Origin of the sequence: Salarchaeum sp. III, assembly GCF_036418315.1 — an archaeon.
Taxonomy (GTDB): domain Archaea; phylum Halobacteriota; class Halobacteria; order Halobacteriales; family Halobacteriaceae; genus Salarchaeum.
In genome coordinates this window covers 110,892-166,153 of record NZ_JAZHPG010000026.1, presented here as the reverse complement: position 1 = coordinate 166,153, position 55,262 = coordinate 110,892, and the positions used below count along the sequence as shown (strand labels likewise).

At 65.5% G+C, this 55,262-nt stretch carries 59 protein-coding genes and 2 pseudogenes (2 of these 61 cut by a window edge); 30 read left to right on the top strand and 31 right to left on the bottom strand.

What is annotated here, in order from left to right:
* On the bottom strand, positions 1 to 63 hold the beginning of the coding sequence (locus tag U3A55_RS09625) for an acyl-CoA dehydrogenase family protein (RefSeq protein WP_330991289.1). It extends 1,152 nt beyond the left edge of the window; only the first 63 of its 1,215 coding nucleotides appear in the window; its start codon is at positions 61 to 63; its stop codon lies beyond the left edge, outside the window.
* A gap of 102 nt (positions 64 to 165) precedes the next feature.
* Between U3A55_RS09625 and U3A55_RS09620 the strand changes: the two genes are divergently transcribed.
* Positions 166 to 1,239 carry a phosphotransferase family protein gene (locus tag U3A55_RS09620; RefSeq protein ID WP_330991288.1) on the top strand — a complete coding sequence of 358 codons (1,074 nt, stop codon included), beginning with the start codon at positions 166 to 168 and terminating at the stop codon, positions 1,237 to 1,239.
* Positions 1,236 to 1,685 (top strand): MaoC family dehydratase, encoded by a 450-nt coding sequence (locus U3A55_RS09615; protein WP_330991287.1) that lies wholly within the window; start codon positions 1,236 to 1,238, stop codon positions 1,683 to 1,685. Before U3A55_RS09620 ends, U3A55_RS09615 begins: the two co-directional genes overlap by 4 nt.
* On the opposite strand, the gene U3A55_RS09610 is transcribed toward U3A55_RS09615, so the two are convergent.
* Both U3A55_RS09610 and U3A55_RS09605 read right to left on the bottom strand, forming a co-directional pair.
* A complete protein-coding gene (locus U3A55_RS09610; RefSeq protein ID WP_330991286.1) occupies positions 1,682 to 2,479 on the bottom strand; it encodes an enoyl-CoA hydratase/isomerase family protein in 798 nt (265 codons plus the stop codon). The two genes, U3A55_RS09615 and U3A55_RS09610, sit on opposite strands and share 4 nt — an antisense overlap.
* Positions 2,480 to 2,556: 77 nt before the next feature.
* Positions 2,557 to 3,927, bottom strand: coding sequence for an FAD-binding oxidoreductase (locus tag U3A55_RS09605; protein WP_330991285.1), 1,371 nt, complete (start codon positions 3,925 to 3,927; stop codon positions 2,557 to 2,559).
* A 79-nt stretch (positions 3,928 to 4,006) separates the two neighbouring features.
* Between U3A55_RS09605 and U3A55_RS09600 the strand changes: the two genes are divergently transcribed.
* Positions 4,007 to 5,638, top strand: coding sequence for a thiamine pyrophosphate-binding protein (locus U3A55_RS09600; RefSeq protein WP_330991284.1), 1,632 nt, complete (start codon positions 4,007 to 4,009; stop codon positions 5,636 to 5,638).
* Here the strand turns inward: U3A55_RS09600 and U3A55_RS09595 are convergent.
* Positions 5,635 to 6,174: a MaoC family dehydratase gene (locus U3A55_RS09595; RefSeq protein ID WP_330991283.1), complete on the bottom strand. Its 540-nt coding sequence runs from the start codon at positions 6,172 to 6,174 to the stop codon at positions 5,635 to 5,637. The genes U3A55_RS09600 and U3A55_RS09595 overlap by 4 nt on opposite strands.
* Before the next feature lie 67 nt (positions 6,175 to 6,241).
* On the opposite strand from U3A55_RS09595, the gene U3A55_RS09590 reads away from it, so the two are divergent.
* Complete coding sequence (locus tag U3A55_RS09590) at positions 6,242 to 6,913, top strand: LysE family translocator (protein ID WP_330991282.1); 672 nt, start codon at positions 6,242 to 6,244, stop codon at positions 6,911 to 6,913.
* Between the two features lie 42 nt (positions 6,914 to 6,955).
* On the top strand, positions 6,956 to 8,956 hold the full coding sequence (locus U3A55_RS09585; protein WP_330991281.1) for a hypothetical protein: 2,001 nt from the start codon (positions 6,956 to 6,958) through the stop codon (positions 8,954 to 8,956).
* A gap of 5 nt (positions 8,957 to 8,961) precedes the next feature.
* Here the strand turns inward: U3A55_RS09585 and U3A55_RS09580 are convergent, their stop codons facing one another.
* Together U3A55_RS09580 and U3A55_RS09575 are read right to left on the bottom strand one after the other, a co-directional pair.
* Positions 8,962 to 9,717, bottom strand: coding sequence for an SDR family NAD(P)-dependent oxidoreductase (locus tag U3A55_RS09580; protein ID WP_330991280.1), 756 nt, complete (start codon positions 9,715 to 9,717; stop codon positions 8,962 to 8,964).
* 38 nt (positions 9,718 to 9,755) lie between these two features.
* Positions 9,756 to 10,712 (bottom strand): alpha/beta hydrolase, encoded by a 957-nt coding sequence (locus tag U3A55_RS09575; RefSeq protein ID WP_330991279.1) that lies wholly within the window; start codon positions 10,710 to 10,712, stop codon positions 9,756 to 9,758.
* A gap of 96 nt (positions 10,713 to 10,808) precedes the next feature.
* Here U3A55_RS09575 and U3A55_RS09570 point away from each other — a divergent pair, with 96 nt between their 5' ends.
* Complete coding sequence (locus U3A55_RS09570; RefSeq protein WP_330991278.1) at positions 10,809 to 11,816, top strand: aldo/keto reductase; 1,008 nt, start codon at positions 10,809 to 10,811, stop codon at positions 11,814 to 11,816.
* A gap of 6 nt (positions 11,817 to 11,822) precedes the next feature.
* Here the strand turns inward: U3A55_RS09570 and U3A55_RS09565 are convergent, their stop codons facing one another.
* From U3A55_RS09565 to U3A55_RS09540, 6 genes are all read right to left on the bottom strand, one after another.
* Positions 11,823 to 12,806: a cytochrome d ubiquinol oxidase subunit II gene (locus U3A55_RS09565; protein WP_330991277.1), complete on the bottom strand. Its 984-nt coding sequence runs from the start codon at positions 12,804 to 12,806 to the stop codon at positions 11,823 to 11,825.
* Entirely contained in the window at positions 12,799 to 14,211 is a 1,413-nt protein-coding gene (locus tag U3A55_RS09560; RefSeq protein ID WP_330991276.1) for a cytochrome ubiquinol oxidase subunit I, read from the bottom strand. The genes U3A55_RS09565 and U3A55_RS09560 overlap by 8 nt, the downstream gene beginning before the upstream one ends.
* A gap of 118 nt (positions 14,212 to 14,329) precedes the next feature.
* A complete protein-coding gene (locus U3A55_RS09555) occupies positions 14,330 to 14,737 on the bottom strand; it encodes a helix-turn-helix domain-containing protein (protein WP_330991275.1) in 408 nt (135 codons plus the stop codon).
* Positions 14,738 to 14,784: 47 nt separating this feature from the next.
* Positions 14,785 to 15,219 carry a DUF6691 family protein gene (locus tag U3A55_RS09550; protein ID WP_330991274.1) on the bottom strand — a complete coding sequence of 145 codons (435 nt, stop codon included), beginning with the start codon at positions 15,217 to 15,219 and terminating at the stop codon, positions 14,785 to 14,787.
* A complete protein-coding gene (locus tag U3A55_RS09545) occupies positions 15,216 to 15,695 on the bottom strand; it encodes a YeeE/YedE family protein (RefSeq protein ID WP_330991273.1) in 480 nt (159 codons plus the stop codon). Before U3A55_RS09545 ends, U3A55_RS09550 begins: the two co-directional genes overlap by 4 nt.
* Positions 15,695 to 16,861 carry an MBL fold metallo-hydrolase gene (locus U3A55_RS09540; protein ID WP_330991272.1) on the bottom strand — a complete coding sequence of 389 codons (1,167 nt, stop codon included), beginning with the start codon at positions 16,859 to 16,861 and terminating at the stop codon, positions 15,695 to 15,697. The genes U3A55_RS09545 and U3A55_RS09540 overlap by 1 nt, the downstream gene beginning before the upstream one ends.
* Positions 16,862 to 17,040: 179 nt before the next feature.
* Here U3A55_RS09540 and U3A55_RS09535 point away from each other — a divergent pair, with 179 nt between their 5' ends.
* The 9 genes and pseudogenes from U3A55_RS09535 to U3A55_RS09495 all read left to right on the top strand — a co-directional run bounded on the left by U3A55_RS09535 (position 17,041) and on the right by U3A55_RS09495 (position 23,378).
* Positions 17,041 to 17,280 (top strand): sulfurtransferase TusA family protein, encoded by a 240-nt coding sequence (locus tag U3A55_RS09535; RefSeq protein WP_330991271.1) that lies wholly within the window; start codon positions 17,041 to 17,043, stop codon positions 17,278 to 17,280.
* Complete coding sequence (locus U3A55_RS09530) at positions 17,277 to 17,825, top strand: DsrE/DsrF/DrsH-like family protein (RefSeq protein WP_330991270.1); 549 nt, start codon at positions 17,277 to 17,279, stop codon at positions 17,823 to 17,825. Before U3A55_RS09535 ends, U3A55_RS09530 begins: the two co-directional genes overlap by 4 nt.
* The gene (locus U3A55_RS09525) at positions 17,825 to 18,577 is read left to right on the top strand and encodes a DUF2270 domain-containing protein (RefSeq protein WP_330991269.1); all 753 of its coding nucleotides are present in this window, start codon (positions 17,825 to 17,827) and stop codon (positions 18,575 to 18,577) included. Before U3A55_RS09530 ends, U3A55_RS09525 begins: the two co-directional genes overlap by 1 nt.
* 116 nt (positions 18,578 to 18,693) lie before the next feature.
* Entirely contained in the window at positions 18,694 to 20,181 is a 1,488-nt protein-coding gene (locus U3A55_RS09520) for an aldehyde dehydrogenase family protein (RefSeq protein ID WP_330991268.1), read from the top strand.
* Positions 20,182 to 20,219: 38 nt separating this feature from the next.
* Positions 20,220 to 20,726: an FAS1-like dehydratase domain-containing protein gene (locus U3A55_RS09515; protein ID WP_330991267.1), complete on the top strand. Its 507-nt coding sequence runs from the start codon at positions 20,220 to 20,222 to the stop codon at positions 20,724 to 20,726.
* Positions 20,723 to 21,124: a MaoC family dehydratase gene (locus U3A55_RS09510; RefSeq protein ID WP_330991266.1), complete on the top strand. Its 402-nt coding sequence runs from the start codon at positions 20,723 to 20,725 to the stop codon at positions 21,122 to 21,124. Before U3A55_RS09515 ends, U3A55_RS09510 begins: the two co-directional genes overlap by 4 nt.
* Before the next feature lie 120 nt (positions 21,125 to 21,244).
* Positions 21,245 to 22,003 (top strand): GTP cyclohydrolase III, encoded by a 759-nt coding sequence (locus U3A55_RS09505; RefSeq protein ID WP_330991265.1) that lies wholly within the window; start codon positions 21,245 to 21,247, stop codon positions 22,001 to 22,003.
* Between the two features lie 51 nt (positions 22,004 to 22,054).
* Positions 22,055 to 22,216 (top strand): annotated as a pseudogene (locus tag U3A55_RS09500) (Y-family DNA polymerase); the annotation flags it as partial.
* A 376-nt stretch (positions 22,217 to 22,592) separates the two neighbouring features.
* Positions 22,593 to 23,378, top strand: a complete 786-nt coding sequence (locus U3A55_RS09495) for a DUF2321 domain-containing protein (RefSeq protein ID WP_330991264.1) — start codon at positions 22,593 to 22,595, stop codon at positions 23,376 to 23,378.
* 515 nt (positions 23,379 to 23,893) lie between these two features.
* On the opposite strand, the gene U3A55_RS09490 is transcribed toward U3A55_RS09495, so the two are convergent.
* Entirely contained in the window at positions 23,894 to 24,118 is a 225-nt protein-coding gene (locus U3A55_RS09490) for a hypothetical protein (protein ID WP_330991263.1), read from the bottom strand.
* 164 nt (positions 24,119 to 24,282) lie between these two features.
* On the opposite strand from U3A55_RS09490, the gene U3A55_RS09485 reads away from it, so the two are divergent.
* Positions 24,283 to 24,519 (top strand): transcriptional regulator, encoded by a 237-nt coding sequence (locus tag U3A55_RS09485; RefSeq protein WP_330991262.1) that lies wholly within the window; start codon positions 24,283 to 24,285, stop codon positions 24,517 to 24,519.
* A 20-nt stretch (positions 24,520 to 24,539) separates the two neighbouring features.
* On the opposite strand, the gene U3A55_RS09480 is transcribed toward U3A55_RS09485, so the two are convergent.
* The gene (locus tag U3A55_RS09480; protein WP_330991261.1) at positions 24,540 to 24,971 is read right to left on the bottom strand and encodes a hypothetical protein; all 432 of its coding nucleotides are present in this window, start codon (positions 24,969 to 24,971) and stop codon (positions 24,540 to 24,542) included.
* Positions 24,972 to 25,503: 532 nt separating this feature from the next.
* Here U3A55_RS09480 and U3A55_RS09475 point away from each other — a divergent pair.
* From U3A55_RS09475 to U3A55_RS09460, 4 genes are read left to right on the top strand one after another with little or no spacing between them, the layout of a single operon-like run.
* Positions 25,504 to 25,737: a hypothetical protein gene (locus U3A55_RS09475; RefSeq protein WP_330991260.1), complete on the top strand. Its 234-nt coding sequence runs from the start codon at positions 25,504 to 25,506 to the stop codon at positions 25,735 to 25,737.
* Positions 25,730 to 25,885, top strand: coding sequence for a hypothetical protein (locus tag U3A55_RS09470; protein WP_330991259.1), 156 nt, complete (start codon positions 25,730 to 25,732; stop codon positions 25,883 to 25,885). Before U3A55_RS09475 ends, U3A55_RS09470 begins: the two co-directional genes overlap by 8 nt.
* Positions 25,882 to 27,222 carry a hypothetical protein gene (locus U3A55_RS09465; protein ID WP_330991258.1) on the top strand — a complete coding sequence of 447 codons (1,341 nt, stop codon included), beginning with the start codon at positions 25,882 to 25,884 and terminating at the stop codon, positions 27,220 to 27,222. The genes U3A55_RS09470 and U3A55_RS09465 overlap by 4 nt, the downstream gene beginning before the upstream one ends.
* A gap of 50 nt (positions 27,223 to 27,272) precedes the next feature.
* Complete coding sequence (locus U3A55_RS09460) at positions 27,273 to 27,737, top strand: SHOCT domain-containing protein (protein WP_330991257.1); 465 nt, start codon at positions 27,273 to 27,275, stop codon at positions 27,735 to 27,737.
* Between the two features lie 51 nt (positions 27,738 to 27,788).
* On the opposite strand, the gene U3A55_RS09455 is transcribed toward U3A55_RS09460, so the two are convergent.
* Positions 27,789 to 29,831 (bottom strand): hypothetical protein, encoded by a 2,043-nt coding sequence (locus U3A55_RS09455; RefSeq protein WP_330991256.1) that lies wholly within the window; start codon positions 29,829 to 29,831, stop codon positions 27,789 to 27,791.
* A gap of 688 nt (positions 29,832 to 30,519) precedes the next feature.
* Here U3A55_RS09455 and U3A55_RS09450 point away from each other — a divergent pair.
* Positions 30,520 to 30,927 carry a hypothetical protein gene (locus U3A55_RS09450; protein ID WP_330991255.1) on the top strand — a complete coding sequence of 136 codons (408 nt, stop codon included), beginning with the start codon at positions 30,520 to 30,522 and terminating at the stop codon, positions 30,925 to 30,927.
* 1,258 nt (positions 30,928 to 32,185) lie between these two features.
* Here U3A55_RS09450 and U3A55_RS09445 read toward each other — a convergent pair.
* From U3A55_RS09445 to U3A55_RS09435, 3 genes are all read right to left on the bottom strand, one after another.
* The gene (locus U3A55_RS09445) at positions 32,186 to 32,308 is read right to left on the bottom strand and encodes a hypothetical protein (RefSeq protein WP_330991254.1); all 123 of its coding nucleotides are present in this window, start codon (positions 32,306 to 32,308) and stop codon (positions 32,186 to 32,188) included.
* Between the two features lie 6 nt (positions 32,309 to 32,314).
* Positions 32,315 to 32,836, bottom strand: a complete 522-nt coding sequence (locus U3A55_RS09440; protein ID WP_330991253.1) for a hypothetical protein — start codon at positions 32,834 to 32,836, stop codon at positions 32,315 to 32,317.
* A 1,316-nt stretch (positions 32,837 to 34,152) separates the two neighbouring features.
* Complete coding sequence (locus tag U3A55_RS09435; protein WP_330991252.1) at positions 34,153 to 35,178, bottom strand: tyrosine-type recombinase/integrase; 1,026 nt, start codon at positions 35,176 to 35,178, stop codon at positions 34,153 to 34,155.
* Positions 35,179 to 35,349: 171 nt separating this feature from the next.
* Here U3A55_RS09435 and dinB point away from each other — a divergent pair, with 171 nt between their 5' ends.
* Both dinB and U3A55_RS09425 read left to right on the top strand, forming a co-directional pair.
* Positions 35,350 to 36,519 carry a DNA polymerase IV gene (gene dinB / locus U3A55_RS09430; protein ID WP_442978296.1) on the top strand — a complete coding sequence of 390 codons (1,170 nt, stop codon included), beginning with the start codon at positions 35,350 to 35,352 and terminating at the stop codon, positions 36,517 to 36,519.
* Positions 36,516 to 36,788, top strand: a complete 273-nt coding sequence (locus tag U3A55_RS09425; protein WP_330991251.1) for a hypothetical protein — start codon at positions 36,516 to 36,518, stop codon at positions 36,786 to 36,788. The genes dinB and U3A55_RS09425 overlap by 4 nt, the downstream gene beginning before the upstream one ends.
* On the opposite strand, the gene U3A55_RS09420 is transcribed toward U3A55_RS09425, so the two are convergent.
* From U3A55_RS09420 to U3A55_RS09390, 7 genes are read right to left on the bottom strand one after another with little or no spacing between them, the layout of a single operon-like run.
* A complete protein-coding gene (locus U3A55_RS09420) occupies positions 36,785 to 37,240 on the bottom strand; it encodes a pyridoxamine 5'-phosphate oxidase family protein (protein ID WP_330991250.1) in 456 nt (151 codons plus the stop codon). The genes U3A55_RS09425 and U3A55_RS09420 overlap by 4 nt on opposite strands.
* Entirely contained in the window at positions 37,240 to 37,881 is a 642-nt protein-coding gene (gene tpiA / locus U3A55_RS09415) for a triose-phosphate isomerase (RefSeq protein ID WP_330991249.1), read from the bottom strand. Before tpiA ends, U3A55_RS09420 begins: the two co-directional genes overlap by 1 nt.
* 39 nt (positions 37,882 to 37,920) lie before the next feature.
* Positions 37,921 to 38,211, bottom strand: coding sequence for a PRC-barrel domain-containing protein (locus tag U3A55_RS09410; RefSeq protein ID WP_330991248.1), 291 nt, complete (start codon positions 38,209 to 38,211; stop codon positions 37,921 to 37,923).
* A gap of 40 nt (positions 38,212 to 38,251) precedes the next feature.
* Positions 38,252 to 39,352 (bottom strand): pyridoxal phosphate-dependent aminotransferase, encoded by a 1,101-nt coding sequence (locus U3A55_RS09405; protein WP_330991247.1) that lies wholly within the window; start codon positions 39,350 to 39,352, stop codon positions 38,252 to 38,254.
* Positions 39,353 to 39,376: 24 nt separating this feature from the next.
* On the bottom strand, positions 39,377 to 40,300 hold the full coding sequence (locus tag U3A55_RS09400; protein WP_330991246.1) for a DUF7544 domain-containing protein: 924 nt from the start codon (positions 40,298 to 40,300) through the stop codon (positions 39,377 to 39,379).
* Between the two features lie 43 nt (positions 40,301 to 40,343).
* Positions 40,344 to 41,399, bottom strand: a complete 1,056-nt coding sequence (locus U3A55_RS09395; RefSeq protein ID WP_330991245.1) for a phosphotransacetylase family protein — start codon at positions 41,397 to 41,399, stop codon at positions 40,344 to 40,346.
* Positions 41,396 to 43,492: an acetate--CoA ligase family protein gene (locus U3A55_RS09390; RefSeq protein ID WP_330991244.1), complete on the bottom strand. Its 2,097-nt coding sequence runs from the start codon at positions 43,490 to 43,492 to the stop codon at positions 41,396 to 41,398. The genes U3A55_RS09395 and U3A55_RS09390 overlap by 4 nt, the downstream gene beginning before the upstream one ends.
* Before the next feature lie 104 nt (positions 43,493 to 43,596).
* Between U3A55_RS09390 and U3A55_RS09385 the strand changes: the two genes are divergently transcribed.
* The gene (locus tag U3A55_RS09385) at positions 43,597 to 44,403 is read left to right on the top strand and encodes a ZIP family metal transporter (protein ID WP_330991243.1); all 807 of its coding nucleotides are present in this window, start codon (positions 43,597 to 43,599) and stop codon (positions 44,401 to 44,403) included.
* Here the strand turns inward: U3A55_RS09385 and U3A55_RS09380 are convergent.
* On the bottom strand, positions 44,397 to 45,962 hold the full coding sequence (locus U3A55_RS09380; RefSeq protein WP_442978295.1) for a uracil-xanthine permease family protein: 1,566 nt from the start codon (positions 45,960 to 45,962) through the stop codon (positions 44,397 to 44,399). The genes U3A55_RS09385 and U3A55_RS09380 overlap by 7 nt on opposite strands.
* Positions 45,963 to 46,057: 95 nt before the next feature.
* On the opposite strand from U3A55_RS09380, the gene U3A55_RS09375 reads away from it, so the two are divergent.
* Positions 46,058 to 47,329, top strand: a complete 1,272-nt coding sequence (locus U3A55_RS09375) for an MFS transporter (protein WP_330991242.1) — start codon at positions 46,058 to 46,060, stop codon at positions 47,327 to 47,329.
* On the opposite strand, the gene U3A55_RS09370 is transcribed toward U3A55_RS09375, so the two are convergent.
* Together U3A55_RS09370 and U3A55_RS09365 are read right to left on the bottom strand one after the other, a co-directional pair.
* Positions 47,326 to 48,819 carry a TrkH family potassium uptake protein gene (locus U3A55_RS09370; protein WP_330991241.1) on the bottom strand — a complete coding sequence of 498 codons (1,494 nt, stop codon included), beginning with the start codon at positions 48,817 to 48,819 and terminating at the stop codon, positions 47,326 to 47,328. The genes U3A55_RS09375 and U3A55_RS09370 overlap by 4 nt on opposite strands.
* Positions 48,820 to 49,322: 503 nt before the next feature.
* Positions 49,323 to 50,420: an NADH:flavin oxidoreductase/NADH oxidase gene (locus U3A55_RS09365; protein ID WP_330991240.1), complete on the bottom strand. Its 1,098-nt coding sequence runs from the start codon at positions 50,418 to 50,420 to the stop codon at positions 49,323 to 49,325.
* 114 nt (positions 50,421 to 50,534) lie between these two features.
* Here U3A55_RS09365 and U3A55_RS09360 point away from each other — a divergent pair, with 114 nt between their 5' ends.
* Complete coding sequence (locus tag U3A55_RS09360; RefSeq protein WP_330991239.1) at positions 50,535 to 51,359, top strand: hypothetical protein; 825 nt, start codon at positions 50,535 to 50,537, stop codon at positions 51,357 to 51,359.
* Positions 51,360 to 51,365: 6 nt separating this feature from the next.
* Here U3A55_RS09360 and U3A55_RS09355 read toward each other — a convergent pair whose 3' ends face one another.
* Both U3A55_RS09355 and U3A55_RS09350 read right to left on the bottom strand, forming a co-directional pair.
* Positions 51,366 to 51,674: a hypothetical protein gene (locus U3A55_RS09355; RefSeq protein WP_330991238.1), complete on the bottom strand. Its 309-nt coding sequence runs from the start codon at positions 51,672 to 51,674 to the stop codon at positions 51,366 to 51,368.
* A 42-nt stretch (positions 51,675 to 51,716) separates the two neighbouring features.
* The gene (locus U3A55_RS09350) at positions 51,717 to 52,475 is read right to left on the bottom strand and encodes a carbon-nitrogen hydrolase family protein (protein WP_330991237.1); all 759 of its coding nucleotides are present in this window, start codon (positions 52,473 to 52,475) and stop codon (positions 51,717 to 51,719) included.
* A gap of 93 nt (positions 52,476 to 52,568) precedes the next feature.
* Here U3A55_RS09350 and U3A55_RS09345 point away from each other — a divergent pair, with 93 nt between their 5' ends.
* The gene (locus U3A55_RS09345; protein ID WP_330991236.1) at positions 52,569 to 53,009 is read left to right on the top strand and encodes a DUF5799 family protein; all 441 of its coding nucleotides are present in this window, start codon (positions 52,569 to 52,571) and stop codon (positions 53,007 to 53,009) included.
* Here U3A55_RS09345 and U3A55_RS09340 read toward each other — a convergent pair.
* Entirely contained in the window at positions 53,006 to 53,155 is a 150-nt protein-coding gene (locus tag U3A55_RS09340; protein WP_330991235.1) for a DUF7557 family protein, read from the bottom strand. The two genes, U3A55_RS09345 and U3A55_RS09340, sit on opposite strands and share 4 nt — an antisense overlap.
* Positions 53,156 to 53,227: 72 nt before the next feature.
* Between U3A55_RS09340 and U3A55_RS09335 the strand changes: the two genes are divergently transcribed.
* From U3A55_RS09335 to U3A55_RS09320, 3 genes and pseudogenes are all read left to right on the top strand, one after another.
* Entirely contained in the window at positions 53,228 to 53,524 is a 297-nt protein-coding gene (locus U3A55_RS09335) for a DUF5779 family protein (protein ID WP_330991234.1), read from the top strand.
* Positions 53,525 to 53,560: 36 nt separating this feature from the next.
* Positions 53,561 to 54,452, top strand: a pseudogene (locus U3A55_RS09330) (ribonucleoside-diphosphate reductase).
* A 38-nt stretch (positions 54,453 to 54,490) separates the two neighbouring features.
* Positions 54,491 to 55,262: the 5' portion of a glycosyltransferase family 2 protein gene (locus U3A55_RS09320; RefSeq protein ID WP_330991230.1), read on the top strand. It continues 341 nt past the right edge of the window; only the first 772 of its 1,113 coding nucleotides appear in the window; its start codon is at positions 54,491 to 54,493; its stop codon lies beyond the right edge, outside the window.

The following is a 55,262-nucleotide window of genomic DNA, read 5'->3' as shown; positions in this document are numbered from 1 at the left end:
GTCGACGAACTCTCGGGTTTTCTTGGCGAACTCGGTTGCGCGCTCGGTGTCGTCGTACTCCATACCCACCCTTCGTGAATACAATGTAAAAAGATTCGTCCCAGTTGGCATCGAGTGGTAATTCTCATCCATACCTATTCGTACGAGGAGATAGAACCCCCTGGCATGGTAGACAATACGAGCGAGGCCTACTTCGCCCGGCTCGTGGATGAGGACGCGCTGCGGGCGTTCCTCGAAACGGAACTCGGGCCGACGGACGCCTACGAAGTCGAACGACACGCGGAAGGACACTCGAACGAGACGCTGTTCGTCGAGTGGGGCGACCGCGACCTCGTGATTCGCCGGCCGCCGCCCGGCGAAACCGCCGACACCGCGCACGACGTGCTCCGCGAGTACCGCGTCATCGACGCCTTGCAGGACACGGACGTGCCGGTGCCGCCGACGGTCGCGGCGTGCGACGACCACTCGGTCATCGGGAGCGACTTCTACGTGATGGAGCGCGTACCCGGCGACGTGCTGCGGGACGACGAACCGGAGCGGTTCGCGAACCCCGAGTCCCGCCAGCGCATCGGGGAGGAGCTCGCGGACACGCTCGCCGCCATCCACGACGTGGACTACGAGGCGGTCGGACTCGGCGAACTCGGGCGGCCGGCGGGCTACACGCGCCGACAGGTCGACCGCTGGGGGAAACAGCTCTCGTGGGCGTTCGAGGTCACCGCGGACGACCGCGAGGTCCCGAAGCTGAAGCGCGTCGGCGACTGGCTGGACGAACACTGCCCGGATGACCACCCGGAGACGCTCGTCCACGGCGATTACAAGCTCGATAACGTCCTGTACGCGCCCGGCACGCCCCCCGAACTCACCGGTGTGTTCGACTGGGAGATGAGCACGCTCGGCGACCCGCGCGCCGACCTCGGCTGGATGCTCTCGTACTGGCGGGACGCGAAGGACCCCGAGCCCGCCGTCCCCGAGCTGGAGGCGACGTTCATGCAGCGCGACGGCTACCCGACCCGGGTCGAACTCGTGGAGCGCTGGGAGAACCGAACCGGCTTCGAGTTCGAGCACGAGCGGTTCTACCGCGCGCTCGCCGTCTACAAGCTCGCCGGCCTCGGCGAGATGTTCTACCGGCGGTACCTCGAGGGGAACTCCGACGACCCGATGTATCCGTTGATGGAGGAGCGCGTGCCGGCGCTCGCGGACCGCGCGGTCCGCATCATCGAGGGGGAGGAGCCGCTGTGACGTACTACGAGGACTACGATGTGGGCGACGTGGAGGAGTTCGGCGCCTACACGGTGTCGAAAGAGGAGATACTGGAGTTCGCGGAACAGTTCGACCCGCAGCCGTTCCACGTCGACGAGGAGGCGGCGAAGGAGTCGCCGTTCGGCGGGCTCATCGCGTCCGGCTGGCACACGGCGTCGCTCTGGATGAATCTCATGGTCGAACACCACTACGACGACGCGGCGAGCCTCGGGTCGCCGGGCGTGGAGGAGATTCAGTGGACGGAGCCCGTCCGGCCCGGCGACACGCTCTCCGTGCGTCTCGAAGTGGCGGAGAAACGGCCGCTGGAGAGCGACCCCCGCCGGGGGTTGCTCACGACGGACACCGCGATGTTCAATGGGGACGACGAGGTCGTGATGACGATGCGCGGAAAGGCGTTCTACGAGCGGCGGAACCCCGACGCCTAGCGCCCCTCGAACTCGGGCTCGCGGTCTTCGAGGAACGCCCGCACGCCTTCTTCGTGGTCGTACGTGTCGAAGACGACGCCCTGCGCGACGGCCTCGTCCGTCATCGCCTGGTCGATAGTCTTCTCGAAGCCCTCGTCGATGAGGCGTTTCGCGTGCCGGAACGCTGCCGTCGGGCCTGACGCGATGCGTTCGACCATCGCGTCCGCTTTCGCCTCAAACTCGTCGCTCCCGTAGACGTGATTGAACAGTCCGAGGTCGTGCGCGCGCTCGGCGCCCATGATTTCGCCCGTGTAGACGAGTTCCTTCGCGACGTTGGTGCCGACGACGCGCGGGAGGAGGTAGGACGTGCCGGCGTCCACGGAGAGGCCGACCTGCCGGAACACGAACCCGATGCTCGCGTCCTCGGTGGCGAGCTGAACGTCGCACGCGATGGCGAGGTTCGCGCCCGCGCCCACGGCCGGGCCGTCGACCTTCGCGATGGTGGGGAGCGGGAACTCCACGAGGAGCGCGAGCGTCTCGCTCGTCGTTCGCTCCAGCGTCTTCACGGCCTCCTCCAGCGACTCGTCCGAATTGAGTCGTTCCTTCATCGCGGCGATGTCACCGCCGGCGCTGAACGCGCCGCCCGACCCCTGCACGACGACGGCGCGGGCGTCGTCGACCTCGTCCCGGACGTGTTCGAGGTGGTCGCGGAGTCCCGCGGTTATCTCCCGCGAGAGCGCGTTCCGGCGCTCCGGTTGGTCGAGCCTGATGGTCGCGACACCGTCCGTAACGTCGAGCGTGACAGCTTCCGACATACCGCGACCCACACCGCGAACACCGAAAAGCCTTCCCCAGGACTGTTAGAAATATCCGCGACTTCGCTTTACAGTACTTATTCTTCGGGGATGACTTTCCCGGGGTTGAGCAGTCCCTTCGGGTCGATGGCGTCCTTCACGGACCGCATCACGTCCACGGTGTTCGCGTGCTCGTCGTCCATGAAGCCGCGTTTCCCGATGCCGACGCCGTGCTCGCCGGTCGCGGTGCCGTCCATGTCGATGGCGGCCTGCACGACCTCGTTGTTGTACGCCATCGCGCGAATCACGTGGTCCTCGTCGTCGCGGTCGACGAGCGGCGTGTAGTGGAGGTTGCCGTCGCCGGCGTGTCCGACCAGCGGGACGAGGAGGTCGTACTCGTCGGCGAGTTCGTGCGCGCGCTCCACGATGTCGGGGTAGTTCGTGATCGGGACGACCACGTCACCGATGACCGCCACGTCGAGGTCGGGGTCGTACGCACGCGCTGCGGGCAGCGCCTCCCGTCGGGCTTCCCAGACGTCCGCCATCGCGCCGCCGGGTTCAGTCCACTCGACGACGCCGTGTTCGCGGCAGAGGCCCTCGACGAACGCGTAGTCCTCGTCGATGCCGCTGGTGTTCCCGTGGAGTTCCAGCAGGAGGGTCGCGCGCTCGGGGAGCGTGAGGTCGTCGCGGTTCTCGTTCAGGAGTTCGATGGACTGCTCGTCCATGAACTCGATAGCGCCGGGTTTCACGCCAGCGCCGATGATGTCGCTGACGGCGCGGCAGGCGTCGCGAGCGCTCTCGAACGCGACGAGCGCCGCCCGCTTCTCGGCGGGGATGCCGGCGAGTTCGATGGTGGCGTCCGTCACCACGCCGAGCGTTCCCTCGCTTCCGACGAGCAAGTCCTTGATGCTGTATCCCGAGGAGGTCTTCACGACGTTCCGGCCGGCCTGTACTCTCTCGCCGTCGGGGAGGACGGCTTCGATGCGGCGGACGTGGTCCCTGGTTTCGCCGTACCGGACGGCGTTGAACCCGCTCGCGTTCGTCGCTATCATCCCGCCGATGGTCGCCACGTCGCCGCTGGAGATGCCGGGCGGGAAGCGGAGGCCGTCGCCGGCGAGCGTCTCGTTCAGGTCGTCGTAGACGACGCCGGGGCCGACGCGCGCGGTGAGCGTGTCCGGGTCGGCGTCGACCCACGTCATCTCCTTCGTGGAGAGCACGATACCGCCCTCGACGGGGATGGCGTTCCCTTCGAGACCGCTCCCGCCACTCCACGGCGTCACCGGGACCTCGCGCTCGTACGCCGCCGACAGCACGTTCGAGACCTCCTCCGTGCGTTCCGGCCAGACGACCGCGTCGGGCGTCGAGGGGTGGTGTGGGCTGGCGTCGCGCGCGTACTGCTCGCGGTGCGATTCCGTGAACGAGCACTCGGCGTCGAGGTCTCGGAGGAACGAGGCGTCGTGGTCGGTCATACACGGTCGTTCGTGTACGTCCTTCTAAAGGTTCGCCTGGTCTACCAAGAGTTATTGCGCTCCCCGCGACTCACTCGGTATGCGCGTGAGCGAGGCCGTCGTCGACCGACTGGTCGCACACGGCATCGATACGGTGTTCGGCATTCCCGGCAAACAGACCCTTCCGCTGAACGACGGTATCGGGTCGCGTGACGGCATCGACTTCGTCGTCGCCCGCCACGAAACCGCCGTCACGCACGAGGCGTGGGGGTACGCCGAGACTTCCGGCGAGATGGCGGCGACCTGCGTCGTCCCCGGTCCGGGCGACATGAACGCGATGAACGGCCTGAAGAACGCGCTCAACGACTGCACGCCCCTCCTCCACCTCGCCGTCGAGACCGACCCCGAGATTCGGGGCGGCGACGGCATCCACGAGACGCCGCCCGACACGTACGACAACGTCGTGAAGGAGAACGTCCTCGTGGAGAACCCCGAAGCAACGATAGCCGAACTCGAGCGGGCCATCGCGATAGCCCGAACCGCACCGAAGGGTCCCGTCCGCGTCGGCATCCCGAAGAACTTCCTCCCGATGGACGTGACGCTCGCCGAACCCGGCGACTACGCCACGGAGTCCGTGCATGGCGTGGACGAGGACGCGCTCGGGGACGCCGTCGACCACGTGAACGACGCCGAGAACCCCGTGATTCTGGCGGGCGGCGGCGTGCGCTCCGCGGACGCGTCCGGCGCGCTCGTCGGCGTCGCCGAAACCCTCGACGCGCCCGTCGTCACCACCTACAAGGGCAAGGGGACGATTCCGGAGGACCACGACCTCTCCGCGGGCGTGCTCTGCGGCGGCGCGAGCCCCGACCTCCTCGCCCTGCTCGCGGAGTCCGACGCGATGCTCGCCGTCGGCACGGACTTCGACGCGGTCGCCACCCGCTCGTGGACGGTCGACCTGCCCGACACCCTGGTGCACGTCACGCTCGACCCCGAAGATATTGGAACGGGCTACGAGCCGTCGGTGGCGCTCGTCGCGGACGCGGGCGCGGCGCTCGCCGGGCTCGCGGGTCGCCTGGAACGCACCGAGAACCGCGATGGCGCGGCGCGCGCGCAGGCCGTGCGGGAGGCCGACGCCGACCGAATGGCCGACCTCCGCGACACCGCACAGCCGCCACTCACGTCTGTCGCCGCGCTCTCGGCCGTCCGCGACGCCACGCCCCGCGACGCGCCAGTCTCCGCGGACGCCGGCGGCTTCCGCATCTGGACGCTCGTCTCCTTCCCCGCGTACGGCCCGCGCTCGTACGTCAATCCCGGGTCGTGGGCGACGATGGGCACCGGCCTCCCCGCCGCCATCGGCGCGGCGCGCGCGAACCCCGACGAGGGCGTGCTCGCGCTCTCCGGCGACGGCGGACTCATGATGTGCATTCACGAACTCCACACCGCCGCCGTCGAGGACCTCCCCATTGTTCTCGTCGCGTTCAACAACAGCGACTACGCCATCATCTCCGAGGAGGCCGAGCGCTCGTACGGTCTCGACGCCTACGACTGGCCGGACACGCCGCTCTCGCTCTCGACCATCGCGGAGGGGATGGGCGTGACGACCGCGCGCGCCGAGACACCCGACGGGATTCGGGACGCCGTCGCCGCGGCGTTCGAGCGCGACGGCCCGACGCTCGTCGAGGTGCCGACCGACCCCGCCGAACCGCAGGCGAGCGTCCACATGCGTGACTAATCGTCGGGCTGCGTGCCGACGCCCTCGGGCCACCCGGGCGGCTGTTCGGGTGACACGTCCGCGTGCTCTCGTTTAAGCACCATCGGCGTGCGCTCCAGCGACAGCACCTTCGTCCCCTCTTGATTGTACGCGCGGAGTTCCGTCGTCACGACGCCGACGTGCTCTCTGCTGTCGAGTTCGCGCTTCGAGAGCACCTCGGACTCGGCGAAGATGGTGTCGCCGTGGAAGACTGGCGCGTGGTGCTGTACGTCGTCGTATCCGAGGTTGGCGGTGGCGTTCATCGACACGTCGACGACGCTCATCCCCACTGCCAGCGCGATGACGAACGTCCCGTCCACCAGCCGCTCCCCGAACTCGGTCTCCGACGCGTACGCCTCGTTGAAGTGCATCGGGTTCACGTTCATCGTGAGGTTCGTGAACCAGACGTTGTCCGTCTCGGTGACGGTCCGGCCGTACGGATGCTTGTACACGTCGCCCGTCTCGAAGTCCTCGTAGAACCGGCCCTGCCAGCCCTCGACCACTCTCGTCCCGGTCATGCTGCGTGGTACGCATCCACGAACCAAAGAACGCGGTGTTTTTCACGGCACGCCGCCGACTCGAACCATGTTCGCGTCAGTCGCCGCCGGCGTCGCGTTCGGGCTCGCGCTCGCCGCGCCGCCGGGGCCGATGAACGCCGTCATCGCCGAGGAAGCCGTGCAGCGCGGCTGGCGGAAGGGCGTGCGCGCCGGGCTCGGCGCGGCGACCGCCGACTTCTGTTTCTTCGTGCTCGCCCTCGTGGGCGTGGTCGCCCTCGTCACCGACGTCCCGCTCCTGCACGCCGGCCTGCTCGCCGTCGGCGGCGCCCTCATGCTCTACTTCGCGTACGGCGCGTACCGCGGCGTCTCCGAGTCCTTCCGGGAGGCCGGCGAGCGTCGGGTCGCCGGCACGGGCTTCCAGCGCGCGTTCGTGCTCGCCATCACCAACCCCTACCAGCTCGCGTTCTGGCTGTCCGCCGGCGTCGCGCTCGTCGAACCCGGCCGGCTCGACCTCCTCAGCTACACGCCATACCTCGGGGAGTCGCTCGCGGGCGCGCTCGTCGTTCACACCGGGAGCGCCGCGCTCGTCGCCGGGTTCTTCGCCGGCGTCCTCGCGTGGGTGGTCGCGTTCCCTGTCGCACTCGCGGCCGCCGAACGCCGCGTCGAGGCGCTCGCACCCGCCGTCAGCGCGCTCTCCGCTCTCCTCCTCGCGGGATTCGGCCTACTGTTCCTCGCGGACGCGGTTCGAACTGTCGTGTAGAGACGACACGCTCAAACGACCCGGTCCCATGACCGTACACCGATGACTCCCGCCGGCGACGTTCGCGACCTCGTCTCCTTCGCCAACGACGACGGCGACCTCCGCGTCCGCGACTCGCTCACGAACCGTGCGTTCACGCTCGCACTCGACGCCGCCGACCGCGAACCCGCGCCCACCGACGGCTTCCTCTTCCCCGTCGACGCGGCCGTCGGAACGACGACCGGCGCCATCGAGTTCCCGCCCGATGTCACCGCCTACCTCCGTGATGCGGACGGCGAGCACCGCGGCGAGTTCTCCACGACGCCCCGCGACCTCCCCGAGGGCACGTACTACCTCGAACTCGCGGCGCCCGTGAAGACGTACGTCCGGCTCAGTCGGACCGCAGCGACCGCCGCGTACACGCGACCGCGGAGCGAGGGTGGCGTGCTCCGCGTCTCCTTTCCGGAGCCGGCGTACGTCGAGGTCGGCGCGCGCTCCGCGCACGACCGGCCGCGGGCGACGATGACCGTGCCGGACGACCCGCGCGCGCTGATGCGGGCGGTCTCCCGGTTCGGGTCGTCGATACGCGAGTTCTCGCCCGAGCGGTCGTGGCCGACGCTCCGCGGCCACCCGCCCGCCATCGAACGCGGCGACGAACTCCGGATTCCCGACAGCCTCTCCGTCCCGGATACGGGCGTCACGCTCGGCGTCCCCGAGACGTACGCGGATATCTATCGGGTCGCGCCGCTCGCGTACTACCTCGGCGCGACCGTCGAACCCGCGAGCGAACCACTGCTGTCCCTCTCGAACGGCTACACCGCCCCGCTCGCCCCCGACGAACCGCTCGAAGCCGCCGTCGACCGCACGCTCGCCACCTGCCTCGTGCTCGACTCGCTCGCGCGCACCGACGGCTACTACGCGCTCCCCCGCCACGAGTACGACGAACTCGCCGGCCGCCTCCCGTTCTACCCGCCAAACCTCTACGATTCGCCTATTCCCGAACAGCTCATGGAGTACCTCGAAGTCTCCCCGGGCCTCATCGCGCCGTACGTCCCGCAGTGGCCGGCAACCGCGGTGCTCCGGGACGACGCCGCGGACACGGAACTCCTTCCCCATGCGCTCGCCGGCCTCTGGCGCGTCCACGTCGACGACGACCGACGCGCGGACGGCTCGCGCGAGTTCGGGCAGGCCGCCGCCACCGCGCACGCGGCCGGCGTCCCGCCGGTCGGCGACACCCGACTCGTCCCGTCGTTCCGGGCCGCCGCCCGCCGGACGCCGTACGTCACGCGGGACGACGCGTCGACCGTCGTCTTCGCCGACCTCGACCGTGCGACTGCGCTCCGTGACGCCACCGCCGGCCTCCCCGACCCCGTCGCCGTTCCCGCGAACGACGACCGGGCGACCGTCCGGGAGACGGCCGCGGACGCGACACTCGCCTACTGGGACCGTCCCGCGTCTCCCGGCGGCCTCCCGTGCGCCGACGGCGTCCTCGGGTTCGACGCGCTCGACACGACCGCGCTCGGCCTCATCGTGGTCACCGGCGAGCGCGCGTTCGACGCGGCGGTCGCGCTCGCGGAACGCGGCGTCCCCGCGGCCATCGCGGCTCCCGACCGCCTCCCCGCCGACCGGGTCGCCGACCTCCTCCACTGCGTCCAAGTCGGGTGTTCCGTCGACGCCGCCGTGCGGTACGCCGGCCTCGGTGACGCCGTCCGCGTGGTCGGGCACCCGACCTACGTCCCCGTTCGTCCCGACGACGGTGCTATGCCCGCACGCGTCGACATCGACTCGCAGCCGTCCGGCCGGCACGCGTTTACGAGCCGGTTCGCCGTCACCGCGGACGACCCCGTCGGCGGAGCCGCCCGGCTCGTCCATCCGGTCGAACACGACACCTACCATCTCACCGGTGTCGACGTGACACACGCCGAAACGTACGACTCGGGGGACGCTGCCGCGCTCCTCGACCACCCGACGACAATCGTCCGCATCGACGGCACACCCGTCCGGCCGACCGACTCGGTCACCCGCGACACGCTCCGCCGCGCCGCCCGCGACCGCGCGAACTGACCGATCTAGGTCGCGTTGAATCCGCCGTCGACGAGGAGGCCGTGGCCCGTTATCCAGGAGGAGTTCTCGCTTGCGAGGAAGGAGACGGCGTCCGCGACTTCCTCGGGGCGGCCGAGGCGGCCGAGGGGGTATTGGCGTTCCATGCGTTCGCGGGCTTTCTCGGGGTCGTCGCTCCCGCCGAAGAACTCGTCCGCCATGCTGGTCTCGACGAAGCCCGGGCAGACGGCGTTCGCGCGCACGCCGGCGGGGCCGAGTTCGGCGGCGATGGCGCGCGTGAAGTTCAGGACCGCGCCCTTGGTGAGGGAGTAGGTGGCGATGCGGGGCGCGCCGACGACGCCCGCGAGCGAGGAGATGTTGACGATGCGGCCCTCGCCGGCTTGTTTCATGTGGGGGATGGCGGCGTGACAGCCGTTCCAGACGCCTTCGACGTTCACGGAGATGAGGCGGTCGCGGTCGGCGACGGACACGTCCTCGACGAGCGCGGGTTCGTGGCCGACGCCGGCGTTGTTCACGAGTACGTCGAGGCCGTCGTACTCCTCGACGGTGGCGTCGACGGTGGCTTCGACGGCGTCGTGGTCGGTGACGTCGAGTTCGGTGAACGTCGCGCTCCCGCCGTCGTCCTCGACGATGTCGACGGTCTCCGCGCCGCCCTCCGCGTCGATGTCGGTGGCGACGACGTGGTAGCCGTCATTCGCGAGTTGTCGAGCGATTGCGCGGCCGATGCCGGCACCGGCGCCGGTGACGAGTGCAGTCTCTGCCATACGACAGCTCCGAGTCGGGACGACTTAGAACCCGGGCGTCACTCGGGGAGCGCGGCGGCGACGCGGTCGACGGCGTCGTACGCGCGGTCGATGCGCGGCCGGTGGAGGTTCGTCATGAACCCGTGAATCATATCCTCGTACTCCTCGTAGGAGACATCCACGCCGTCGGCGACGAGGCGTTCGGCGTACGCGCGCCCGCCGTCCCGGAGTGGGTCAAACCCCGCCGTGATGACGGTCGCGGGCGGGACGCCGGAGAGGTCGTCGGCGTGAATCGGGTCCGCGTACGGGTTCCGCTGGACGATGTCGCTCCCGTAGTAGCAGTCCCGGAACCACTCCAAGTCGGCGCGGGAGAGCACGGTTCCGGCGTGGTCCTGTACCGACTCCTGTTCGAGTTCGACGCCGATACCGGGATAGCAGAGCGCCTGGTGGGCGACCGTGGGGCCGTCACGCTCCGCCGCGATGAGCGCGACGACGGCGGCGAGCGTGCCGCCCGCGCTGTCACCGACTACGGAGACTGTTCCCGTCGAGGCGAGCGCGTCCGGGTTCGCGGCCGCCCACGAGAGCGCGGCAGAGGCGTCCTCGATGGCGGCGGGGAACGGGTGCTCGGGCGCGAGCCGGTAGTCAACCGCCACCACAACGGAGTCGCTGCGGCGCGCGAGTTCGCGGCAGAGCCGGTCGTGGGTGGCGAGCGACCCCATAACGTACCCGCCGCCGTGGTAGAACACGACCGTCGGGAACGGCCCCCGGCCCTCGGGCCGATAGACGCGAACGGGAACGTCGTCGCCGTCGTCGTAGCCGGGTATCGTGCGGTCGAACGTTGCGCCAACTGCGGGCGGGTTCCGGTTCGACAGCCACGCGCTCACCCGCATCAAGAAGCGCAGGCGGCGGACGCCGTGGCGGTGGAGCGGCGTCAGCCCGAGTTTCCGCTGTCGCTCCACGACCGCGCGCGCCTGCGGGTGCATCTCGTCCGTTGTCTCCGTCGCGTCCGTCGTCATACCGGCCGTGCGTCGTCCACCGTCAAAACGCTACGCCCCCGCGACGACGTGGCCGATTGCTGAACTGTTTTCACGTCGGTCCGCGAAGGGTCGGTGATGGCAGTCAGTGACCTCGACCTCGACTTCGTGTCGTTCGGCGGAACCGGCCTCAAATCGAGCGAACTCCAGTTCGGGACGTGGCGGTTCGGCAAGCAGACTGAGGAGGGGAACGTCGAAATCGGCGAGGAGCGCGCGAAGAAACTCCTCACCGCGTACGCGGACGCCGGCGGCCGGTACATCGACACCGCGGACGTGTACGGCGGCGGCGCGAGCGAGGAGTGGATCGGCGACTGGCTCAGCGACCGGGACCGCGAGCGATACACTATCGCCTCCAAGATTTACTGGCAGATTCGGGAGAACGACCCCAACAGCCGGGGGACGAACCGGAAGAACGTCCGCGACCGCATCGACGCGCTCCTGGAGCGCCTCGGCACGGACTACGTGGACGTGCTCTACATTCACCGCTGGGACGACCAGACGCCGACGCGGGAGATGATGAAGACGCTGAATCGGCTCGTTGAGGACGGGAACGTCCACTACCTCGGCGCGTCCACGCTGCGGCCGAACGCGTGGAAGGTCGCGCAGGCGAACGAACTCGCGCGCGCCGAGGGCTGGGAGCCGTTCTCGGTGCTCCAGCCGCGGTACAACCTCGTGGACCGCGAAATCGAGGGAGACTACCTGGAGTTCGCGCGCTCGGAGGACCTCGCGGTCTGCCCGTGGAGCCCGCTCGGCCAGGGCTTCCTCACCGGGAAGTACACGCGCGAGGACGGCTTGACGGGCGAGTCGCGCGCCGCGGAGTCCAGTCGGTTCGCGGAGTCCTACCTCACCGAGGAGAACTTCGACGTGCACGACGAACTCGAAGCCGTCGCGGACGAGGTTGACGCGACGCCCGCGCAGACCGCGCTCGCGTGGCTCAGCCACCGCGACGGCGTTACCGCGCCCATCGTCGGCGCGCGCACCGTCGAACAGCTGGAGGAGAACCTCGGCGCGGCCACCATCGACCTCAGCGACGACCAGGTCGACCGCCTCACCGAGGCGAAGGGCGGCCCGTACAGCGGCCTCTAGCGGCGTCTAGTAGCTCTCTTCCGTTTCTATCGGCCCGCTAAACGTGCTGTACAGCACGGCGAAGTACCCCAGGACGAGCGGCAGGAACACCGCCATCATCAGCGTGACGAGGTTCAGGGGGAGCGTCGAGATGACGGCGTCGGAGACGGTGAGGGCGCTCCCGCGGTCGATTGTCGGGTACATCACGAGCGCGATGAGCGCGACGAGGCCGAACACGAGACCCGCGACGGCCGCGAACGCGCCGCGGTGGGTGTCGCGGCGGATCGCGACGACGTAGGCCGCGCCGAGCGCGACGGACAGCGCGAGCAACCCGAGCACGGGGAGCGACGTGAGCGCGCCCCGCAGACCGGGTTCGGCGACGTAGAGCGCGGAGACGAGCGCCACCGCGAGCGCGAGGTACGCGGCGAGCGCGGGCGGCCCGTATCCGGTTGTGTCCGCGGCGTCGGGGAGTTTGAGGCCGAGGAAGGCGACGGCGTCGACGACGCAGAGCGCGAGCACCGCGAGTCCGCCGAGGACGCCGGGGAGGGTGAGGACGCTGGGCGCGCCGACCAGCCAGTTCACGACGAACACGCCGAGCAGGAACGGCGTGCCCGTGCTCCCGACGACGAAGGACGCGCCCCAGAACCGACGCCACCGGTCGTCCGCCCGTTGTTCGTACATCTCGGGCGCGAGTCCGCGGAGGCCGAGGCCGGCGAGGATGGCGAACATCAGCAGGTAGTACCGGCTGAACAGGGACGCGTACACCTCGGGGAACACGGCGAACAGCACACCCCCGAAGACGACGAGCCACACCTCGTTCCCGTCCCAGAACGGTCCGATTGCGGCGAGGTACTGCTCCCGGGAGTGGTCGTCCGCGAGCGCGAACAGGACGCCGACCCCGAAGTCGAAGCCGTCCAGGAGGAGGAAGGTGCCGAGGACGAAGAAGACGGCGGCGAACCAGAGGTCGGCGAGCGGCAGGCCGAACAGGGGGCCGGCTGCGAGACTACTCACCGCCGGTCACCTCCGTTTCGGTGGTCGCATTCCGGAGGTCGTCACCGGTCGGCGGCCCCTGCCTGATGATGCGGCGGACCACGTAGACGTAGAGCGCGAGGAGGAGCGCGTACCCGCCCGCGAACCCGAGGAGCGTGAACAGGGCTTCCATGCCGGTCAGGGACGCGGAGACGCCGTCCGATGTCTTGAGAACGCCCTGAATCACCCAGGGCTGGCGGCCGACCTCGGTGACTATCCAGCCGACTTCGACGGCGACGAACCCGAGGAGGGAACTCCCGATGAGCGCCTTGTGGAGGAGGTCGTCCTCGAACAGTTCGCCGCGCCGCCACCGGAACCCGCCCCAGAACCCGAGGAGGATGAACCACATCCCGAGCGCGACCATGACGCGGAACGCCCAGAACACCACCGCGACCGGCGGGTTCTCGACGGGGAAGGATTCGAGGCCCTGAATCACCGCGCCGGCGTCCCCGCCGGACGCCAGCCAGGACGCCATCCCCGGTATCGCGATGCCCACGAGTTCCTTCGGTCCGGGTTCGAAGACGGCGTCGATGCTCGTCGGGAACGCGACGATGTACTCGGGGACGTACGCCTCCGTGTGCCAGATGGCTTCCATCGCGGCGAACTTCTGCGGCTGGGTCTCGTAGACATGGCGGGCGTACGCGTCCCCGTGGAGCACCTGGAGGGGGGCGGTGACGATGATGACGACGAGCGCTATCTTCAGCGTCGCCTCCCAGAACCCGATGCTGTTGATGTCGCGGCCGCGCACGTGATGTTTGAAGACGTAGTAGGCGGCGACGCCGGCCATGAAGAGCGCGACGGAGAGCACGGCCGCGTTCTGCATGTGGACGAACATGTACGTGAATCGCGGCGTGAAGTAGGCGGCGAGCGGGTCGGTGAGGTGGACGACGCGCCGGCCGTCCTCCACGACGACCTCGAACCCGCGCGGCGTCTGCATCCACGAGTTCGCGATGAGAATCCACACCGCGGACAGCCACGTTCCGAGGGCGACGGCGACGCTTGAGAGGAAGTAGACGGCGTCCCCGACGCGTTCGCGGCCGAACAGGAACACGCCGAGGAACGTCGCCTCTAGCATGAACGCCATCATCCCCTCCGTCGCCAGCGGCCCGCCGAACAGTTCGCCCGCCATCGTCGCGAACGCCGCGAAGTTCGTCCCGAACTCGAACTCCAGGACGAGGCCGGTGACGGTGCCGACGACGAAACTCACCGCGAAAATCTTCGTCCAGAACCGCCGCAACTGCTCGTATCGCGGCCGCCCCGTGCGGATGTCTTTGTACGTGAAGTAGACGATGAAGGGCGCGAGCCCCATGCTCATCACGGGGAAGATGATGTGGACGATGGTCGTGAGCGCGAACTGGAGTCTGCTCGCGAGCACGGGGTCAATCATCGCGTCCACCTCCGGCGTGTGCGATACGGTTCCGCCGAGCGACCCACCGTACGCTCATACCTGAGGGTTCGTCCGGTATCGCACTCAAAACAACCGGTGGTTCTCGCCGGATGAGAACTTAGTCGTCCGCGTGCGCCGCGTCCCGTGCTGGCTCGTCTGCGTACTTCTCTTCGAACTCGCCGATGAGCGATCCCATTTTCGCGTACCAGTCGTTCAGGGTGCGCTGGAGTTCGCGTGCGACTTCTTCCGCGTCCCGCGGCCGGTAGACGTGGTGGTAGCCGCCCTGCTCGTAGTTCACCTGGTCCTGTTCAACGAACCCCGCGTCTCGGAGGCGCTTGACGGAGCGGTAGGCGGTGGAGCGTTCGCGGTCGACGCGCGCGGCGACCTCGTCGATGGTGAGCGCGTCCTCGCTGTCGTTCAGTTCTTCGAACACGCGCTTGTCGAGGTCGGTGAGGCCGTGGAAGCACTCCAGGAGTCCCTCGCAGTCCATGTCGCGCCGGAGGAGCTCGCTCATCGAGTCAGCCATCGAATCACTGTCTCTAGCGCGTGTTCGCCCAAAAGCGTTCGCATGATTCAGGTAGACCGCCAGACTCCGTGGACGTACGCGCCCGCGAACATCCCGATAAGTCCCCAGAGGATGGGGAGGTTACCGATTCCGAGACTGGCGTACGCGGCGCCTGGACAGATGCCGGAAATTCCCCAGCCGACGCCGAAGACGACGCCGCCGATGACGACGTTCCGGTCGAACGACTTCAAGCGCCGGGTGTAGGCGCGGCTGGTGAGGGGTGCGCGGTCGAGGGCGCGCGTGGCGACGGCGAACGTTACCAGGGTCACGCCGGCCGCGCCGCCCATGACGAACAGGAGGCCGAAGTCCTCGAACTGGAGGAAGTCGAGGACGACTTCGGGGCGCGCCATCCCACTGACGGCGAGGCCGAGGCCGAACAGGAGGCCGCCCGCGAACACGGCGGCGAGCAGGGCGGGCGAGCGCTCGGGGTCGCGTGAGCTCACGGCGTCACCCCGAGCGCGCTCACGACTTGCGCGGTGCCGATGGCGAACGCCATGAACGTCGCGACGTTCGCGAACGAGGCGTTCGAGAGGGAGCCGACGCCGCAGATGCCGTGACCGCTCGTGCAGCCCTTTCCGAGGCGGGTGCCGATACCGACCAGAACGCCACCGCCGAGGAGTCGCCAGGGCTGCACGTCGGTCGTCCACGCGCCCGTGTCGGGGGCGAGCGCGAACCCCCAGACGGCCGCGCCAGCGACGATGCCGAGCGTGAACACCACCCGCCAGTCACGGGAGGTGACGTACTTCGCCTGCTGGAAGCGCGAGCGCTCGGAGACGTAGGAGAGCGTGGTTTCGAGGAACGTGCTCGCGCCCGCGAGGATGCCCGTGGTGAGGTAGATGAACGCCGTGCCGACGCCGATGAGGACGCCGCCCGCGAGGTAGGGGAGGACGCCGCGCGGGAACAGTTCGAGGCCCGCCATCAGTCGGCGCTCGCGGCGCAGTTGTTCGGACCGAGTTCGAGCGTGAACGCCTCCTCGTCGCTCGCGGCCTCCCGGCCGAGGTTGGTCGCGATGATGCGTTCGTGGTTCGCGGGCCGCGGCGGCATATCGGAGGCGACGCGCTCCACGAACGTCGGTCGGTCGAGCGACAACAGCGGGAGCGAGGCCGCGAGGTCGGCGAGCGTCGCGGTGTACGAGCCGTCGGCGTTGGGGGTGGCGGCGTCGCCGTAGTGGGCGGGCGCGACCACGGTGTCGTCCGGGAAGGACGACAGCACGGCCGTGAGGGAATCGTGGAGGGTCGCGGCGGCGTCGCGGGCGGCGTCCGGGTCTTCGAGGTCGGGTCGCGCGACGCTCTCCGTGAACAGGCCGTCGCCGGTGAGGAGCACCCCCTCGACGGCGTACGTGGTCATTCCGGTCGTGTGCCCGGGCGTGTGCACGACTTCGATAGTCGTGTTGCCGACGGGCAGTCGGTCGCCGTCTGCGACTGTCTCGTACGCGGTGTCGTATTGGACGCCGCGTGCGGCCGCCGGTCCGGGGAGCACCGCGTCAGCGTCGGTCTCGGCGGCGAGGTCGCGAATTCCGGAGACGTGGTCGGCGTGGACGTGCGTGTCCAGGGCGTACGCGAGGTCTGCGCCGTACGCGGTGGCGTCCGCGACGTATCGGTCAGTGAACGCGCGGAGCGGGTCGACGACCGCGGCCTCGCCGTCGGAGACGACGAGGTAGGCGAGACACCCCGAGGACGGCCGGCGGTACTGGAGAATCGTGGCGTCGCCGTCGTGGTCGAGTTCGACCGCGCGGTAGACGCGCGCCCAGCCTCGCATCCCGTCGTCGAGGTACGAGGCGTCGTACCCGGCGTCCCGGAGCGTGTCCGCAATGACGACGCTCGACTTCCCTTTCGCGCACACGACGACGATTTCGCGGTCGTCCGGCAGGGCGTCGTGCAGGCCGTCGGGAACGCCGTCGAGCAGGTCGAAGTAGGGGTGGTTCAGGGTGTCCACGGCGTCGCCGCCGAGCGTCCACTCCTCGTGGTCGCTCGCCGCGCGCACGTCGAGCACGAAGACGCGTTCGTCGCGTTCGATGCGCTCGTACAGGTCGTCGGGCGCGACCGCCGGCGCATCGGCGGCCGCGATGGTCTCCTCGTCCAACATCACTCCATCGTACCGGCCACGCGAGAATAAGGCTTCGGGTAGTAGTGAGAGATACGCACAATACTAACGTCCGAAAGTCTCCCTTACATCTCTACTAGAAATCTATATTGTACTACTACCGCAATACTATCGATTGGTTTTTATCTGCGGGTTCGATATTGTGCGTCGAGAGCAAGACAATGTCCGACTACGACGTCACCGAGACGCTCGACGTGCAGGGAGAGAACTGCCCGATGCCGGTCGTGAAGACGAAACAGCGCGCTGACGCGCTCGACGCCGGGAGCGTCCTCGAAGTGCTGGCGACCGACCCCGGGAGCGTGAGCGACATCGCGGGCTGGGCCGAGAACACACCGGGCGTCGAACTCCTCGCACAGGACGAGGACGACGTCATCACACACCACGTCCGGGTGACCGAATGACCGACGACGCCCCCACGCGGGCGGAACTCGCCGCGCGCGTCGACGACCTCGAAGCCCGTCTCGACGACACCGAGACCGAGGACGACGGGGCGTCGATGACCATCGTGGCGACGAAGGGCACGCTCGACATGGCGTACCCGCCGCTCATCCTCGCAACCACCGCGGCCGCGTTCGACTACGACGTGACGGTGTTCCACACGTTCTGGGGGCTGGACGTACTCCACGAGGAGCGCTCGCGCGACCTCGGACTGAGCGCGGTCGGCAACCCCGCGATGCGCGTCCCGAACGTCGTCGGCGCGCTCCCCGGGATGGACCGACTCACCACCCGGATGATGCGAAAACGCATCGCGGAGAACGACACCGCGAGCGTCCCCGAACTCGTCGAAACCGGCCTCGACCTCGGCGTCGAATTCCAGGCCTGCCAGATGACGATGGACCTCCTCGACTACAGCGAAGACGAATTCTACGACGGCGTCACGGCGGGCGTGGGCGCGGCGACCGCGCTCGCGGACATGGCCGACGCCGACGTGCAACTCCTCGTCTGATGACCGACCGCTCATCCGACCCGACCGACCACACCGACCGCACGCCCGACGCGCACGACCCCGCTACCGGCAAACCCGACCCCGGTACGCGCGCCGACCCGGCCGTCGGCGAGGGATTGCTGGACGAGGAGATGGGGCCGAGCTCGGCGATGGCGCACCTCTACCGGGGGGAAGTCCACCGGATGAAGTACTGGCGCGAGCGCCTCGACAAGACGACGAACTGGGCGGTCGTCGTGATGGCCGCCATCCTCACGTGGTCGTTCTCGGGCCGCGACAACCCCCACTACCTCATCCTCATCGGCGTCGCCGCGCTCGCCGTCTTCCTCGTGATGGAAGCCCGACGCTACCGCGGCTACGAGATCTGGCGGACGCGCGTCCGCCTCCTCCAGGAGAACGTCTGGTCGCCCGGTCTCGACCCCGAGCGCGGGCACGTGGACGACGACTGGCGCGCGGTGCTCGCGGCGGACTACCGCGAACCCACCGTGAAAATCAGTGCCGAGGAGGCGGTCGCGCACCGCCTGCGGCGGGTGTACCTCCCGCTGTTCTGCGTGCTCCTTGCGGCGTGGCTCGTCCGCATCTCCGCGTTCACCCCCGAGTCGTGGGTGGAGACCGCGAGCGTCGGAATGATACCCGGACTGGTCGTCGTCGCCGTCGTCGCCGCGTTCTACGTCGGGGCGTTCGCGGTCGCGCTCCGCCCGCGGACGTGGCGGGCGAAGGGCGAACTCCGCACCGAAGACCTCCGGCGGGAGTAGGCGGCTACGACACGCTTCGCCGCTACTTCCGGCTTCCCGTTTGAAGATGCGGGTTTCAGTCTTCCTCGCCCGTTAACGCCCGCCTATGTGTCCGCCACGCCAACTACCGAGTACAGATGTCCGAGTACGCTATCGACGCCGACTGGAGCGACCTCTTCATTGACGGGGAGTGGGTGGAGAGCGAGAGCGGCGACACCATCGCGGTCGAAGACCCTTCGACGCGCGAGACGGTCGCCGAGGTGCCCGCGGCGGTCGAGGCGGACGTGGACGCCGCCTACGAGGCCGCCGAGGCCGCGCAGGCGGAGTGGGCGGACGCGCCGCCCGCGCGACGCGAGCAGGTCGTGCAGGACTTCCTCGACGCCCTGCACGCGCACGAGGACGAAATAATCGACCTGCTGGCGCACGAGGCCGGCGGGTCGCCCATCATGGGCGAAACGTCGATACAGATCGCGTCCGACCACGCGGCGGAGGCGGCGACGCTCCCGCGGCGGACGAAGGGCGAGCACGCGAACTCCAACATCCCGGGGAAGGAGAACATCGTACAACGGGAGCCGAAGGGGACGGTGACGGTCATCAGTCCGTGGAACTTCCCGCTGAACCTCTCGATGCGCGCGGTCGCGCCCGCCATCGCGTCCGGGAACACGGTCGTCCTGAAGCCCGCGACGAACACGCCCATCACGGGCGGCCTCCTGTTCGCGAAACTGTTCGAGGAGGCGGGGCTGCCGAACGGCGTGCTGAACGTCGTCGTGGGTGAGGGCTCCGAAATCGGCGACCGGGTCGCCGGCCACCCGGTCAGCGACGTGGTCGCGTTCACCGGGTCCACGTCGGTCGGGCGGCGGGTCGCCGCGACCGCCGCGGAGAACCTCGCCGTGCCCGCGATGGAACTCGGCGGGAATAACGCACACATCGTCACCGCGGACGCCGACCTCGAGCGCGCGCTCGACGGCGGTACCTTCGGCACGTTCGTCCATCAGGGCCAGGTCTGCATCTCCATTAACCGCCACCTCGTCCACGAGGACGTGTACGACGAGTACGTCGAGCGACTCGCGGAGCGCGCCGAAGACCTCCCGGTCGGGAGCGCGCATACCGACGAGACCGTCGTCGGCCCCATCATCGACGAGAGCCAGCGCGACGAGATGCTCGGGTACGTGAACGAGTCCATCAGTGAGGGCGCGACCCTCGAAACCGGCGGCGAGACCGCCGACCTCGACGAAGTCGAGGACTCACTCGTCGTGAAGCCGACCGTGCTCTCCGACGTGACGAACGACATGCCGGTCGCGGCGAACGAGCACTTCGGCCCCATCGCGCCCGTCATCCCCTTCAGCGACATCGACGAGGCCGTCGAACTCGCGAACGACACCGAGTACGGCCTCTCCGGGAGCGTGCACGCCGGCGACCTCCAGACCGGGAAGGAGATCGCCGAGCGCATCGAGACCGGGAACGTGCACGTGAACGACCAGTCCATCAACGACGAGGCGCACGTGCCGTTCAGCGGTATCGGCGCGTCCGGTATCGGGACGTACAACAGCGACGCGTTCCTCGAGGAGATCACGGAGCCGAAGTGGATCAGCCTCCAGCGCGAGGCCCGCGAGTACCCCTTCTAACCCCATCTTTTTTGCTGAGGGTCCGCGGAGTTCGGTGCGTGCCATCGCTTCCACTCGCCGACCTCGAAGCCCAGGTCGGCGACACGCACCGAACGGTCGAGGACTTCCACGTCGAGCGCGGGAAGGTCGCGGAGTTCGCGCGCGCCATCGACGACCCCGACGAGGTCTATCTGGACGAGCAGGCCGCGCGCGACGCGGGCTACGACGCGATTCCCGCGCCGCCGACGTTCGCCCGGACCTCGTTTTTCCCTCGGTACCGCCCGGACGACATCGACCACACCCTCGGGTTCGACCTCGGGTTTGACCGCGCGCGGGTCGTGCACGGCGAACAGCGCTACGAGTACGAGCGCCCGCTCTACGTCGGGGACACGCTCACCGGCGACACCACGCTCACGGAGGTCTACCAGCGCGAGGGCCGGGGCGGCGGAACGATGACGTTCGCCGTCCTCCGCACGGACTTCACCGACGAGTCCGGGAGTCACGTGCTCGCGGACTACAACACCCGCATCGAGACCGGGCGCGCCATTCAGGGTGAGTCGGAATGACGGAGTCGTTCGCGGTCGGCGACACGTTCGAGCGCGTCACCGAGGACGTGACCCGCGAGGACTTCGTGCGGTACGCGGGCGCGAGCGGCGACTTCAACCCGATTCACTACGACGACCCGCACGCCCGTGACGCGGGCTACCCGTCGGTGTTCGGGCAGGGGATGTTCACCGCGGGCGTCGCGTCCGGCCTCGTCCGGGAGACGTTCGGCCTCGCGGCCCTCCGCGAGTACGACACGCGATTCGTTGCACAAGTGTGGCCGGGCGACACCCTCACCACGAGGCTCGAAATCACGGCCGTCGAGGAGACGGCGGACGGAACGCGCGTCGAGGCCGACCTCGTCGTCACGAACGACGACGGCGACCGCGTGGTGGACGGCGGCGCCGTCGCGGTGCTCTAAGCCCCGAGCATCCAGGCGTGGACGGCGTGGACGCCGGCAACCGTCGACCCGACCCCCACTAACATACGTGAGACGCAACCCAAAACCGATAAACGCGGGGCGCGCCGAACTCCGCGTATCGTGACGAACACGCAGATCACTCTCGTCCAACTCGACAACTACGGCCCGTGGACCGTCACCCCGAACCCCCGGCGGGAGGTCGACCTTCAAACGCTCCAGTCCCGGCTCTACGCCGACCTCTCCCAGCTGTTCGGCACGCGCGACGGCTACGTCTTCTTCACGCGCTTCGACAACATGGTCGCCGTGACGAACGGCGTCGACGCCGAAGACCACGCGCGCATCCAGGAGTCCATCCGGAACCGCTACCCCGTCACCGTCAGCCTCTCCACCGCCGCCGCACCCAGCCCCGCGGACGCACTCGGGCACGCCACCGCCCGCCTTCAGGAGGAGGGGAGCGCACAGGACGAATCCCGGACGGAAGCCCTGCTCGGCGCACCACTGGAGGACGACGAGCGCAGCGACGACGACGTGCAAATCGCGCACTTCGACGTGAACGACGCCACCGGCGAGTACACCGACGAACTCGACGCCTACTCCACGTTCATCCACATCGAACAGGCGTACGCCAGCCTCATGCGGCACATGCACACGGCGCACGACTCGCTCTCCTTCTTCGTCGGCGGCGACAACATCATCGCCGTCTGCCCCGCGATGGACGACCCCGCCTACCGCGACGCCATCGACGCCGTCCGCGACGACACCGGCGTCGACCTCAAAGTCGGCGTCGCCCGCGGTGCGACCGCTCACGACGCCGGCATGGGCGCGAAACACGCCCTCGAAGTCTGCCGCGAGGAAGGCACCGTCGTCGAGTACGACTAGTTTCACTCCGGTACCAACACCGTTTAGCCCGCTCTCTCCCTTCTCCCGCGTATGAGCGAGCGTGGCGGCCGCGGCGACCGCCTGCCGGGTGCGCCCGACCCCGCGGAGCGCATCGTCCTCCACGTCGACATGGACTGCTTTTACGCCTCGTGTGAGCGCCGTCGGGAGCCCGAGCTTCGAGGCGAGCCAGTCGTGGTGGGGATGGGGTACGAGGCCGTCAGTCCGATTACTCGGACTGCCGATTTCGACACCATCACTTCGTGACGTGTCGAAAACGGGGAGACAGTTGGCGCTATCCAACGCGGGAATCGCCGTCGCCTCATCCGTGAAGTCGCCCCGTGAATCATCGGTCTATGTCGATGCGAATCCATTCGCTTGGTGCGTAGTCGTGTCGAAGCGGACTGCCGTCCGTGACTTCGCTATAATCGAACGTAGGAGCGATTGGTACCATCGAGGGTACCAGCAACATTATCCGACTCTCCTCGTGCACCACGTATACACAACATTCCAATTTTGCCCTCGACCTTTCCCCACTGACTGAAGTAGTAGGCGAAAATCAATACTGGTCGGGACACATCGGCCATTGTATATGACCGATTACGTCTTCGCTGTCTGCTCATCAGGCCACCTGATTGACTCCGAAGAATACGACAAAGCAGCAATTGAGGAGATGGATGTCAACTCGTCGATCACAGCGACTACGATACAGAACCCCGATTACTCAATTACACAGAACTACTGTCCAGACTGTGGCGGTCAAATCCTAACCCAATGCACCGATTGCGGAGCTACCATTCGGGGAGAGATTCCGTATACAGATTCTCCGAGTGAGGGCTTAATTCCCTCCTTTTGCTCTACCTGTGGTGAATCATTCCCGTGGACCACGACCGTCGAGTCAGAAAAACAGCGAGACAGCGAATTCATCCAACTCGATGACGCAGACATTGACGGTCACTTCTACCCAGGACTAATCTACGAAATCAACCTCTGTTACAAGGTCAAAGCCGATCAAGCAGCCTTAGTCCTGAACCGAAAACTCATCGAGAATCTCATCGCAGACTCCTTACGGGCCGCCTTTGGGATGAATGCTCTCGAACTATTCTACGATCAGGAAGAAGGGCGTATTCACTCTCTAAGCGTCTTAGTTGACAATATGAAGGAGAAACAATCCGAACTACAGCGATACGCTTCCATCGAGGAAGACTTCTTCAAAGCTATAGAAGAAATGAAGTATCACGGGGATGCGTCCGCACATTCGATAGAGGAACATCCCACTCAGGAAAACGTCACAGAAAAATCGGAGACAGCAACGAGTGTTGTGAAAGTCCTCTTCCGTCTCCGCAACGAGGCGAAAACAGCTCACAGAAATCGCTGATATTGAGGCCTATCCCGTGATGAAGGGGACAGTACGCGAGCGGTCGGCCCGCGGTGCTCGCGGTCAGTCGCCATAGGCGACGTGACCGCTGTGCGTCCCGCGCTCGACGCGCTCGCTTGGCGTCAAGAGTGGGGGATTGGTTAGAGTGGTACTTTCTCACCGTCGAAACAGATACGCGGCGCACCAGTGCCTCGGGGTTTAGCCCACGTGAACCACTTCACGCCATTATGAGGTCAGCCACACATCAAACGTGGGGGCGGGAAACTCTCGCACAACCCATAGACCATTACTACCGTAGTGCCGCTCTCTCAACCTGCATTCCTCACAGTACCAGCTTAACCAACACCACCCTCCCTCACACCATCTTCGTTGGTTAACATCTACGCACGATACCCCTTTGAGTGAGCGAGCCCTCTCTGTGCCACCATGCAAGCGAGAGAACAACCACAGAGCCGTCCGACCCGCTCTCGATGACCCAATCCACTCACCGCGAGAAGAAACCGCTATCTCAATTACTACTCGGAGGCTACCGTCTCAAACCCCTCCCGATAGCACGGCCAACACCCCAAGCCCGTCTCGGCGCGTAGTTCGTCACACATACAGTCATCAGGCCGTTCATCCGTCTCGTCCTCGTCGTCGCTATCCTCACTAATCTCGCAGTCATCGCCGACACCGACGACGGTGTCCATTTCCTCAGTCGTAGCGGAACTCTCAAGGTTTGTCTGAATGTACTCTTGCATGGGTTGCCCAACCCACTGCGTCCCATTCCAGTGGGGCGCTTTCTGCAAAGCACAATACGCAGTGAGTCACTACTCTCTTCACCCACGAACCACATAATAGTATTCCTTTATAGGAAATTCCTTTGGCGGAAACTTACTTTACGCGGACACACAAACAACCAACCGTGGACGACGATAACACTGAATCCGAGCGTCACAGAGAGGCGGCCCCGAATGAACAATATTCCGACGAAGACTTCTTGCAGGCCATTAAGAACGGCCACAAGGGCACAAGCGACATTGCAGAGGCAGTCGGCTGCAAGCGCCGAACAGCCGACTATCGGCTTCGACAACTACGCGAACAGGAAAAGGTCACAGCCGAAAAAATCGGGCGGACACTCGTCTGGACACTACCCGACTAAACAACCGAAAAATGCTGCAATTATGTGGTTGTAGCTTCGCGCTGACTCGTTGCCGACAACTGCCGCGACACATTCACACGCTTGATCTCGTTCGTCTCTCCATCAGCCGTAATCCCGAAACGAACGACTCCCTCACCAAGGCCCTCGAAGCGAACTTCTTCTTCCAGCAGGACGAATACTTCGCTCGTCTCCATCTCGGAACCACGGGACTCTGGCGGCAGCCAAGCCACTGACAGTACCTCCGCGGTGAACATCATCGAGGAGAACTCTAAATTGCGGATGCCTCCCTCGTTAACTACGTCGTGGATGAGACGCACACGGTCACTACGCGTATCGAGGCTACGCGCCCGCTCAACGATGGCTTGCGCGGTTGATTGGTGTTCTGACTTCGCTACCTCGCCGCCGTCTGCAATAGGTTGCCCAACCATTGCATCTGAATCCAGCAGTGCCATCCCCTTAGTACTTTTCCTATAGAGGAAATTTAGGTTTTTGTGTGCACTTAGTGGAGCATTGCCGCGAGTGCTGAACCTAGCAAGACACCCCCAGGGAGGCGGGGTCAAAAATAGTCTACCCTCAAATCCACCGATCCCTGGGGAGGGCGTCCCCACGTCTCGAAAAAATGCCACGCTATCAGGGATATCTCCCCACCGTCACGATTTGAGTAGGCTCCCTTCCCGACTACCCTCGGTCGCGCTCACAGAATTTTGCCGCGCGACCTCCAGTTTTTCAGCCGATTCATTCCCATTGGACATATTGTGGGAAAGATTTATTACCAAAGGTAATAAACAGTGGTGGTGGGAATGACTGCGAGGAATAACCCTGTTGTGCTAAGTGACGAGGAAAACAGCTCCTTGTCGACATCACGAAGGAACGGTTTGGTTCAACTGAACACCCTTACGGGCACGTTATAGGAACTCTCGCTCGGGACTACCTCCACGAGACTGACGCAACCGACACCCCGAAAACAAGAGATACAGTCAATTGATGGATACCTCAGTAACGCACACCACATCGAAGATCACTGCCGACGCCCGCGTCATCGCAAACTTCGAAGAAATCGCTCGCCACGTCGCCGCCAACCATCCCGACGACATCACCCAACCCGCAACAACCGCACTCTCAATGTTCAACCGAGAATATATCGAACAGTACGCCGAGGACTTCGAAGAAAAAGGAGAGAAATCATGGGTCTACACAGGCGGTGATGACAATGAGTAACTCTGACGACCGCGACACCCTCCCCGTCTACGACCCCGACGATGTCCCCGACGACGCCGCAGTCCTCCAAAACGGCATGATTGTCGGGGAGAACGGGCCGCTCGGACGGATCGACAAAAGCAAACTCGACACAGGGAGAGACAGATGAGCACAGCTACATCCCCACTCTCGGACTGGGTGCCGTACCCCGAGAGCGACGACACAACACCAAGCCGTGTCTACGTGAATGGAGTGCGTATCCCGACTGGTGATGTTGACTTGCACGTCCGCAAAGAAGGCCCACTGGACGTTACACGATACGCAGAAGGATACTTTCCCTCACGGAAAGACGGCACAGACTGGCTCACCGCCTTCAACACACACGCACCAAACCAACAAACGAACTTCGACACCATCCGCGTCGACATCCGCGACCACACCACACACGCCTTCTACCCCACCTTTCGCGGAATCATCACTGGTGTTGGGAACGCAGCAGATGGCGGGCCACAGTGGTGGAAATGGCGGGCTGAAGGCCTAGGCCACCGTCTCGATGATGTCCCCGCCAGCAAGAATTTTAACGGCATCAACGTCAAAGACATCCTGAGATACGTCGCTGACCGTCTTAACGACAAACTCCACGTTCCGATTACGTACGACGCTTCACACAGATCCGTACAGCAAGGGGCAGGCGATGAGCCTACGGAAGATGAATACAATCGCGGCGACACCTACGCGGAACGATACAATCCGAACGACCCAGATACGCCTGATGGGAATCGGTCGATTGCTGACGACCTCGACACAGTCTCCTCATATAAGACGTTCCAGTACGGTAAGCACACACTATCCGACATCCTCGACTGGCTGGCGGAGAAACTGAACCTATACATCTGGTTCGAACCCACCCCAAACGGTGCCCGACTCGTCACCACCAACCAACCAACAACCCACACTCATCGCGCCCACTATCTCGATGGCAACACACAGATAGTGAACAATGACGCACTCAGCGAACTCAAACCCGTCAACACCCTTATCGTCAAAGCACCCGCGAAACGCTCCGTCCAAGACACGGATACGTACACGTACAACGAACGTGGCACCCAGCTCGTCGCCGTGAAAGCCCGCCACCAGACACTCTACGAACGTGCAGGTGGTGTCGAACTGCATGCTGAACCTCATCGGCTCAGTGACGCGATGACGAAACAGGAAGCCGTGAACGAAGCACGGAAACGCCTGAAATCAGCGATAGACGAGACAACCGCAGGCGACATGCAAACACTCCTTCGCAGTCCCATTACGCCCTATGATACTATCGAAGCGAAACCAACCGTCGACGAATACGCACTCACGGACATGGACTCACTGACGTACGAAGTAAGTCGCGTCCACCATCAGGTTCGAGCAAGCGGGCTTTCAGAGACGTCGTTGAACGTTGGGATTCATACGGACTCGCTTGCCGATATCGAGATTATTGATTCGTGGCAATCAGAGGGGGCGTGATAGATGTCGCTGGCCCCGCATTTCATCATCGTTGGTTGTCATTTGTGGGTATGGGTGGACTGATACTCGAAGCCGAGGGCGCGGACGGCACCATCCGCCTCTACACCGACCGTGTCGAGATCGATGAACACCGCTTCCTCGAACCGCTACGCACAGGAACAAAGACGAACATGATTCCGCTCCGCGAACTGGGGAACATCGAATACATGTCGCCAGGGCGGATTCGGCCAGGGAAACTGAAACTCATGCCAAGCGGCGTCGAAAGCAGTGACAGCGACATCCACCAGGGAAAATACGAGATTACGTTCAACGCAGGCAACGACACCTTCCCCGAACTACGCGACGAACTTGAGAAGTACAGAGGTGACGCCGAGATTCAAGGCAGAGATGTATCTACTCAATTTGATACTACTACGGGCGACGATCCAGTCAAAATACTGAATCGACGGTATGCCCGCGGCGAAATCAGCGAAGACGAATACGAGAAAAAGCGACGACGGCTCGAAGACAATTGATACAGCTCACAGGCTGAACAATACTGACGAGATGCTCAATGGCTCCCCGAATCAGCCACTTCCAAAGACTGCGTTGATGTGTTCTCTGCGCTCATACTGGTTGCTGTACTGTTGTCGGGCCGCGTCATCCCGACTACCTGCGTTGATGACTGTTGTTGAGTGATCGCGGTAGACGTTACCTGCCTGGGAAGTAGGTGTTCGTCCACTCGTCGGTACGTCCGCGTTCAACGCGTTCCTCCCCTTCGCGAACTCCTCTAGTTCTTTTCGTGCGTTTGCGATATCACTACTCACTCCGCTGAATATTGACCCGAGACTTGCGACAACAGGAATCAACCCAACTGACAGCAAACCAAGTAAGGCGGCAGTCGCAGTGTACGCCGTCCACGACGCTGCCGCCACCCCGAGTAGGGACGCGATCTTCGCGGTCAACGCTGGGAGAACGGTAGTAATAATCGTCGACGCAAGCGACACCATACTCCCGATGAGGCCACCCGTAGCGACCGACCACAACGCCGTCGCCGAGACAACCGTGAACAACGCCCCCGTAACGACTCCGAACGCCGTCAACAACATCGGGAACTGACCGAGAAGGTTCGCGAACACGCCGACCACGCCCGCGACCACACCAGCGACGGTGAGGAATCCCTGACTCAGGTGCATCACCACGGGGAGAATGTCGACCACAGCCGCCCCGATCATCGTCAACGCGGGGAGAGCGCGACTCAACTGCGTGGCCAGTATCCCGAATACGTCGACGTTCGCGAGGAACGCCGTCAAGCCAGTAAGCAACGGCATTGTCGCCGCCGTGAAGGCGAGAGCTTCTTGGGTGAATGACGGTAACGCGCTCGTCGCAAACCCAACCAGGCCTCGGAACTCGTCACGGAACGCCAGCAAGCCCGCACTCGCGTCAGCCAGCGGGCCAGCCAGCATCTCAACACTCGAAATCGCCGACTCAATGACAGGAGCGAACGAATGCGCGAGCGGTGCAAACGCCGAAATGTACGTCTCCGCCACATCGGATAACCGATTCGTAATCGGCTGCATCGACACCTCGCCCGTCTGCTGCAACGACATCCCCATCAAGCCGAGTGCGCCGATTCCACCAAGCACAGCAGCAGCACCAAATGCCGCTGTCGCAAGCGCTCCAATGCCGACGAGGGCAGCAGGAAGCGCAGCTGCTAATGTAACCATCAACGGGATGGTCGCTGCAACTGCATTGTGGAATCCCGTCATCGTCGGACGGAGACTGTCCATGTCCTGACGCAGCCGACGGATTTGTTTCATAAGCGTGTTACTCCCGAGCAGTGTCGCATCCTCGTCATCAAGGTCGTTGATAGCGTTCGTGAACTCACTCGGCCCACCGAACGTGACGCCTTGAAGCGTCCCCATGTCGACTTCGCTATCGGAATCAACGGCAAGGTCAACTGCGTGTTCAAAGTCGACCACGTCTTCTATGTCGCGGCCAAGTAACTCGTCGACGTTCGTCACCTCGCCGCCGCGCCGACCGAGCGTTTCACGGTCAAGAAACGGCTCGACAGACTCTCCCCAGTCGTCAATATTCTCGATGGAGAACGTGTGATGTTCGACCCCGCCACTCGTTGCCATCACTGCATCCGCTTCCTCCGCCGTGGCAGACAAACCCTCCATACTGAGCGAATCATCGACATCCGAGTCCACGTTGACAGTGACGTCGTCGTTGATGGCGTTATCAATGGCATCACCAATGTCGTTAAACCGTTCATCTATGGCATCCTCACCGCTGACGGGCTGGCCTGTCGCCGTGCTGCGGAACTGACTCCCACGGAGACGGCTATCAACAGTGACATCGTCGCTGATGACGTCACTGGTGTCCGCTTCGACATCAACAGTAACCTCATCGTCGATAGCTTCCAATCCCGCATCAAGGGCGTCCAGCTCACCGACAGCCTCACCCACACCTGTTACCTCAACGTCAACCTTGACGTGGTCACGGCCACGACCAGTGTCACGTATCTGGTCGTCAACATCCGCGAGGAGGTCTTCAAGCTGGAGGAGATCATCAGTGAATTCGTCTTCGACTTCGGAGACAAGACTCAGTCGTTCTTCTTCAGGCATCGTAGATCAAAGGCTGTCAGAAAATTTGCGAGCAATACAGGGAGGCGGAAACGCGATCACGTCGACACTTCAGGACGGCATCCATCGCCGTCGACGACATCGGCGGTAAGCAATTTCACCACCTCGCCGTAGGGTACTTCGATAGTTCCGCAAAGTTCGCGCGCTGCTTCATCCAGACGATGCTTCTCGTCGTCACTCAGGGCAATAGTCGTATCTCGCTGACTCATATCGAATGAAGAGGAGTTGTAGTCGTCGGCCTCTCACTTACTAGTGTGGAGCCGACCTGTATAACGCGCTATAATCGACTCCCAACTTACCAGTATCCAGCTGACCCGTAAAACGACTCCAAGAACCTCTCACCTGCACGTTCCCCTCCTTTACCCGCATAATGGGTTACACCGACCCTCCATACACCTTTAAATACTCCTCTCACTCCCAAAACCACTAAACCGACCACCAGAACGACCAATACGTCACCATCGAAGCGAAGCCGACCGCGGGCGACGAGGCTGTCGAGGAACTGGACTCACTCACTTACGAAGTGAGTCGCGTGGAACACGACATCGACAGCAAACCTTTCCCGAGATCGAAACTCCACGTCGGCGTCCACACACTCGAAGCCTAATGCAGTACTGGGGGTGTGCCGTCACTCCCCACATTTCATTATTCCTCATTGTCACCTGCGAATGTGAGAGAACTGATATTCAAAGTCGAGGGCATGGACGACACTATGAAACGGCGGACAGTACTCGCAACAGCCGCCAGCGCCACACTCGCACTCACCGCAGGCTGCACAGGCGGGACTGGCAGTGAAACAGCGTGCCCTGACTCTCCCACCAAAATCAGGAACATTGATACGAACAGCAACAACCGCATCGCCGTCGTCGGCACCGTCACTAACACCGACGAAGACAACAAAACAGTCACTGTTACGGGCGATACAGGCACACTCATCATCACAGATCCACCAGGCTATCCACCCGAGGGGGAGTGCGTCCGTGTCGACGCCATCCCACAGGGGTGCATCGGCAGCGGATGCAAGAACGGGACGTACGTCCAAGCACTCAATATCTACAAAGCGACGACAACGTCCTAACCTAAACCACCACTCAGACAACCCTCATACCGAATACAACTACAGACAGGCCGAGAACAAGCACGGATACCGTATCCATCTCGGCAGTGAAAAACACCGCTCAATTACCACACATCCATTACTGTAGCCACTTCCAATACAACGGGCCGTACGCAATCCCGCACCGAGTTGGTGCCGTAACCTTCCCTGCTCCTCTCGAGTGGGTTCCACGGGGTCAGAACCATACCGCTACACAGAATAGTCGGGGATTCTACACGACACGTCGAGACTATGCGAGCGCACACGCGCATAGACGCTCGCCCGAATTACGATAGGAGATGGTATACACAGCAATAGTACAACGATACTGTAGTATGCACACAGCAACGTCCCCACAGTGTAGCGAACAGAAGTATGTGACCCCGGCCCGCGCGGGCGTCCGTTCGCCGCCATTACTGGACGTTTCGCTGGTGGCGTCGAGAGTCATGGATTCCCTTGGTTCTGCGTGGTTCTTTCGCGGCGGTGGAACGGGTACGGCGGGCTGTGGTGGTCGGGGTGACTGCGTCGAAGCCACAGAGTCCTCTCAGAACATATGCATACGCTGTGCGGTTGGCTAAGCTGATTCGTTGCACCAATAGGATGCTTCCCTCTTGGGAGGCTCTGAAGGCCCGCAGAATATCTATATGCCACCTCAGAGACAATTGGGTATGTACCGTGGTTATACTATTCGGGGCTGAACGTATCGACAGCTCGCAGGACGACCAAGGCGGAGTAGAGATTTTGTATCACAGCCTCCCTTTTTACCCACCAAACCTTTACAAGTCAGGAATATGAAATAGTAAGTAACGGCACTACGCCCCCGAGACCATCGGGAAAGACAAGCCCCTGAACGCTGTCAACGGAGCTGCAACCGCTCCACTGGACCCATTGAATCTGGTGTCCGAGGTCGACAAACGGCCAGCATACCGCGACGTCGGCCTACCCCGCAAACACGTGCTCCCTGCGGGAATCGGACTCTCCCCAATCTACTACGGTTGACTACCAGGGAACCAAGATAGGTGGCGACATGACAGAACTGGAACGTTACCATAACCAGCCCCTATCGTTACGTGAACTATGGTACATTACTACGTTTCTGGGGGAGACTATATCTTTTGTAATGGAAAACATAGCTATGTAACTAACTCTGCGGACAGTATATTATACAGAAGGTATACCGCAGGGTGATCGGTGGTAGCCTACTCAGTTGGCTACCTTGAGTTATTCACAGAAGTGGAATCTATTCCTCCCCGCTGTCTTCATCGCTCGCGTTGGCTGCGATCTCAACCCTATCGACGTCGGTCATCTCGTCGGGGAGAGCCTCCATCGTATGGTTGTCAGACCCATCGGCGTCATCGGACATGCCTGGTTATACCAAGACAAACTGTATAAGAATTCCGACGGCAATTACGAGAATACCGAGAAGGAACGAGAAAATCGAATATTCGACCTCACGATTTCTCTGTTCAACCTCGTTCTTGATGGTCTCAATCGTCCCAGGATAATACTGGTGCGTGTACCAGTATAGATACTGTGTCTCCGAGAGATTATTCCGATCAATTTTCTCCACCTCGGATAACGAGATACCAATTGGCAGCGTCTGAGACCTATAGGCTTTGAGCGCGAACAGAGTCGATGCGAAAAGAAGCGCAGCACCGAGATACAACGAAACGTGTAGATTCGGATGTATCTCCACTTGGGTTACTCCAGCAACGAATATTGAAATAACGACTCCATTAACCTGCACCATCCTGATTGCTTTCGAGGCGTGGCCTCCGTGTTTATCCAGCCCTCGTTCTATCGCGCTCCTAGTATCATCATGCAGATGTCGGAGTGCCTCAACATCGGGAGTCTGCACTTCGGGTCTATCATCGCGCTGTTCGTCGCTCATAAATCAGCCTATAGGGCCGTCTCCGCCCAGCCACTTCCATATTCCCCCGCCCTCGTCGAACTATCTTCCAGCCGTTTGATTTCATACCAAACGAATCGACAGATGGAACGTATTCATTAACACGACCTTCCCGTTCAACTTGTATCTACAAGAGACTACTGCGAAAACAAATAACCGTCCGTCCCTGCAAAGATAAGACGATAGAATGACTGATCCAAGCAGCCAGACAACAACGAGTGGAGAGTCAGGGACCTCACTTAGTGAAGAACAACGGGCCGCACTTGAGCGAATCGAAAAATGGGATAATGAGCGAGTCGCTGTAGTTGCCAGAGCATTTCTCCGTGCGGAGGATAACCACTCGTGCTCTCCTACAGAATCCCATCTCAACACTGATGGAGAGAATTGACTTAGTCGTCCTCGAAGAACCCCCGTCGTTACTCACAGCTGGTTGGAGAGGGAAGTCAAAGTTGAAGACGATTTACCGTGCTGTAGAACAGCGTCCCAAGTCGACGTCGTCGGCTTAGGGGTTCCTGTTCGACGTTGATCCTCCCATCGTCGCCTGCTGTGACAGTGAACGAGACTTTGAGTGGTCGTGCTGATTCCGTTTCCACTGTGAGCGTCAACAGACAGTTCTCCCAATCAGCATTCTTTACAGATTCAGCATCCAGCGTCGAGGTCGTTTCCGCAACATCATCGGGACTCGACCCTGATGACGCCAAAAAGGCGATCTGGGGTGATTCTTTGACACCGACATGGACTTCGTCATCTGGGGTGGTCCTCACGAAACGTAGTCCGTCCGAACCCGTGTCCAACCTCACATTCTTATTGCGCGATTGCCGCATCAACTCAAGTTTCTGTGTCCGTCCTGCAGGAATCGTCGTAACGTAGTGCTGCTCGTTATCACTAACGATGAGATCGGCCTTCGTCGGAAGCCACGGAGCGTTCGTTAGGCTCCGAATGACTGACCCCCCCCTCGGCTACCCGTAGGTGTATTGTCCCCTCGCAATTCTCCGCAGGCCTGGTTCCGATGTTAGCGACAGTTACACGGAACGAATACTGTGGATCTTCATCCTCTGAATCGACTACTGGAATACGGGCGACATTCGCTACGGTGAGATGGGGAGAGTGAAGCCAGTTCAGTAAGATATAGGCGAGAAAGCCACCCAGTGCTGCGGTTAGTATCTGGACAAGCCAAGGTGGCACACCACCAAACGACAGACCCACCATTTCAGTTGTCGGTTCACACAACAGTTTAAAAAGAGTTCTGCGGGTGATACTGCAGAATCGATAGATGGGAAAATAGCTCTTTGAGTTCGTTAGCCGTCCTCGAAGAACTCCCTCCGCTGCTCGGCCTTCTCCTCCTCACTCCGCTCATCGTAATGTCGATCCAGCGTCTTCATCGACGCATTCACACGATCCCCTACAGCCTTCTTCGGGGCATCATTCCGCAACCAGTACGTAATCGAACCCGCTCGAATCGCATGCGGACGCTGGTTATGTGGACACTGGACGTAGTTGTCGTATGAGCCAGTGTGCTCGCATTCGAGTGGGTCTTTGTCCGCTGGACACCCATGATTCGTATAGCAGGGTGTCGTGAAGCGATACACGCGCTTGTTGAGGTTCTGCTTGCTCATTCGGCCGTACTTCGAGGAGAACAACGGTTCACGGCCATAGTCGTCCTCAACAGCGACGCGCTGGACGTCGACGTAGTCCGCGACAACCTCCGTGACGGTTGCGTCCAGCGTCACCACACGTTCGCCGTCCTCCCGATTCTTCAACCGCGTCCCCTGATCGGGCCGATGCACAACGTCAAACGCCCCGTTCTCACGGTCGAAATCCCCGACATCAAGAGAGTGCAAGCCTCCCATCCGCAATCCCGTCGTCCACTGCAGGACGAACAAGACGTGATCCATACTCGCGTACTCGAACGTCGAAAGATACTCCCGAATCCCCTCGGCTTCTTCGCCACTCATGTGATCCTCGTTGTGATTCTCACCATGGTCGAGGTCGGGGACGTTGAGCTTCTCTGGAATTACTGGGTCGACGGCGTCAACAGTAACACAGAACCGCATGAATGAGCGGAGTGCGGAGAGGTTCGTCCGCAACGTCACCTTCGAGATATCCTCACCCCGCCAGTTCTTGAATCGCGTGAAGTCCCGTCCCGTTATCTCGTTGAGATTCTCCACTCTCGGTTTATCCGTATCTTCGCCCTCGCACCATTCGGCGAACTTCGAGAGCTGGTAGCGTTTCGCTCGCACGGAGTTCGGGGACAAATCCCCGTCAATATCTTCTATATACAGTTCTAACGCCTCACGTGGCGTGATGGGTTCGAGTTCGGTCATCGTTGGAATCCGAAGCCAGCGGCCAGCGACCGCAAACACGAATCCACGCATCCCACGAGTAGACTCGAACCCACACAGACCGTCGAATCGGGGTGAAAGCCCCTGACTCTGGATGAATTCACGCACGACGGGAGTACGACATCCGCGGAGCGCATCGTCCTGCACGTCGACATGGACTGCTTTTACGCCTCGTGTGAGCGCCGTCGGGAGCCCGAGCTTCGAGGCGAGCCAGTCGTGGTGGGGATGGGGTACGAGGACGGTGAGACCACTGGGGCGGTCGCGACGGCGTCCTACGAGGCGCGGGCGTACGGCGTGGAGAGCGCGCAAGCCATCACGAGCGCGCTGGACCGACTGCCGCGGACGGCCGCGAATCCCGAGGACGCGGACGCGGGCCACTATCGGCCGGTGGACATGGAGTACTACCAGTCGGTCGCAGACGAGGTGAAGGAGATTCTGCACGACCTCGCGGACACCGTTCGGGAGGTGTCCATCGACGAGGCCTACCTCGATATCACGGAGCGGACGGAGTGGTCGGTGGCGGAGGGGTTCGGCCGGCACGTGAAGCAGCGCATCGCGCGCGAGGTCGGGGTGCCGGCGTCGGTCGGGGTCGCGCCGAACATGAGCACGGCGAAGATCGCGAGCGACCACGACAAGCCCGACGGCCTCACGGTCGTCCAACCGGACGACGTGAAAGAGTTTCTCGCGCCGCTGGACGTGGCGCGGTTGCACGGCGTGGGTCCGGTGCGGGCGCGCGACCTGCGCGCGGAGGGCGTCGAGACCATCGGCGACCTCGCCGAGACGCCGAAACACGAACTCGTCTCCTGGTTCGGCGACCGCGGCCGGGAGCTTCACGAGCGCGCGAACGGCCGGGATACGCGGCCCGTGGAGCCGCGCGGGAAGCCGAAGAGCCTGAGCCGCGAGTCGGCGTTCGACGGCGCGACCGACGACTTCGACCGGATTCGGGAGCGAGTGGACGCGCTCGCGGAGGCGGTCGCGGAGCGCGCGACCCGGAAGAACGCGCTCTACCGAACCATCGGTATCAAGGTCGTGACGCCGCCGTTCGACGTGAACACGCGCGCGAAGAGCCTCCCCGGCCCCGTGGACGAACCTGACCTCGTGCACGACGTGACGCGCGAACTGCTCGCGGAGTTCGCGGACGCGGAAGTCCGGAAGGTCGGCGTCCGCGTCTCCAACCTCTCCTTCTCCGACGCGGACCAGGCGAAACTCGGGTCGTGGGAGGGGAGTTCGGAGCCGCCGGGCGTCCGGGAACGCGAGTCCGACCCGGACACGGGGACGGCGAACGGGCCCGGCGGACAGGCGAGCCTGGGTGAGTTCGAGTGAACAAACTGCCCCGCGTGTCGGACGGCGAGTGGCAGCTAGACCGGCACGCGCGCATTGTCGTCTACGAGGCCGAGAGCGGGAACGAACTCCTCACCATCTACGACTGCGCCGCCGCGCAGAAACCGCCGTCGGCACAGATTCGCGGAAACCTCGTTCGAATCGACGCCGACCACGACCTCCGGCGCACGCCGACCGGCTACCTTGTCGACATGCGGGAGAGAGCGGTGCTGGAGGCGCAGGCGGCGTCGCACTACGTCGTGCGCGCCTAGATGTCGGTCGGCGCGTACGACTGGTCGCGCGCGACCACGGTTTCCGGGTCGAACCGCAGGAACACCATCTCGTCCCCCCACGTCTCGGGTTCGGGGAACCGCGACTCGTCCCAGGCGTCGAGGTCGGATCCCAGGTAGCGTTCGAGGAGGCGGATCGCGCGATCCGGATCGTGTGGTTCGACGGTTGTCTGCCCGCGCATTCCGACGTGCTGGACGCGGCCGGATCGGGCGTCGAAGTCTACGATCGCGAGCGCCGTTTCCGGGTTGTCGCGGATCCGGCTCGGGTAGGTCTTTTCGTCGTCGGCGATGTGCCAGACTGCGTCGTCCTCCCACAGGAACCAGAGCGGGGATACTCGGGGGTCGCCGTCCGCGACTGTTCCGAGGAACGCGAAAAGCGGGCGGTCGAGAAAGTCGTCGAGCTCGACCGGGAGGGTGTTCTCGACGACGTTCATCAGAGGTCGGTGACGAGGTCGCGGAGCGCGGCTTCGGGGTCGTCCGCCTTCGCGACGCCCGACGCGAGGAGCACGCCCTCTGCGCCGAGGTCGCGGGCGGCCGCCACGTCGTCGCCGGTGGAGATGCCCGCGCCGCAGTAGACGGGCACGTCCCCGACTTCGCTCGCGGCGTCGACGGCGGCGCGTACCACGTCCGGGTCGGCCTGACTCACCGGCGTTCCGGTTCCGATGAGTTCGGGGGGTTCGACGGCGACCGCGTCCGGCGAGAGCTGGGCGACTGCGCCGACCTGCGCGGGGTTGTTCGCGCACACGACCGTATCGAGGCCGGCGCGCTCGGCGGCCGCGACCGCGTCGTCGATGTCCGCGAGCCGGAGCCGGCGCTCGCTGTGGTTCAGGAGCGTGCCCTCAGCGCCCGCGGCGGCCGCGCGTTCGGCGAGCGTGCTCCCGGTGTGACTGCCGTGTTCGACGGGACTGACGTGTTGCGCCCACGTCTCCACGCCCGTGTCGGCGACGGCGCGCAGGTCGGCGGCCTGCGGCGCGACCGCGATGCGCGCGCCCGTCTCCGCGGCGACCGTCTCCGCTGCCGTCCCGATTTCCACGGGGTCGCAGGGGTAGGCCTTCAGGTTCACGAGAACGAACATAGCCGAACGCGCGCACCCGGGCAGAAAAGGCCTGTCGGATTAGACCGCGAGTTCGCTCTCGTCCTCGGTGCCCTTCATGCGCTCGACGATGTCGTTCACGAGCACGATGTCGCCGACGGCGCGCACCCACCGATACGGGATGATGACGCCCTTGTTCCCGGTCGCGTGGTCGGTGAACAGGTCGGCGTTCAGCTGTCCGAGCGCGAGTCCGTTCACGACCTCTGCATCGAGATCGAGCCGGAGGTCCTCGATTTCGCCGACGAACACGCCGTTGTTCGAGTAGACCTCGCGGCCGACGAGGGTCGTAATCTCCTGCGGAGTCTCGTCCATGTCACCGGCGATGCGTCCGCGGCCCTTAACTCTTGTAGGCTTATCGGAACCGGTCGAGCACGTCCCCGAACGTGTCGAGCGCGGCCGCCATCTCGTTCGGCGCGAGCCCGAGGCTCACGCGCACGCACTCCGCGTCCCCGAAGAACCGCCCGGGAACGACGAGCAGGCCGTTCTCCCACGCGCGCTCCGCGAGCGCGTTTCCGTCCGCGTTCGCGGGGTCGAGGAACGCGAACGTGCTCCCGGGCGCGACCGTCCCGCTGAGGTCGTCGCGCTCCGTGACGAACGACGAGAGCAACTCGGCGTTCTCCGCGAGCAGCGTCCGCGAGCGCTCCGCGAGCCGGTCCTGATTGTGGAGCGCGCGCATCGCGAGCGTCCGACTCGGCCCCGGGACGGCGTGGAAGTGGTGGCTGACCGAGCGCGCGCGCTCGACGAACGCCTCGTCCGCGACGAGCCAGCCGATGCGGAGGTCGCCCAGTCCGAAGAACTTCGTCAGCGACCCGGTCACCACCGCGTCCTCGAAGCCCACCGCGCTCGGGCCGCCGAACGGCCCGTCGCCGCTCTCGGGGTGGTAGGGTGCGTACACCTCGTCCACGAGCAATCGCGCGCCTCCCTCCCGCGCGACCTTCGCGGTCTCGGCGAGCGTCTCCCGCTCCGCGAGCCGCCCCGACGGATTGTGTCGGTTCGTCACCGTCACCAGTTCGGTGTCGGGCGTGAGCGCCTTTCCGACGCGGTCCGGAGAGAGAGCGTCGTTCTCGTCGCGGAGGAACCGGTCGACCTGCGCGCCGAGCGCGCGCGGCGACGCCACCAGCGGCTCGTACCCCGGTTTCTCCACGAGCACGCGCGACGCGGACGCGTCTGCTTCGTCCCCGCTCTCGTTCTCGAGTGCGGCCGCCGCGGCGAGGAAGTTCGCCTGCGTCGCGCCGCCGGTCACGAGGACTTGCTCGGGTTCGACGCCGTACTCGCCCGCGATCTGCATCTCCAGACTCGCGCCCGTCGGCGGGTCGTCCAGGCCCTCCAGGGGCGACGGGACGACCTCGGTGTCGCGGTCGCGGTCGCCGCGGAGGTCGCTCGTCCCGAGGTCGTACATCGCCACCTCGGGGCGACCGGTAATCCACTCCAGGTACTCGATGTCGGGGAACACACCGGTCGTTCTTCCCGCGCGAAGTTAGGCGTTCTCGTCGGGTGTCGGGCGGAGGCGGAACGCCGCGCCGGACGCGTCCAATACGAGCAGCGAGTGATAGCGGAGGTAGGTCGTCACCGGCACCTGCACGGCGACGAGGAGCGCGAACGCGACGAGGAGCGCGAGCACGCCCACTGCCGCCAGGATAATGGTGGCGACGCCGGTGAGCGCGAGCCCGGAGAACGCGAGCGCGACCGGGACGGCGAACGCGCCCGCGACGATGCTCGTCAGGATGCCCGCGAGCACGGAGAGCGCGAACCGGACCGCCGCGTACGCGACGAACTGCCGGAGTTCCCCGCGGAGCGTGGGCCAGAACGTCCGCCAGCCCTCGATGACGCCGACCCCGCGGTCCTGCATGAGGGGGACGACGAACGCGGTGGTCGCGGCGCTCGTGACGACCGCGGCGAGCGCGAGCACGCCCGCGATTGGGACGAGGACGACGGCGACGACGGCGAGCGTGATGGATTCCGTACCGAGCGCGGCGAGGAGGAGTGCGACGACGCCCGCGACGGGGACGAGGACGACGAGGAGGAGCGCGAACCGGAAGCCGAACAGGCGGAGGCCCGGGGCGAACCCGGCGGCGAACTGCCGGCGGAGGCCCACGGTGCGCGTCCGGAGCGCCGACACGAGCACGAACTCCATGACGGACCCGACGACGCCGAGCACGGCGAACAGCGCGAGCGCGATAGCGGCGAGCACGACGAGTCGCGGCGCGGTTTCGAGCGCGTTGCGGACGCCCCAGGTCGGCACCGCTTCGATGGAGACGGAGGCGTTCCGGGTGCCCGTCGCGCCGCCCGCGAACACCGCGACGACCGCCAGCCGGAGCCACACGCCCAGTTGAACGGGCGTGAGGAGGCTCCGCGTCTCGTCGAGCGCGTCGTCGAGCGTGGAGAGCGCGTACCAGTCCATACTCCCGGTAGCGCCACCATCGGGATAAAAGAGACGGACGCCGCTACCCGAGGAGCGCGTCGAGGTCGGCGTGTTCGGCGAGCAGGCCGCTCATCCGCGCGACGGTGTCCTCGTTGCGGACGTGACCGCCGCCGAGCACGGCTTCGAGGCGTTCGACGGTGCGGAGCGTGTCGGTGTTCACGACGAGCACGGGGACGCCCGCGTCCGCGGCCTTCCCGAGCACCGCGCCGGATGGTTCGTGGCCGCCCGTGAGGACGAGGCACTCGACGCCGGGCGCGTCCAAGGCGGCGGTCTGGACGTCCGCGCGGTCGCCGCCCGTGACGACCGCGGCGTTCGTGGAGCGGCGGAAGTGCCGGAGCGCGGACTCCCCGCTCATCGCGCCGACGAGGAAGCGCTCCACGAGCCCATCTGTGTCGGCGTCGCCGAGCGTGCGCGCACCGAGTTCGTCCGCGAGGTCGGCGACGGTGACGCCCGCGAGTTCGGGGACGCGCGGGAGTGCGCCGAGCACGGGCACGTCCCGGGATTCGAGGAACGCCGCGGCGTCCGCGTCCAGGTCGTCGAGTGCGGCGTCCGTGACGCGATTGAAGAGGACGCCCGCCAGCCGGTCGCCGTAGCGGTCCGCGGCGTCCAGCACACCGTCCACGTCCCGGGATTCGCCGTAGTCGGAGACGAGGACGACGCGCGCGTCCAGGAGGTCGGCGAGCGCGGGCGGTGCGAGGCCGGCAGCGCGGCCCGTGCTCGGCGTTCCCGCGGCCTCCACGAACACGTCGTCCGCGCTCGCGCTGATGCCGTCGTACGCCGTGCGGACGCGCTCGCGGAGTTCGTCCGCGTTCTCCTTCCCGCGGAGCACGCCGTCGACGAACGTCGGCGAGTACACGACCGGCTCCATCTCGTGCACCTCGGTGTCGAGGCCGAGTACGTCCCGCGCGAGCAACGGGTCGGGGTCGAGCGTCTTCCCGACGTTGCTCTGCAAGTGGGTGCCGAGCGGCTTCATGTACCCGACGCTCCGCTCGCGGTCCTGCGCGGCCCGCGCGAGCGCGAGCGCGACCGCGGTCTTTCCGGTGCTGTCCGCCGTCGATGCGAGTAGTGTCGTCGTCATAGTTCGTCTGGGTCGATAGTGAGGCGGACGTCCACGGCCTGCACACCGTCGGCCGTCGCCACGAGTGGGTTGATGTCCAGTTCGAGAATCGCCGGGAAGTCGGTCGCGAGCTGGCTGAGTCGTTCGATGCTCTCGCGGAGCGCGTCGAGATTGGCGGGTTCGCGGCCCCGTGCTCCGCGGAGGAGCGGTGCGGCCTGGATGTCGGAGAGCATTCCGTCGGCCTCGCGCTCGCTCACGGGCGCGACGCGCACGGTCGTGTCCTCCATCACCTCCACGAAAATCCCGCCCAATCCGAAGAGGACGAGCGGGCCGAACTGGGGGTCGCGGTTCACGCCGAGAATCGTCTCCGTCCCGCGGTCGGTGTCCACGAGTTCCTGCACCTGGACGCCGAGAATCGCCGCGTCCGGCTGGTAGTTCCGGGCGCGGGAGACGAGGTCCTCGTACGCGTCGTACACGTCCTCGTTCGGCACGCCGACCTTCACGCCGCCGATGTCGGACTTGTGGAGGATGTCGGGGCTGACGATTTTCATCACCACGTCGCCCTCGACCTCGTGCGCGAGCGACACCGCGTCCTCCGGCGTCTCCGCGATGCCGCCGGCGGGCGTCGGGATGCCGTACGCGTCCAGCAGTCCCATTGCCTCCACGCCGAGCCGGGTTTCCCCGCGGTCGGCCGCGGATTCGAGGATGTCGCGCGCCGCCGCCTCGTCCACGTCGAACTCGCGTGGAGGTTCGTACTCGCGCTCCCCGACGCGGCGCTGGCGGGCGAGCGCGTCGAGGCTGTCCACGGCCCGCGCCGGGTCGAAGTAGTTCGGAACGCCGGACTCGCGGAGGCGGGCTGACGGCTCCTCGGCGCGACTCCCGCCCATCAGCACCGCGGCGACCGGGAGGTCGTGGGCGTCCTGTGCCTCACCCACGACTTCCGCGAGGTCGGCGTAGTCCAGCACGGCGGTGGGTGCGGCGACGACGACGGCCGCGCCGACGTTCGGGTCGCCGAGCACGGTGTCGAGCGCAGTCCGGAACCGCTCGACGCCCGCGTCCCCGATGACGTCCACGGGATTGTAGCGGTTCGCGTTCTCCGGTAAGGACTCCGCGAGCGCGTCCAGCGTCTCGTCGGTGAATGACGCCATCGTGAGCGAGGAGTCGCCGACGGCGTCTGTCGTCATCACGCCCGGGCCGCCCGCGTTCGTCACCACGGCGACGGAATCGGCGTCGGGGAGCGGGAGGCCGTCGAGCGCGCGGGCGTAGTCGAACAGCTGCTGGACGGTCTCCGCGCGCACCACGCCCGCCTGGTCCAATCCGGCCTCGTAGGCGGCGTCGCTGCCCGCGATGGTGCCGGTGTGGCTGGACGCGGCCTGCGCGCCCGCCTCCGTCCGCCCGGACTTCACGAGCACGACCGGCGTCTCGTCCGTCACGTCGCGCGCGGTGTCGATGAACGCGCGGCCGTCGCTAATGCCTTCGAGGTAGCCGAGAACGACGCTCGTCTCATCGTCCCCCCACGCCTCGACGAAGTCCGTTTCGTCGAGCACGGCCTCGTTCCCGAGGCTGACGACGTGCCGGAACCCGATACCCTGGTCGCTCGCCCAGTCGAGCGCGGCGGTGATGAACGCGCCCGATTGGCTCATGAAGCTTATCGACCCCGGGAGCGCGTCCGCGGGGCCGAACGTCGCGTTCATCGACGCCGGCGTGCTCATGATTCCGAGGCTGTTGGGGCCGACGAGCGTGAGGCCGTACTCGTCGGCGACGGCGGCGAGGTCGCGCTCGCGCGCCGCGCCCTCGCTCCCGGCCTCGCCGAACCCGGCCGTGATGACGACGACGTTCTCGATGCCGGACTCGCCGGCCTCCCGAACCACGTCGACGGCGACCGACGGCGGCACCACCACCACCGCGAGGTCCACGCCGGGTACGTCCGCGAGCGAGTCGTGACACCGATAGCCGAGCACGGCCTTCCGACCGGGGTTCACCGCGACGACCTCGCCGTCGAACGAGTCGAGGTTCTCCAGGACGGCGCGCCCCACCGACCCGGCGCGGTCCGTCGCGCCGACGACGGCGACTCGGTCGGGGTCGAAGAGGCCGGTGGCTCCTACACCTGTCATCACGAGAACGAACGACCGGTCGGCCGATAAAACTACCCACTGAGTTTTAGGAATGCCAAAAATAGTTCCGAAAATAGAAAGAGTGTTTATATTAAAGCGTGCGTATGGTCTCGCTCTCCGCGCTCGCGTTCGTCGTGCTCGCCGGCCTCGTCACGTGCCTCGCGACCGGCCTCGGCGCGCTCCCGTTCTTCCTCGTCGACGAGATACCCGACCGCTGGACCGTCGGCCTCTGGGGGGTCGCGTCCGGCATCATGCTCTCCGCGTCAGGGTTCGGCCTGATACTGCAGGGACTCAACTACGGCACCCCCATCGAAGTCGGCGCGGGTGCGCTCGCCGGTGTCGTTCTCGTCGTCCTCGCCCACCGCGTCATCTCGGATGCCGAGATCGACCCGCGTGAGTTCGCGGAAGCCGACTTCCAGAAGCTCGTCCTCATCCTCGGCGTCCTCACCGTCCACTCCTTCCCCGAAGGGGTCGCTGTCGGCGTCAGCTTCGCGAACCTCGGCCTCGAAAGCGCCGAGAACACACTCGTCGTTCTCGGCTTCTCGATGCCCGTCCTCGCCGCGTTCATGACCATCGCCATCAGCATCCACAACGTCCCCGAGGGCCTCGCGGTCTCCATTCCCCTGAAGAACCTCGGGATGAGCAAGTGGCGGATGGTCGGCGCCGCCGTCTTCTCCAGCCTCCCCCAGCCCATCGGCGCGGGTATCGCGTTCGTCTTCGTTCGATGGGCGCGTGCGTTCCTCCCCTACGGCTTCGGGTTCGCCGCGGGCGCGATGACGTACCTCGTTCTCTCCGAGTTCGTCCCCGAAGCCCTCGACACCGGCCGCGACCTCGAACACAGGGGACTTCCCGCGTTCGCGCTCGGCCTGCTCGGCGGCGCGCTCGCGATGACGCCGCTCCTGCTCTACTGACGTAGGCGCTCCCAGGCGGATTCGAACTCGCCCTCGGCTTCGGTGAGCGCGGACCATTCGTCGAGGCCGCGTTCCTCGCGCGTTCCCGGAATCGTGTTGTCGAGCACGAACGCGGTCAGCCCGCCGATCGCCATTCCGGTGCCGCCGACGACGTACACCGTCTGTGCGACGACTTCGGTGCCGAGCAGGACGCCGAGCACGGGCACGTCGGCGAATCCGGCCTGTAACACGCCCGCGTCCGCCACGCCGCCCATGTACGCGGGGACGGCGAGACCGACGAACAGCGAGAACCCGAGCACGTAGATGTTCCGCGAGGAGTCGAGGTCGACGTACTTCAGGTTCGAGAGGCCGACCGCGACGATTTGGCCGAACATCGCGACGAACAGCCCGCCGACGATGGGGTCGGGGATGGTGGTGACGAGGCCGCCGACGTACCCGACGAACCCGACGACGAGCATGAACAGCGCGCCGATCTGGACGACGTACCGGGACGCGACGCCGGTGAGTCCGATAGCGCCGACGTTCTCCGAGTACGACGTGGAGCCGTTCCCGGTTCCCATGACGCCCGCGAACGCGCTCATCAGGCCCTCCATGCCGATGCCGTGGTTGATGCGCTTCGCCGAGGGAGCGCTCGTGCCGGAGAGCCGCGCGACCGCGTGATAGTCGCCGAACGACTCGAATACGGAGGCGAGGAAGCCCGCGAACATCCCGACGATGTATGCCGGCGTGAACAGCGGCGTCCCCCACTGGAACGGCGACGGAACGGTGAGCGCGGGCGCGGACGTGACCTGCGAGAGGTCCACGTAGCCGTACGCGTTCGGCCCGATGACGCCGACGACGGAGAGGACGGCAGCGATACCCCACGCGGTCACAATGCCGATGAGGACGGGGTAGAGGCGGAACGCCGTGCTCACCGTCGAGAGGTACTGACTGAACCCGACGATGAGGAGGACGGTGAGGCCGAGCAAGTACCAGTTCTGTTGGGCGCCCGCCATCTGCGCGTTCACGTCGATAATCTGCGGCGCGTTGAACAACGCGAGGCCGATGAGGGCGATGGTCGGCGCGATGCTCACCGGCGAGATGTACTTCTTCAGCCACCCCACCAAGCCGACGTACCCGATGACGGTTTCCGCGAGCGCGGCGACGATGATGGCGCCCTGGAGCTGGCGGAGCATCACCTCCCAGCTCGGCGGGTTCGGCTGGCTCGCCATCACGCCGACGATGGCGAGCGCGGGCGCGAGCAGCGCGAACGACGCGCCCTGCACGATGGGGTAGCGGTTCCCGAGCGTCGTCTGTGCGAGCGTCGCCGCCCCGGAGACGACGAAGAACGTCCCCACCAGCTGGGCGGTCGCGTCCGCCGGCATCCCCATCGCGGCCGCGAGGATGAGCGGTACCGCGATGTTCGCGCCGACCATCGTCAGGTAGTGCTGGAGGCCGAGCGCCGCCGCGCGACCCAGCGGCGGTTCGTCCTCGATTCCGTACTCCACCAGGGACTCCTCCACGCGCTCCGTCCCCGGTTCGCCCGCCATCCCCTCGGGGGGCGTCTCGTCCGAACTCATTCCGAGTAGACCGCACAGACGCCCGCGGGATAAGCGCCGCGCTTCCCCGACAGCCAAACACAATCTCTTTGACACGCCCGAGACTCCTCACGAGCGTGACTGCCGACCGCTGGCTGTACGCGTGGGCGCTCGGGTACGCCGCTATCGGCGCGGCGTCCGTGCTCGTGCCGCTGTACGCGCTCTCCCTCGGCGCGGACGCGTTCACCGTCGGCCTCATCGCGGCGACGGGCGCGTTCGCCGGCGTTCCCGGCGCGCTCGCGTGGGGCCGGCTCGCCTCCACGACCGGCCGCTACCGGCCGTTCGTCCTGCTCAGTCTCGGCGCGGCCGCGGGCGCGTTCGCCGTCTTCCCGTTCGTTTCGTCCGTCTGGGCCGTCGTCGTCGCGAACGCCGCTCTCCTCTTCGCCGCGGCCGCCGCCGCCCCCGTCCTCACGCTGCTCGCCGTCGCCGACGTTCCCGAATCCGGCTGGGACACCCGTATCGGCCGCCTCAACGAAGTCCAGGGGTACGGCTGGCTCGCCGGCCTGCTCGCCGGAACCGTCTGGAACGCCGCCGTCGCCGGCCGCGTCCTCGACACGCTCCCCGCCCAGCGCTGGTTCTTCGGACTCTCCGCCGCCGTGACCGGCCTCGCGTTCGTGCTCGCGTGGCGCTGGCTCCCGCAGCCCACCGTCTCCATCGCGCGCTTCGGTCGCTCTACCGCGAGCATCGAACGCCTCCTCCGCGGCTCCGGGCACGCCACCCGCATCACCCCCTTCGGCGGCCTCCGGTCGTTCTGGGCGATACGCCGCCTCCACCCGCGAACGCTCGCCGAACGGCTCACACCCGCGCTCGCAACCTACCTCGGCGCCATTTTCCTTGCGTTCACGGGATTCGCGGCGTTCTTCGGGCCGCTCCCCGCGTTCCTCACCGACCTCGGCTACGGCTCCACCGAGGTGTTCGTCGTGTTCCTCGCGTCCAGCGCCGCCTCCGCCGCCTTCTACGCTCGCGCCGGCGCGCTCGCCACCCAGTACGGCGCCCGACTCGTCCAGCTCACCGCGCTCGCCGCGCGCGTTCTCCTCTTCCCCGCCGTGGCGCTCGTCGCCCTGCTGCCCGCGCTCCCCGGGTTCCTCGCGCTCCTCGTTCTGTTCCTCGTCGTCGGCGTGACCTGGGCGGTCGTCGCCGTCACCGCGACGAGCATCGTCACCCGGCTCGCCCCGCCCGCGATACGGGGGGACGCGCTCGGCGCGTACGGCGCGCTCGGCGGCGTCGCGACTGGCGCCGGAAGTCTCCTCGGCGGCTGGCTCGCCACCAGCGCGGGCTACACCGCCGCGTTCGTCGCCGCGGGCGGGTTCGTCCTCGCCGGCGCAATCCTCGCCGCCCGACAGACCTAGGACCGCCAGAACGTCGGCGTCAACAGCACGAGCACGGGCACAATTTCGATGCGCCCGATCCACATCAGCACCGTCATCACGAGCTTCGTCGACAGCGGGAACGACTCGTAGCTCTCGAGCGGTCCGGCAAGCCCGAACGCCGGTCCGATGTTCAGGAAGGTGGACGCCGCCGCGCCCATCGCCTCGAACTCGCTCACGGACAGGCCGACGCGCGCGGCGTCGAAGGCGACGAACGCGGCCGCTGCCGCGAAGAGCACGAGCGTCAAGAGGACGTACGCGTAGATGTCGCGGACCGTGTCCTCCGCGATGGCGCTCCCGCCCAGTCGCACCGGGCGGACGACGTTCGGCAGCGCGGACGTGTAGATGTCGCGACGCAGCGACTTCAGGATGACCAGCCACCGCACGGCCTTGATGGAGCACGTCGTGCTCCCCGCCATCCCGCCGACGAACATCCCCGCGAACAGGAGGGATTTCGCGCTCGACGACCAGACGTTGAAGTCCGTGCTCGCGTACCCGGTCGTCGTCACGATGGACACCACCTGGAAGACCGCGTGCCGCAGTTGCTCCACGCCGGAGAGCCCGAGACTCGAGTCCAGCGTCAAGAGGAGCGTGACGGCCAGCGCGAACGCGGTTAGCGTCCCGATGTAGAACCGGAACTCGCTGCTGTTCCGCGCGCGCTTCGTGTCCCCGGTGGCGGCGTGGTAGATGAGGACGAAGCTCGTCGCACCCGCGACCATGAACAGAACGAGCGCCCACTGGACCGCCGGGGAGAACACAGCGATGCTGTTCGCACGCGGTGAGAACCCGCTCGTCGACACGGAGGTGAGGGCGTGCGCGATAGCGTCGAACAGCGTCATCTCGGGGGCGACGCCGGCGACGTTCAGACTGTAGAGCACGACGACGGCGAGCGCCGTGAGCGCGATGTAAATCGTCCAGAGCAATCGCGCCGTCTCCGATATTTTCGGCGTGAGCTTGACTTCCTGCGTCTGGGTCTCGGTCTCCATGAGCTGTGCGCCACCGACGGAGACGCGGGAGAGCACGGCGGTTGCGAGTACGAGCACGCCGAGGCCGCCGAGCCACTGGAGGAGCGACCGCCACAGGAAGATAGCCCGGGAGTGCGCGTCGAAGTCGACGATGACGGTCGCGCCCGTCGTCGTCACGCCGCTCATCGCCTCGAACAACGCGTTCACCGGATGGGCGATTGCGCCGTTTCTCGCGAGCAGGAACGGGAGCGACCCGACGAGCGCGACGCTCAGCCACGTGAGCGCGACCATCAGGAACGCCTCGCGGACGTGCACGTCGGCGTCCGACGGAATCCGTTCGAGCCCGAGTCCGACAGTCACGGTGACGATCATCGGCACGACGAACGGCAACACGGGCGTCCCGTCGTACAGCGCGAGGATGAGCGGCGCTGTGAGCGGCACCCAGAGCCACTTGAGGACGACGCCGACGAGTTTCAGGCTCGCGCGCCAGCGGACGCGCAGACTCATCGGGCGCTACCCGTGTGACTCGTGGCTAGTCGTCTCTCCTGGACGGTCGAACGTATCACGGCTCGTCGGAGCGAACGCTCGCCGCACCCTTAAATCCGGGTTTTGGGGCTGACACGACGACCTCGCGGTGCGCGCGCCGGCCGGTCGTCGGGTTTCGCTTCCCGACGCGCGACAATTGTCAGTAGATACCGCCCGCTGGCCGCGGCTTCGTACTTGAACGTTCGTCCAATGCGTGAAACCACTCAAGAGGAATCGAGCGTTCGCGGCGTTTGTGGGCATTCGCGGCGCAACGCGCCGCGATTTCGCGTCAGACGAACCGTCTGACTGAGTCACGCTCAGGTCGCACAGTCCTTCGCGTGACCCTCGGTCGCCGGAGGCGACCGTCATTTTTGGTGGTGAGCAAGACGCTTCGCGTCTTGCGACTTCCGCGAAGCTTCGCTTCGCAGAACAGATTTTTGCGGTGAGTGGTCGGCTTTGCCGACCCGAGCCGGAAAAAGGTGCGTTCAGAAGCCCCGGAGGTACTGGGAGGGCGGGCGGTTGGCGTCTTCGCGGTTGAGGTCTTGGGCGGCGTGCAGGCCGAAGTAGGGGTCGCGGAGGAATTTGCGGCCGACGATGGTGAGGTCGACGCGGTCGTTCCGAATGATGGCGTCGGCCTGTTCGGGCTGGGTGATGCCGCCGACGCTCCCGACTTTGATGTCGGATGTCTTGTTCTCCCGGATGTGTTCGGCGAAGCGGAGCTGGTAGCTGGCGCCGACCCATTCGATGTTCTGCTTTGGAGAGATGCCGCCAGTCGATACGTCGATGAGGTCTGCGCCGGCGTCTGCGAGTTGGTCGGCAAGCCGGGTGGATTGTTCGACGTCCCAGCTTGGTTCGTCGTCGATCCAGTCGGTCGCGCTGATGCGGACGAAGACGGGTTTCTCGTCGGGATAGACGTCGCGGACGGCTTCCGTGACTTCGCGGACGATGCGGGTGCGGTTCTCGAAGCTCCCGCCGTACTTGTCGTCGCGGTCGTTCGTGACGGGGCTGAGGAACTGGTGGAGGAGGTAACCGTGGGCGGCGTGGACTTCGGGTACGTCGAACCCGGCGTCGAGCGCGTGCTCGGCGGCGTCGCGGAAGGACTCGACGACGTCTTCGACTTCGTCGGTGGTGAGCGCGTGCGTGGGGTGATTGGTCTCGTAGGGGTAGGGTTCGTCCGTCGATGAGACGACTTCCCAGCCCTCGTCGTCGATGGGGACGTAGCCGTTCTCGTCCGCCCACGGGCGGTGCGTGGAGGCCTTGCGGCCGGCGTGCGCGAGCTGGATGCCGGAGACCGCGCCCTGGGATTCGATGAAGTCCGTGGTGCGTTTCAGGGCGTCGGCGTGTTCCTCGCTCCAGATGCCGAGGTCGTGGGGGGTGATGCGGCCGCGCGGTTCGACGGCGGTCGCTTCGGCCATCACGAGGCCGGCGCCGCCGACGGCGCGCGACCCGAGGTGGACGTTGTGCCACTCCGTCGCGAGGCCGTCCAGGCCGTCGCAGGAGTACTGACACATCGGCGACAGCATCAGTCGGTTCGGTATCTCCGTCTCCCTGAGTTCGAGCGGCGCGAAGAGGTCGTCCGTCATCGCGTCCATCTATCCCCGGGCGTCCTAAAGCGGTGCCGTCCGCGGGCCGGCTTGCCGCAAGTGCGGGTTTGCCGGTTTCCCACCATACACGTATCCGACACTCAACGCACGACCATGGGACTCAGTACTGAGGAAATCATGCAGCTCAGCCTCGACCTCGTCGGCTGGGACGACGTACCCGGCGACAGCACCACCTACGTATCCGGTGAGGATATCGAGACAGCTCTCGTCGGCATCGACCTCGAAAGCCCCGAAGTCCAGCTCGCACACCGCGAGGGGTTCGACCTCGCGCTCGCCCACCACCCCGCGGGCGACGACGCGCGCCTCGACTTCACGGACGTGCTCGACAAGCAGGTCGAGTTCATGACCGCGCACGGCGTCCCCGAGGACGAGGCCGAGGACGCCGCCGACGGCATCCGTGAGGGCGCGGAGTACGGCGCGCACGCCGCGAACTACCGGCACAACCCCAGCATTGCGGAGTATCTCGACCAGCCGTACATGAACGTCCACCTCGCGCCCGACGAATTAGGGCGTCGCGCGTTCGTCGACGTGGTCGACACGCTCGACGAGTCCGATACGGTCGCCGACCTCAAGGACGCATTCAACGCCGAATTCGAGGAACTACGAGAAGCCCGGACCGACATCGAGACCCGGGTCGGCGCGGACGACAACGAACTCGGCGACGTGGCGGTCCACCACGCCGCCGGCACGAACGGCGGCGCCGACGTGGCGCGCGCCTACTTCGAAAACGGCGTCGACACCGTCATCTACATCCACGTCTCCGCGAGCGACGCCGTCGAACTCCGCGAGGAGTACGACGAGAAGAACCTCGTCGTCACCGGCCACATCGCCAGCGACGCCATCGGCCTGAACGAGTACATCGACGCGCTCGAAGACGCCGGCGTCGACTGCACCACCATCTCCGGCTGCGGACTCTAACCCGGCTTAGGCCATGTCCATCTCGTCGTGGTCGCCCTCGCCCTCCCGGTCGAGGTGGCGCTCCACGGCGTCCTCCGTCACGTCGCTCTGGTTCAACTCTTCTCCGGACTCCGCTTCTGATTCGTCGGTCTCTGACTCGTCCGCGTCCGCCTCCTCGTCCTCGCCGTCCCCGATTTCGACGTCGGCTTCGACCTCGATTTCGATGCCGTCGGCTTCGAGTTCCGCCTCGTACTCCGTCGAACTGCCCTCGAATTCGAGTTCTTCGGAGTCGACTTCGACCTCCACCTCGACTTCGACGTCGATGTCGTCGGACATACCCAGTTGGTGCGGGCGCGGCCGGAAAAAACCGTGTGGCCGCTACAGGACGGGGATGAACTCGCGGTGCGCGTCGAGGTCGCCGGGGTCGATGTCGGCGACGAGGTCGTCCTCGCGGCGGTTGAGCGCGGCCTGCACGCTCCCGTCCGGGCGAATCACTCGTGATTGGCCGGCGTAGTCGGTGACGCGCGCGCCCGGAACGTCGCGGCGGCCCGTCCGCCCGGCGCCGACCACCCAGCGCACGCCGTCGAGCGCCCGCGCTCGCAGGAGGAGCTTCCAGTTCTGCGCGTAGGGCGCGGGCCACGCGCCGACGACGAACAGGGCGTCCACTCGGTCGTCGGTGAACGCCGCGCTCTCCGCGACGAAGTTCAGATCGTAGCACGTCACGAGGCCGGTTCGGCCGAGCGGCGAGTCCACGACGACGCGTTCGTCGCCGGGTGCGAGCACGTCAGCTTCGTCCGCCCAGAGGTGGCGTTTCCGGTAGTACGTCCGGTCGCCCTCGGGCGTGACGTACACCGTGGTGTTGTGGTACGCGTCGCTCGCGTCCTCCACGAACCCCGCGAGAATCGCGGTGTCGTGCTCGCCGGCGAGCGCGTCGAGGCGTTCGAGTCGGTCACTCTCCCGGTTGAGGGCGGCCGTCTCGATTCGACTGTCGGCGACGAATCCGGTGAGCGCGTACTCAGGGAATACGGCGACCCTGGTGTCGTCGGGGAGGCCGCGCAGGCGGTCGGCTATCGCGTCGAGGTTCGCGTCCGGGTCGAGGTCGGACAGCGCGAGCTGGCAGGCGGCGACGGTGACCATACGGGCGTCTCGCGGGCCGCGCGGAAAAACGCGGGTGTCGAACCCCTCCGCGGAACCCGGGCGTTCAAGCCCCCGGCCGTCCACCTCTCGGGTATGAGCGACTGGCAGGACCGAATCGTCGGCGAGCGGATGCGGGTGGACGACGAGTTCCAGCACCGCGTGGAGGAGTCCTCGTTCTCGAACCAGCAGTGGGGGCTCGTGATGACCGCGGTGGAGTTCGACATCGAGAACCCGGGCGACCCGGAGCGCGCGCGGCTGGTGGCGGACACGTCGAACCTCACGCACGTGATGGACGAACTCGACAACGTCGACGCTGGCATGGCGGCGATGACGGGCGGCCAGCAGCGCGACGACGACAGCGGCGGGATTCTCGGCGGCGTGAAGCGCGCGCTCGGCCTCGACGGAAGCGACGAGGAGCGCGACGAGGAACGCGAATCGGAGGCCGCGGCGCTCGCGCAGGAGTACGCGGACGCACTACAGGAAAAGCTCAAGGAGAACGGTCGCTGGGAGGAAGTGCGAGAAGCTGCGACCTAGACGCCGTCGCCGCCGTGGTGGAGCGTGAACTCCTCCGTCTCGTAGATGTTGATGAGTTCTTCCACGATTTCGTCGTAGGACTCGTCGCCGTCCCGGATCTGGTCGAGTCGTTCGATGGTGTCCTCGTTGAGGTGTACTTTCGGCATACCTGGTCTGTGTAGTCGAGTGTTGATAAGTGGAGGGGGCGACTTTTGCCCCTGGGGTGCGTCGGCCCGTCTATGAGTGACTTCGAACTGGACCTGCGGAGCGCGGAGGAACACCTCTCGCCCGAACTCGACTCGGAGTTCGAGGGGCGCGTCGTCCTCGGCGTGCTCGACGGGGAAACGGGGGACGAGGAGTGGCTGAGCGAACTCGAGGACGGGAACGTGCTGGTGCTCGCGGTGGACGGCGACCTCGACGACCTCGCGGGCGGGTTCGCGGGCCCCGTGAAGGACGCGGGCGGGACGCTGATGCACTTTCGCTCCTTCCTCGTGGTGACGCCGCCGGGCGTGGACGTGGACACCAGTCGATTGTAGCATAGGTTTAAGCGGTTTCTCGCCGACACGTGTAGCATGGCTGACGAACCCGGGCTGCTCGACCCGACGGCGCAGACGTACCGCTACTACCGGCACGCCGTCGAGAACCACTGGGACCCCCACGACATCGACCTCGAGGCGGACGCGGACGCGGTCGCCGACCTGGACGACGCGACGTTCACGAACCTCCGCGGGTCGCTCGCGGCGTTTGGCGCGGGCGAGGAGTCCGTCACGGAAGACCTCGCGCCGCTCGCCGTCGTCCTCGACGACATCGGCGACGAGCTGTTCGTGACGACGCAGCTCTACGAGGAGTCGAAGCACGCGGACTTCTTCGACCAGTACTGGCGGACGGTCGTCACGCCCGAGGAGGACCGACGCGGCATGACGCCGACGAGTCCGACCGACGACCGCTGGTTCTCCGCGGCGTACGTCGAACTCTTCGAGCGGATGGCGGACGCGATGGACCAGTTGCTCGTCGAGGACACGCCGGAGACCCGCGCGAGCGCGTACTGTCACCCACCTCACCATCGAGGGGATTCTCGCGCAGACGGGCTACTACGGATTGACGAACGCGTACGGCGGCACCAACGACCTAGATGTCGACCTCCCGGAGCTCCCGGGGCTGGTCGCCGGCCTCACCCGTATTCGGGGTGACGAGGGCCGGCACGTCGGCTTCGGAATGCATCAGCTCAAGGAATCCGTCGAGGCCGGCGACGTCGACCCCGAATTCATCCGGGACACCGTCGACGACCTCCTCCCGCTGGTCCAGGAGAGCGTCACGCCGGACGCGGGGAGCGGCGGGGCGGTCGCGGACGACCCGCTCGGCCTCGTCGAGTACGCGGTCGACAAGCACACCCAGCGCATGCAGCAGATCACGAACGCGAGCGCGGACATCCCGGACGTCGACACCCTGACTGCGCTCGAATAGCCCGTACACTTACCAGCGGGCCGGACGAGTCGACGGACGTGTTCGAGGGAGTGCCGGTCTGGCTGCCGTCGCTCGCGTCCGTTCTGCTCTGGGGGATGCTCGTCCTCTTCGCGGTGTCGGCGGGGTTCTGGACGTACGAGATGTGGCTCGCGCGCTCGTACAGTCCGCCGCGCGTGGAGTACGGCGCGGACGACGTGCAGGTGCGCGTGCTCACGGTGGACGCGGAGTCCGTGGTGCAGGAGACGGTGGACGCGATTCCGGACGAACTCACGGACGTACACGTTATCGCGGAGTCCCCCATCGACATTGAGGGTGCGAGCGTGTACGTCGTTCCCGACGAGGTCGACTCCATCGCGACGCGGAAGGGCCGGGCGCTCGAGTGGGCGCGCCAGCACATCCCCTGCGAGCGCGAGTTCGTGCTCTATCTTGACGAGGACACGCGAATGGAGGGGTTCGATGGGCTGCCGGACAGCGACATCGTGCAGTTCCGCGAGTACCCGGAGTACACGGGGTCGCGGTTGACGTACTGGGCGGAAATCGTCCGCATGGGATTCCAGGTCGAACAGCGCGCGTTCCCGACGCTCGCGATTCCGCTCTACGCGTGGGGCGGCGGTATCGCGGTGCGGAAGTCCGTGGAGGACGCGGTGACGTGGGAGTTCCCGTCGCTCGTGGAGGACACGGTGTTCGTCTGGAAGGCGGTCGTCGAGTGGGGGGCGTCCTTCGACGTGGTGGACACTCGCTTCCGGAACCAGGCGCCGCCGTCGCTCACGGCGATGATATTCCAGCGCCGGCGCTGGGAGTCCGGGACGA

Coding starts and splice junctions, on each gene's coding strand:
- U3A55_RS09620 (WP_330991288.1), top strand. CDS start 166: ATGGTAGACAATACGAGCGAGGCCTACTTCGCCCGGCTCGTGGATGAG.
- U3A55_RS09610 (WP_330991286.1), bottom strand. CDS start 2,479: ATGTCGGAAGCTGTCACGCTCGACGTTACGGACGGTGTCGCGACCATC.
- U3A55_RS09605 (WP_330991285.1), bottom strand. CDS start 3,927: ATGACCGACCACGACGCCTCGTTCCTCCGAGACCTCGACGCCGAGTGC.
- U3A55_RS09600 (WP_330991284.1), top strand. CDS start 4,007: ATGCGCGTGAGCGAGGCCGTCGTCGACCGACTGGTCGCACACGGCATC.
- U3A55_RS09595 (WP_330991283.1), bottom strand. CDS start 6,174: ATGACCGGGACGAGAGTGGTCGAGGGCTGGCAGGGCCGGTTCTACGAG.
- U3A55_RS09590 (WP_330991282.1), top strand. CDS start 6,242: ATGTTCGCGTCAGTCGCCGCCGGCGTCGCGTTCGGGCTCGCGCTCGCC.
- U3A55_RS09585 (WP_330991281.1), top strand. CDS start 6,956: ATGACTCCCGCCGGCGACGTTCGCGACCTCGTCTCCTTCGCCAACGAC.
- U3A55_RS09580 (WP_330991280.1), bottom strand. CDS start 9,717: ATGGCAGAGACTGCACTCGTCACCGGCGCCGGTGCCGGCATCGGCCGC.
- U3A55_RS09575 (WP_330991279.1), bottom strand. CDS start 10,712: ATGACGACGGACGCGACGGAGACAACGGACGAGATGCACCCGCAGGCG.
- U3A55_RS09570 (WP_330991278.1), top strand. CDS start 10,809: ATGGCAGTCAGTGACCTCGACCTCGACTTCGTGTCGTTCGGCGGAACC.
- U3A55_RS09560 (WP_330991276.1), bottom strand. CDS start 14,211: ATGATTGACCCCGTGCTCGCGAGCAGACTCCAGTTCGCGCTCACGACC.
- U3A55_RS09555 (WP_330991275.1), bottom strand. CDS start 14,737: ATGGCTGACTCGATGAGCGAGCTCCTCCGGCGCGACATGGACTGCGAG.
- U3A55_RS09545 (WP_330991273.1), bottom strand. CDS start 15,695: ATGGCGGGCCTCGAACTGTTCCCGCGCGGCGTCCTCCCCTACCTCGCG.
- U3A55_RS09540 (WP_330991272.1), bottom strand. CDS start 16,861: ATGTTGGACGAGGAGACCATCGCGGCCGCCGATGCGCCGGCGGTCGCG.
- U3A55_RS09535 (WP_330991271.1), top strand. CDS start 17,041: ATGTCCGACTACGACGTCACCGAGACGCTCGACGTGCAGGGAGAGAAC.
- U3A55_RS09530 (WP_330991270.1), top strand. CDS start 17,277: ATGACCGACGACGCCCCCACGCGGGCGGAACTCGCCGCGCGCGTCGAC.
- U3A55_RS09525 (WP_330991269.1), top strand. CDS start 17,825: ATGACCGACCGCTCATCCGACCCGACCGACCACACCGACCGCACGCCC.
- U3A55_RS09520 (WP_330991268.1), top strand. CDS start 18,694: ATGTCCGAGTACGCTATCGACGCCGACTGGAGCGACCTCTTCATTGAC.
- U3A55_RS09510 (WP_330991266.1), top strand. CDS start 20,723: ATGACGGAGTCGTTCGCGGTCGGCGACACGTTCGAGCGCGTCACCGAG.
- U3A55_RS09495 (WP_330991264.1), top strand. CDS start 22,593: ATGACCGATTACGTCTTCGCTGTCTGCTCATCAGGCCACCTGATTGAC.
- U3A55_RS09490 (WP_330991263.1), bottom strand. CDS start 24,118: ATGCAAGAGTACATTCAGACAAACCTTGAGAGTTCCGCTACGACTGAG.
- U3A55_RS09480 (WP_330991261.1), bottom strand. CDS start 24,971: ATGGCACTGCTGGATTCAGATGCAATGGTTGGGCAACCTATTGCAGAC.
- U3A55_RS09475 (WP_330991260.1), top strand. CDS start 25,504: ATGGATACCTCAGTAACGCACACCACATCGAAGATCACTGCCGACGCC.
- U3A55_RS09470 (WP_330991259.1), top strand. CDS start 25,730: ATGAGTAACTCTGACGACCGCGACACCCTCCCCGTCTACGACCCCGAC.
- U3A55_RS09465 (WP_330991258.1), top strand. CDS start 25,882: ATGAGCACAGCTACATCCCCACTCTCGGACTGGGTGCCGTACCCCGAG.
- U3A55_RS09460 (WP_330991257.1), top strand. CDS start 27,273: ATGGGTGGACTGATACTCGAAGCCGAGGGCGCGGACGGCACCATCCGC.
- U3A55_RS09455 (WP_330991256.1), bottom strand. CDS start 29,831: ATGCCTGAAGAAGAACGACTGAGTCTTGTCTCCGAAGTCGAAGACGAA.
- U3A55_RS09445 (WP_330991254.1), bottom strand. CDS start 32,308: ATGTCCGATGACGCCGATGGGTCTGACAACCATACGATGGAGGCTCTC.
- U3A55_RS09440 (WP_330991253.1), bottom strand. CDS start 32,836: ATGAGCGACGAACAGCGCGATGATAGACCCGAAGTGCAGACTCCCGAT.
- U3A55_RS09435 (WP_330991252.1), bottom strand. CDS start 35,178: ATGACCGAACTCGAACCCATCACGCCACGTGAGGCGTTAGAACTGTAT.
- dinB (WP_442978296.1), top strand. CDS start 35,350: ATGGACTGCTTTTACGCCTCGTGTGAGCGCCGTCGGGAGCCCGAGCTT.
- U3A55_RS09420 (WP_330991250.1), bottom strand. CDS start 37,240: ATGAACGTCGTCGAGAACACCCTCCCGGTCGAGCTCGACGACTTTCTC.
- tpiA (WP_330991249.1), bottom strand. CDS start 37,881: ATGTTCGTTCTCGTGAACCTGAAGGCCTACCCCTGCGACCCCGTGGAA.
- U3A55_RS09410 (WP_330991248.1), bottom strand. CDS start 38,211: ATGGACGAGACTCCGCAGGAGATTACGACCCTCGTCGGCCGCGAGGTC.
- U3A55_RS09400 (WP_330991246.1), bottom strand. CDS start 40,300: ATGGACTGGTACGCGCTCTCCACGCTCGACGACGCGCTCGACGAGACG.
- U3A55_RS09395 (WP_330991245.1), bottom strand. CDS start 41,399: ATGACGACGACACTACTCGCATCGACGGCGGACAGCACCGGAAAGACC.
- U3A55_RS09390 (WP_330991244.1), bottom strand. CDS start 43,492: ATGACAGGTGTAGGAGCCACCGGCCTCTTCGACCCCGACCGAGTCGCC.
- U3A55_RS09385 (WP_330991243.1), top strand. CDS start 43,597: ATGGTCTCGCTCTCCGCGCTCGCGTTCGTCGTGCTCGCCGGCCTCGTC.
- U3A55_RS09380 (WP_442978295.1), bottom strand. CDS start 45,962: ATGAGTTCGGACGAGACGCCCCCCGAGGGGATGGCGGGCGAACCGGGG.
- U3A55_RS09370 (WP_330991241.1), bottom strand. CDS start 48,819: ATGAGTCTGCGCGTCCGCTGGCGCGCGAGCCTGAAACTCGTCGGCGTC.
- U3A55_RS09365 (WP_330991240.1), bottom strand. CDS start 50,420: ATGACGGACGACCTCTTCGCGCCGCTCGAACTCAGGGAGACGGAGATA.
- U3A55_RS09360 (WP_330991239.1), top strand. CDS start 50,535: ATGGGACTCAGTACTGAGGAAATCATGCAGCTCAGCCTCGACCTCGTC.
- U3A55_RS09355 (WP_330991238.1), bottom strand. CDS start 51,674: ATGTCCGACGACATCGACGTCGAAGTCGAGGTGGAGGTCGAAGTCGAC.
- U3A55_RS09350 (WP_330991237.1), bottom strand. CDS start 52,475: ATGGTCACCGTCGCCGCCTGCCAGCTCGCGCTGTCCGACCTCGACCCG.
- U3A55_RS09345 (WP_330991236.1), top strand. CDS start 52,569: ATGAGCGACTGGCAGGACCGAATCGTCGGCGAGCGGATGCGGGTGGAC.
- U3A55_RS09340 (WP_330991235.1), bottom strand. CDS start 53,155: ATGCCGAAAGTACACCTCAACGAGGACACCATCGAACGACTCGACCAG.
- U3A55_RS09335 (WP_330991234.1), top strand. CDS start 53,228: ATGAGTGACTTCGAACTGGACCTGCGGAGCGCGGAGGAACACCTCTCG.